The 54,681-nt window shown below is 55.9% G+C and carries 66 protein-coding genes and 1 tRNA gene (2 of these 67 running past the window's edge); 34 read left to right on the plus strand and 33 right to left on the minus strand.

Annotation, left to right across the window (positions count from 1 at the left end; translation table 11 throughout):
• The 4 genes in view from AP059_RS09190 to AP059_RS09205 are tightly spaced (at most 32 nt apart) and all read right to left on the minus strand, a layout consistent with a single transcriptional unit that may run on beyond the window.
• On the minus strand, nt 1–229 hold the beginning of the coding sequence (locus AP059_RS09190) for an ABC transporter substrate-binding protein (protein WP_059762943.1). The gene continues 971 nt to the left of window position 1, outside the view; the window shows 229 of its 1,200 coding nt (coding positions 1–229); it begins with the start codon at nt 227–229; its stop codon lies off the left edge, out of view.
• Complete coding sequence (locus tag AP059_RS09195; RefSeq protein ID WP_059762944.1) at nt 195–1,043, minus strand: ABC transporter ATP-binding protein; 849 nt, start codon at nt 1,041–1,043, stop codon at nt 195–197. The genes AP059_RS09190 and AP059_RS09195 overlap by 35 nt, the downstream gene beginning before the upstream one ends.
• A complete protein-coding gene (locus tag AP059_RS09200) occupies nt 1,040–2,110 on the minus strand; it encodes an acyl-CoA dehydrogenase family protein (RefSeq protein WP_059762945.1) in 1,071 nt (356 codons plus the stop codon). Before AP059_RS09200 ends, AP059_RS09195 begins: the two co-directional genes overlap by 4 nt.
• Before the next feature lie 32 nt (nt 2,111–2,142).
• On the minus strand, nt 2,143–2,700 hold the full coding sequence (locus AP059_RS09205; protein WP_059762946.1) for a carboxymuconolactone decarboxylase family protein: 558 nt from the start codon (nt 2,698–2,700) through the stop codon (nt 2,143–2,145).
• 101 nt (nt 2,701–2,801) lie between these two features.
• Here AP059_RS09205 and AP059_RS09210 point away from each other — a divergent pair, with 101 nt between their 5' ends.
• Complete coding sequence (locus tag AP059_RS09210; protein ID WP_059762947.1) at nt 2,802–3,713, plus strand: AraC family transcriptional regulator; 912 nt, start codon at nt 2,802–2,804, stop codon at nt 3,711–3,713.
• Nucleotides 3,714–3,728: 15 nt separating this feature from the next.
• The gene (locus AP059_RS09215) at nt 3,729–4,061 is read left to right on the plus strand and encodes a DUF6388 family protein (protein ID WP_059762948.1); all 333 of its coding nucleotides are present in this window, start codon (nt 3,729–3,731) and stop codon (nt 4,059–4,061) included.
• 54 nt (nt 4,062–4,115) lie between these two features.
• Here the strand turns inward: AP059_RS09215 and AP059_RS09220 are convergent, their stop codons facing one another.
• Genes AP059_RS09220 through AP059_RS09235 form a run of 4 tightly spaced genes read right to left on the minus strand, consistent with a single transcriptional unit; the run spans nt 4,116 to nt 7,366 of the window.
• Nucleotides 4,116–4,730, minus strand: a complete 615-nt coding sequence (locus tag AP059_RS09220) for an ATP-binding cassette domain-containing protein (RefSeq protein ID WP_256209772.1) — start codon at nt 4,728–4,730, stop codon at nt 4,116–4,118.
• Nucleotides 4,708–5,514 carry an ATP-binding cassette domain-containing protein gene (locus AP059_RS09225; RefSeq protein WP_059762950.1) on the minus strand — a complete coding sequence of 269 codons (807 nt, stop codon included), beginning with the start codon at nt 5,512–5,514 and terminating at the stop codon, nt 4,708–4,710. The genes AP059_RS09220 and AP059_RS09225 overlap by 23 nt, the downstream gene beginning before the upstream one ends.
• Nucleotides 5,514–6,320, minus strand: a complete 807-nt coding sequence (locus AP059_RS09230; RefSeq protein WP_059762951.1) for an ABC transporter permease — start codon at nt 6,318–6,320, stop codon at nt 5,514–5,516. Before AP059_RS09230 ends, AP059_RS09225 begins: the two co-directional genes overlap by 1 nt.
• On the minus strand, nt 6,317–7,366 hold the full coding sequence (locus AP059_RS09235; protein WP_256209774.1) for an ABC transporter permease: 1,050 nt from the start codon (nt 7,364–7,366) through the stop codon (nt 6,317–6,319). Before AP059_RS09235 ends, AP059_RS09230 begins: the two co-directional genes overlap by 4 nt.
• A 199-nt stretch (nt 7,367–7,565) precedes the next feature.
• Between AP059_RS09235 and AP059_RS09240 the strand changes: the two genes are divergently transcribed.
• Nucleotides 7,566–8,057: a hypothetical protein gene (locus AP059_RS09240; RefSeq protein WP_059762953.1), complete on the plus strand. Its 492-nt coding sequence runs from the start codon at nt 7,566–7,568 to the stop codon at nt 8,055–8,057.
• Nucleotides 8,058–8,172: 115 nt separating this feature from the next.
• Here the strand turns inward: AP059_RS09240 and AP059_RS09245 are convergent, their stop codons facing one another.
• A complete protein-coding gene (locus tag AP059_RS09245) occupies nt 8,173–9,753 on the minus strand; it encodes an ABC transporter substrate-binding protein (protein ID WP_059762954.1) in 1,581 nt (526 codons plus the stop codon).
• 171 nt (nt 9,754–9,924) lie between these two features.
• Here AP059_RS09245 and AP059_RS09250 point away from each other — a divergent pair, with 171 nt between their 5' ends.
• Together AP059_RS09250 and AP059_RS09255 are read left to right on the plus strand one after the other, a co-directional pair.
• The gene (locus AP059_RS09250) at nt 9,925–11,160 is read left to right on the plus strand and encodes a VWA domain-containing protein (protein ID WP_059762955.1); all 1,236 of its coding nucleotides are present in this window, start codon (nt 9,925–9,927) and stop codon (nt 11,158–11,160) included.
• A 102-nt stretch (nt 11,161–11,262) separates the two neighbouring features.
• Complete coding sequence (locus tag AP059_RS09255; protein ID WP_059762956.1) at nt 11,263–11,754, plus strand: hypothetical protein; 492 nt, start codon at nt 11,263–11,265, stop codon at nt 11,752–11,754.
• Here the strand turns inward: AP059_RS09255 and AP059_RS09260 are convergent.
• Nucleotides 11,726–12,508 (minus strand): HNH endonuclease, encoded by a 783-nt coding sequence (locus AP059_RS09260; RefSeq protein ID WP_059762957.1) that lies wholly within the window; start codon nt 12,506–12,508, stop codon nt 11,726–11,728. The genes AP059_RS09255 and AP059_RS09260 overlap by 29 nt on opposite strands.
• Nucleotides 12,509–13,105: 597 nt before the next feature.
• Between AP059_RS09260 and AP059_RS09265 the strand changes: the two genes are divergently transcribed.
• Both AP059_RS09265 and AP059_RS09270 read left to right on the plus strand, forming a co-directional pair.
• Nucleotides 13,106–14,161: a fatty acid desaturase gene (locus AP059_RS09265; RefSeq protein WP_059762958.1), complete on the plus strand. Its 1,056-nt coding sequence runs from the start codon at nt 13,106–13,108 to the stop codon at nt 14,159–14,161.
• Nucleotides 14,162–14,316: 155 nt separating this feature from the next.
• Entirely contained in the window at nt 14,317–15,462 is a 1,146-nt protein-coding gene (locus AP059_RS09270) for a serine hydrolase domain-containing protein (protein WP_059762959.1), read from the plus strand.
• 244 nt (nt 15,463–15,706) lie between these two features.
• Here AP059_RS09270 and AP059_RS09275 read toward each other — a convergent pair whose 3' ends face one another.
• The 4 genes from AP059_RS09275 to AP059_RS09290 all read right to left on the minus strand — a co-directional run bounded on the left by AP059_RS09275 (nt 15,707) and on the right by AP059_RS09290 (nt 19,645).
• Nucleotides 15,707–16,705: an NADP-dependent oxidoreductase gene (locus tag AP059_RS09275; RefSeq protein WP_059762960.1), complete on the minus strand. Its 999-nt coding sequence runs from the start codon at nt 16,703–16,705 to the stop codon at nt 15,707–15,709.
• Between the two features lie 77 nt (nt 16,706–16,782).
• On the minus strand, nt 16,783–17,652 hold the full coding sequence (locus AP059_RS09280) for an alpha/beta fold hydrolase (RefSeq protein WP_059762961.1): 870 nt from the start codon (nt 17,650–17,652) through the stop codon (nt 16,783–16,785).
• A 47-nt stretch (nt 17,653–17,699) separates the two neighbouring features.
• Entirely contained in the window at nt 17,700–18,488 is a 789-nt protein-coding gene (locus AP059_RS09285; RefSeq protein WP_059762962.1) for an SDR family NAD(P)-dependent oxidoreductase, read from the minus strand.
• 56 nt (nt 18,489–18,544) lie between these two features.
• Nucleotides 18,545–19,645 (minus strand): alkene reductase, encoded by a 1,101-nt coding sequence (locus tag AP059_RS09290; RefSeq protein WP_059762963.1) that lies wholly within the window; start codon nt 19,643–19,645, stop codon nt 18,545–18,547.
• 146 nt (nt 19,646–19,791) lie between these two features.
• On the opposite strand from AP059_RS09290, the gene AP059_RS09295 reads away from it, so the two are divergent.
• On the plus strand, nt 19,792–20,367 hold the full coding sequence (locus tag AP059_RS09295; RefSeq protein WP_059763064.1) for a TetR family transcriptional regulator: 576 nt from the start codon (nt 19,792–19,794) through the stop codon (nt 20,365–20,367).
• A gap of 246 nt (nt 20,368–20,613) precedes the next feature.
• Here AP059_RS09295 and AP059_RS09300 read toward each other — a convergent pair whose 3' ends face one another.
• Complete coding sequence (locus AP059_RS09300) at nt 20,614–20,943, minus strand: hypothetical protein (RefSeq protein WP_059762964.1); 330 nt, start codon at nt 20,941–20,943, stop codon at nt 20,614–20,616.
• Between the two features lie 302 nt (nt 20,944–21,245).
• Nucleotides 21,246–21,333: transfer RNA gene (locus AP059_RS09305), tRNA-Ser, on the minus strand.
• A 123-nt stretch (nt 21,334–21,456) separates the two neighbouring features.
• On the opposite strand from AP059_RS09305, the gene AP059_RS09310 reads away from it, so the two are divergent.
• The 8 genes from AP059_RS09310 (at nt 21,457) to AP059_RS09345 (ending at nt 26,014) form a co-directional block, all read left to right on the plus strand.
• Nucleotides 21,457–22,128: a Bax inhibitor-1/YccA family protein gene (locus AP059_RS09310; RefSeq protein WP_048366141.1), complete on the plus strand. Its 672-nt coding sequence runs from the start codon at nt 21,457–21,459 to the stop codon at nt 22,126–22,128.
• A gap of 108 nt (nt 22,129–22,236) precedes the next feature.
• The gene (gene tusD, locus AP059_RS09315; RefSeq protein ID WP_059762965.1) at nt 22,237–22,629 is read left to right on the plus strand and encodes a sulfurtransferase complex subunit TusD; all 393 of its coding nucleotides are present in this window, start codon (nt 22,237–22,239) and stop codon (nt 22,627–22,629) included.
• Nucleotide 22,630: 1 nt separating this feature from the next.
• Nucleotides 22,631–22,993: a sulfurtransferase complex subunit TusC gene (tusC, locus tag AP059_RS09320; protein ID WP_059762966.1), complete on the plus strand. Its 363-nt coding sequence runs from the start codon at nt 22,631–22,633 to the stop codon at nt 22,991–22,993.
• Nucleotides 22,993–23,292 (plus strand): sulfurtransferase complex subunit TusB, encoded by a 300-nt coding sequence (gene tusB, locus AP059_RS09325; RefSeq protein ID WP_059762967.1) that lies wholly within the window; start codon nt 22,993–22,995, stop codon nt 23,290–23,292. Before tusC ends, tusB begins: the two co-directional genes overlap by 1 nt.
• Entirely contained in the window at nt 23,289–23,624 is a 336-nt protein-coding gene (locus tag AP059_RS09330) for a TusE/DsrC/DsvC family sulfur relay protein (RefSeq protein ID WP_059762968.1), read from the plus strand. The genes tusB and AP059_RS09330 overlap by 4 nt, the downstream gene beginning before the upstream one ends.
• Nucleotides 23,621–24,622: a glycosyl transferase family protein gene (locus tag AP059_RS09335; RefSeq protein ID WP_059762969.1), complete on the plus strand. Its 1,002-nt coding sequence runs from the start codon at nt 23,621–23,623 to the stop codon at nt 24,620–24,622. The genes AP059_RS09330 and AP059_RS09335 overlap by 4 nt, the downstream gene beginning before the upstream one ends.
• Nucleotides 24,623–24,709: 87 nt before the next feature.
• Entirely contained in the window at nt 24,710–25,708 is a 999-nt protein-coding gene (locus AP059_RS09340) for a glutathione S-transferase family protein (protein WP_059762970.1), read from the plus strand.
• 78 nt (nt 25,709–25,786) lie between these two features.
• Nucleotides 25,787–26,014, plus strand: a complete 228-nt coding sequence (locus AP059_RS09345; RefSeq protein ID WP_059762971.1) for a YheU family protein — start codon at nt 25,787–25,789, stop codon at nt 26,012–26,014.
• Here the strand turns inward: AP059_RS09345 and csrA are convergent.
• Both csrA and AP059_RS09355 read right to left on the minus strand, forming a co-directional pair.
• Nucleotides 26,011–26,214 carry a carbon storage regulator CsrA gene (gene csrA, locus AP059_RS09350; RefSeq protein WP_059762972.1) on the minus strand — a complete coding sequence of 68 codons (204 nt, stop codon included), beginning with the start codon at nt 26,212–26,214 and terminating at the stop codon, nt 26,011–26,013. The two genes, AP059_RS09345 and csrA, sit on opposite strands and share 4 nt — an antisense overlap.
• Before the next feature lie 173 nt (nt 26,215–26,387).
• A complete protein-coding gene (locus tag AP059_RS09355) occupies nt 26,388–26,720 on the minus strand; it encodes a YnfA family protein (protein ID WP_048366150.1) in 333 nt (110 codons plus the stop codon).
• Nucleotides 26,721–26,925: 205 nt separating this feature from the next.
• Here AP059_RS09355 and AP059_RS21985 point away from each other — a divergent pair, with 205 nt between their 5' ends.
• On the plus strand, nt 26,926–27,078 hold the full coding sequence (locus AP059_RS21985) for a DUF3309 family protein (protein ID WP_047294031.1): 153 nt from the start codon (nt 26,926–26,928) through the stop codon (nt 27,076–27,078).
• Nucleotides 27,079–27,148: 70 nt separating this feature from the next.
• Here AP059_RS21985 and AP059_RS09360 read toward each other — a convergent pair whose 3' ends face one another.
• The 5 genes from AP059_RS09360 to AP059_RS09380 form a co-directional block, all read right to left on the minus strand.
• Nucleotides 27,149–29,227: an LTA synthase family protein gene (locus AP059_RS09360; RefSeq protein WP_059762973.1), complete on the minus strand. Its 2,079-nt coding sequence runs from the start codon at nt 29,225–29,227 to the stop codon at nt 27,149–27,151.
• Between the two features lie 330 nt (nt 29,228–29,557).
• Nucleotides 29,558–30,433, minus strand: coding sequence for a polyamine aminopropyltransferase (gene speE, locus AP059_RS09365; RefSeq protein ID WP_059762974.1), 876 nt, complete (start codon nt 30,431–30,433; stop codon nt 29,558–29,560).
• A 202-nt stretch (nt 30,434–30,635) separates the two neighbouring features.
• On the minus strand, nt 30,636–30,827 hold the full coding sequence (locus AP059_RS09370; protein WP_048366153.1) for a PLDc N-terminal domain-containing protein: 192 nt from the start codon (nt 30,825–30,827) through the stop codon (nt 30,636–30,638).
• A gap of 83 nt (nt 30,828–30,910) precedes the next feature.
• Nucleotides 30,911–31,441 carry a hypothetical protein gene (locus AP059_RS09375; RefSeq protein WP_059762975.1) on the minus strand — a complete coding sequence of 177 codons (531 nt, stop codon included), beginning with the start codon at nt 31,439–31,441 and terminating at the stop codon, nt 30,911–30,913.
• Nucleotides 31,442–31,511: 70 nt separating this feature from the next.
• Nucleotides 31,512–32,045, minus strand: a complete 534-nt coding sequence (locus AP059_RS09380; protein WP_059762976.1) for an ankyrin repeat domain-containing protein — start codon at nt 32,043–32,045, stop codon at nt 31,512–31,514.
• Between the two features lie 325 nt (nt 32,046–32,370).
• Between AP059_RS09380 and AP059_RS09385 the strand changes: the two genes are divergently transcribed.
• A complete protein-coding gene (locus tag AP059_RS09385; RefSeq protein ID WP_048366189.1) occupies nt 32,371–32,649 on the plus strand; it encodes a DUF3509 domain-containing protein in 279 nt (92 codons plus the stop codon).
• A gap of 83 nt (nt 32,650–32,732) precedes the next feature.
• Here the strand turns inward: AP059_RS09385 and mtnC are convergent, their stop codons facing one another.
• From mtnC to aroC, 5 genes are all read right to left on the minus strand, one after another.
• Nucleotides 32,733–33,416 carry an acireductone synthase gene (mtnC, locus tag AP059_RS09390; protein ID WP_059762977.1) on the minus strand — a complete coding sequence of 228 codons (684 nt, stop codon included), beginning with the start codon at nt 33,414–33,416 and terminating at the stop codon, nt 32,733–32,735.
• A gap of 9 nt (nt 33,417–33,425) precedes the next feature.
• Nucleotides 33,426–33,971: a 1,2-dihydroxy-3-keto-5-methylthiopentene dioxygenase gene (locus tag AP059_RS09395; RefSeq protein WP_059762978.1), complete on the minus strand. Its 546-nt coding sequence runs from the start codon at nt 33,969–33,971 to the stop codon at nt 33,426–33,428.
• 96 nt (nt 33,972–34,067) lie between these two features.
• Nucleotides 34,068–34,688, minus strand: coding sequence for a methylthioribulose 1-phosphate dehydratase (locus tag AP059_RS09400; protein ID WP_059762979.1), 621 nt, complete (start codon nt 34,686–34,688; stop codon nt 34,068–34,070).
• Nucleotides 34,685–35,833: an MFS transporter gene (locus tag AP059_RS09405; RefSeq protein ID WP_059763065.1), complete on the minus strand. Its 1,149-nt coding sequence runs from the start codon at nt 35,831–35,833 to the stop codon at nt 34,685–34,687. Before AP059_RS09405 ends, AP059_RS09400 begins: the two co-directional genes overlap by 4 nt.
• A 34-nt stretch (nt 35,834–35,867) precedes the next feature.
• A complete protein-coding gene (aroC, locus tag AP059_RS09410; RefSeq protein ID WP_059762980.1) occupies nt 35,868–36,959 on the minus strand; it encodes a chorismate synthase in 1,092 nt (363 codons plus the stop codon).
• A 142-nt stretch (nt 36,960–37,101) separates the two neighbouring features.
• Here aroC and AP059_RS09415 point away from each other — a divergent pair, with 142 nt between their 5' ends.
• Entirely contained in the window at nt 37,102–38,067 is a 966-nt protein-coding gene (locus tag AP059_RS09415; RefSeq protein ID WP_059762981.1) for an alpha/beta hydrolase, read from the plus strand.
• Between the two features lie 97 nt (nt 38,068–38,164).
• Nucleotides 38,165–38,956, plus strand: a complete 792-nt coding sequence (locus AP059_RS09420) for a hypothetical protein (protein ID WP_059762982.1) — start codon at nt 38,165–38,167, stop codon at nt 38,954–38,956.
• A 172-nt stretch (nt 38,957–39,128) separates the two neighbouring features.
• Here AP059_RS09420 and prmB read toward each other — a convergent pair whose 3' ends face one another.
• On the minus strand, nt 39,129–40,037 hold the full coding sequence (prmB, locus tag AP059_RS09425; protein WP_048366163.1) for a 50S ribosomal protein L3 N(5)-glutamine methyltransferase: 909 nt from the start codon (nt 40,035–40,037) through the stop codon (nt 39,129–39,131).
• A gap of 261 nt (nt 40,038–40,298) precedes the next feature.
• On the opposite strand from prmB, the gene AP059_RS09430 reads away from it, so the two are divergent.
• The 3 genes from AP059_RS09430 to AP059_RS09440 all read left to right on the plus strand — a co-directional run bounded on the left by AP059_RS09430 (nt 40,299) and on the right by AP059_RS09440 (nt 41,979).
• Nucleotides 40,299–40,889, plus strand: coding sequence for a cysteine hydrolase family protein (locus tag AP059_RS09430; RefSeq protein ID WP_048366164.1), 591 nt, complete (start codon nt 40,299–40,301; stop codon nt 40,887–40,889).
• A gap of 148 nt (nt 40,890–41,037) precedes the next feature.
• Nucleotides 41,038–41,358 (plus strand): hypothetical protein, encoded by a 321-nt coding sequence (locus tag AP059_RS09435; protein ID WP_059762983.1) that lies wholly within the window; start codon nt 41,038–41,040, stop codon nt 41,356–41,358.
• Between the two features lie 63 nt (nt 41,359–41,421).
• Nucleotides 41,422–41,979, plus strand: a complete 558-nt coding sequence (locus tag AP059_RS09440) for a Smr/MutS family protein (RefSeq protein WP_059762984.1) — start codon at nt 41,422–41,424, stop codon at nt 41,977–41,979.
• Nucleotides 41,980–42,001: 22 nt separating this feature from the next.
• On the opposite strand, the gene AP059_RS09445 is transcribed toward AP059_RS09440, so the two are convergent.
• Entirely contained in the window at nt 42,002–43,156 is a 1,155-nt protein-coding gene (locus tag AP059_RS09445) for a lysozyme inhibitor LprI family protein (protein ID WP_059762985.1), read from the minus strand.
• 277 nt (nt 43,157–43,433) lie between these two features.
• Here AP059_RS09445 and folE point away from each other — a divergent pair, with 277 nt between their 5' ends.
• On the plus strand, nt 43,434–43,979 hold the full coding sequence (folE, locus tag AP059_RS09450) for a GTP cyclohydrolase I FolE (protein ID WP_048366310.1): 546 nt from the start codon (nt 43,434–43,436) through the stop codon (nt 43,977–43,979).
• A gap of 98 nt (nt 43,980–44,077) precedes the next feature.
• Nucleotides 44,078–44,449: a glutaredoxin family protein gene (locus tag AP059_RS09455; protein ID WP_059762986.1), complete on the plus strand. Its 372-nt coding sequence runs from the start codon at nt 44,078–44,080 to the stop codon at nt 44,447–44,449.
• 86 nt (nt 44,450–44,535) lie between these two features.
• Here AP059_RS09455 and AP059_RS09460 read toward each other — a convergent pair whose 3' ends face one another.
• Nucleotides 44,536–45,138, minus strand: coding sequence for a glutathione S-transferase family protein (locus AP059_RS09460; RefSeq protein ID WP_059762987.1), 603 nt, complete (start codon nt 45,136–45,138; stop codon nt 44,536–44,538).
• Nucleotides 45,139–45,149: 11 nt separating this feature from the next.
• Nucleotides 45,150–46,316, minus strand: coding sequence for an aminotransferase-like domain-containing protein (locus tag AP059_RS09465; protein ID WP_048366307.1), 1,167 nt, complete (start codon nt 46,314–46,316; stop codon nt 45,150–45,152).
• An 82-nt stretch (nt 46,317–46,398) separates the two neighbouring features.
• On the opposite strand from AP059_RS09465, the gene AP059_RS09470 reads away from it, so the two are divergent.
• From AP059_RS09470 to AP059_RS09480, 3 genes are all read left to right on the plus strand, one after another.
• The gene (locus AP059_RS09470; protein ID WP_059762988.1) at nt 46,399–46,836 is read left to right on the plus strand and encodes a MarR family winged helix-turn-helix transcriptional regulator; all 438 of its coding nucleotides are present in this window, start codon (nt 46,399–46,401) and stop codon (nt 46,834–46,836) included.
• A gap of 187 nt (nt 46,837–47,023) precedes the next feature.
• Nucleotides 47,024–48,373, plus strand: coding sequence for an NCS2 family permease (locus AP059_RS09475; protein WP_059762989.1), 1,350 nt, complete (start codon nt 47,024–47,026; stop codon nt 48,371–48,373).
• A 60-nt stretch (nt 48,374–48,433) separates the two neighbouring features.
• Nucleotides 48,434–49,060 carry a LysE family translocator gene (locus AP059_RS09480; RefSeq protein ID WP_059762990.1) on the plus strand — a complete coding sequence of 209 codons (627 nt, stop codon included), beginning with the start codon at nt 48,434–48,436 and terminating at the stop codon, nt 49,058–49,060.
• Between the two features lie 207 nt (nt 49,061–49,267).
• Here AP059_RS09480 and uraH read toward each other — a convergent pair whose 3' ends face one another.
• A complete protein-coding gene (gene uraH, locus AP059_RS09485; protein WP_048366303.1) occupies nt 49,268–49,621 on the minus strand; it encodes a hydroxyisourate hydrolase in 354 nt (117 codons plus the stop codon).
• A 410-nt stretch (nt 49,622–50,031) separates the two neighbouring features.
• On the opposite strand from uraH, the gene puuE reads away from it, so the two are divergent.
• The 6 genes from puuE to AP059_RS09515 form a co-directional block, all read left to right on the plus strand.
• Nucleotides 50,032–50,961 (plus strand): allantoinase PuuE, encoded by a 930-nt coding sequence (puuE, locus tag AP059_RS09490; RefSeq protein WP_059762991.1) that lies wholly within the window; start codon nt 50,032–50,034, stop codon nt 50,959–50,961.
• A complete protein-coding gene (uraD, locus tag AP059_RS09495; RefSeq protein ID WP_059762992.1) occupies nt 50,958–51,473 on the plus strand; it encodes a 2-oxo-4-hydroxy-4-carboxy-5-ureidoimidazoline decarboxylase in 516 nt (171 codons plus the stop codon). The genes puuE and uraD overlap by 4 nt, the downstream gene beginning before the upstream one ends.
• Nucleotides 51,474–51,534: 61 nt before the next feature.
• Nucleotides 51,535–52,530, plus strand: coding sequence for an allantoicase (alc, locus tag AP059_RS09500; RefSeq protein WP_048366300.1), 996 nt, complete (start codon nt 51,535–51,537; stop codon nt 52,528–52,530).
• 78 nt (nt 52,531–52,608) lie between these two features.
• Entirely contained in the window at nt 52,609–53,112 is a 504-nt protein-coding gene (locus AP059_RS09505; protein ID WP_059762993.1) for an ureidoglycolate lyase, read from the plus strand.
• A gap of 48 nt (nt 53,113–53,160) precedes the next feature.
• Nucleotides 53,161–54,450: a urate hydroxylase PuuD gene (locus AP059_RS09510; protein WP_059762994.1), complete on the plus strand. Its 1,290-nt coding sequence runs from the start codon at nt 53,161–53,163 to the stop codon at nt 54,448–54,450.
• Between the two features lie 158 nt (nt 54,451–54,608).
• On the plus strand, nt 54,609–54,681 hold the 5' portion of the coding sequence (locus tag AP059_RS09515) for a nucleobase:cation symporter-2 family protein (RefSeq protein ID WP_059762995.1). The gene runs 1,292 nt beyond the window's last position; only the first 73 of its 1,365 coding nucleotides appear in the window; its start codon is at nt 54,609–54,611; the stop codon falls past the right edge of the window.

Below are 54,681 nucleotides of genomic sequence, written 5' to 3' on the forward strand. Positions count from 1 at the left end.
CCGGGCGCTCGGCCTTGATCCCTTGCTCCTCGAACAGCCCGTTGTTGTGGGCCACCAGCAACGGCGTGGCGTCGGTAATCGGCAGGTAGCCAATGCGCACCGGGGCATCGGGCTCTGCCGCGGCACGCGCTTGTAAGCTGGCGAGCAGCGGCAATGCACCGGCAGCCGTCAGCATGGCGCTGAGTTTTAAAATGTCACGCCGTGTGTGAGTGAAGTCGTCCAGGCACATGTGCAAGCTCCAGCGAATCGGGCAAAGGTTCAGTAACAGGGTCAGGGGTGCGGCTCGCCCGCCGAAGGGTTTTAAGGATCTCAATGCGCAGCGCGCCCAGCTCATCAATCCGGTCTGCGCGCGGCTGCGCCAAATCGATGCGCCACTCACCCACCGTGTGCGCCGGGCTGTGTCCCAGTAGCAGTATCCGGTCGCTGAGCAACAAGGCTTCATCAATATCGTGCGTGATCAGCAAGGCCGCGGTGTTGTGCCGCGCAATCACGCTCAACAACAATTGCTGCATGTCGGCACGGGTGATCTCGTCTAGCGCGCCAAACGGTTCGTCGAGTAACAGCACTTGCGGTTGACGCGCCAGACAGCGCGCCAATGCAACACGCTGCGCCATGCCGCCCGACAATTGCGCCGGGTAGTGGCCCGTCGCGTGTTGCAGCCCCACTTCAGCAATCGCCTGTTCGACCCGCGCCTTACGTTCAGCCGCCGCCACTTTTGGCTGACGCGCGAAATCCAGACCGAACGCGACATTGTTTTGGAGGTTCAACCACGGCAATAAACTGGGGTCCTGGAAGGCCACCGCTACGCGCGGGTGCGGCGAAGTGACAGCCTCTCCCAGCAGGCTGACACTGCCCGAGTGCGGGGTTTGCAAACCCGCCAATACCCGCAACAGACTGGACTTGCCCACCCCGCTCGGCCCCAGTACCGACACCACTTCACCCGGCACCAGTTGCACGTCAAACCCTTCGAGCACCGATTGCCAGCCGTGCTCGCCGGCATAGCCCACGGTGATGTTGCGCGCCTCAAGCAGCAGCGTACTCATTGCGCACTGACCTGAGCCTGGCGTAACAGCTCGGCGCGTAACTGCACCAGGCTTGGGGTCACAATCGGGACGAAGGCCGACTCGCGCCAGCGCCGCGCAAACGCGCTGCCGTGGGCACATAAATAGGCTTTGCCACCGCTGGCTTGCAGCTCCAATTGCACCGCGCTGGCCGTGGCTTCAGCCAACGCAATGCGGATGTTGAACAAGGCGGCAGGGTCGGCCAGAAAACGCCCGTCCAGCAGCCCTGCTTTCAGCGCCTGCACCTGTGCCTCTAATTGTGCTTGCTGCTCGTGCAGCAACCCGAGCAACGCAGAACGCGGGCCTTGCAGGTGAGACTCGGCTTCTTGCAACGAACGCCTGGCCAAACCAATCGACAAGCCGCACTGCAACCCTAAAAACGCCGGGCGTACAGCCGGTAAAAACTGCTTGGCGTTGTCGTGCAACAACCACTGTTCATTGACCTGCACATCCTTGAAATCGAGCGCCGCAGTGTTGCTCGACTGCAACCCCATCAGTTCCAGATCATCCGAACGCTGCAAACCGGGCAATGCATCAGCAATCGCCAGCACAAACGGCGCACCGCCCTCTTCACGCTCAATGGCGGCGGCCACCACAAATCCGCTTTTGCGTAAATTGGTGACCCAGTGCAAACGACCATTGAGCGCCCAGCCATTGGCCTCGGCGCGGGCCCGCACTTGCAAAGACTCGATCCCCGAAAGGAATTTCATCGCATTGGACAGCCCGGTGGCCCCAGCCAATTGGCCACTCAGCAATGGGGGCAACAGGCGCTCACGCAAGCCGCTGTTCGGGCTGTGCAGCAAGTATTCGATAAAGGCACGCTGGCCCCATAACACGAACGCCGAGGCCAGCGAATGACTGGCCACATTGGCCATGACCTCCAGCGCGTCAGCCAGGTTGCCACCCGTACCGCCCAGTTGCGTATTGATCCCGACCCGTAACACATTGGCCGATGCCAACTGCGACAGAACGTGTTGCGGATCACTGTGCCCGAGGTCGAGCGCCTCAGCTTCGGCATCCAGCCAATGACTCAATACAGGGTCAAGCATGTCGATTTCTCCTTTAAATCGGGACCGTCGGTTTACGCCGGTTGGGTCCAGCTATAGCGCGCCAGTTCAGGGTTCAACGGGGTGCGGGCGAACACGTTGGCAAAGTTGCACAAGGTCGCCAGGCTAACGCCCAGAATCACCTCCAGCGCCTGCCCCTCGGTGAACCCGGCAGCTTTGAAGGCGGTGTAGGTGTCGTCGCTGACATCGCCGCGCTTGGCAATCACTTCGCGGGTGAACGCGGCCAGCGCTTCCAGGCGCTCAATCGGCAGCTCAGTTTGCCCACGCAGCGCCGTCACCACTTCGTCGGGCAGTTTGGCCTTGTTCTGCGCCACAGCGGTATGACCTGCGACACAAAAATCGCAACCATGGCGGGTCGCCGCAATCAACTGCACCACTTCCCTTTCTTGCAGGGTTAGCTCAGCCTTGCCATTGATTCCCGAAACCGTGACATAAGTCTCCAGTGCCGCTGGCGCATTGGATAGAATGCCCAGCAGGTTGGGGATGAACCCGGAGTTTTTCTGAGCGGTTTGCAAAAATGGCTTGGCGGCTTCAGGGGCAGTTTCAAGGGTATGTAGCGTTACACGGGACATGAAGTGACTCCTGCAAAGGGTGTCTGATCAGTCTGTTGGTTATAAAAATTTGATTCCATATTCTAAAGTAGCGATTACTTGCTTCTGAGTGTTTCCATTAGATGAATTCGTCCAGTCCACTGATCGATTGGTTATTAGAGAGCCTTGAGCTGGATGCCAGCCTGTTCCATGTTGGCCGCTACTGCGGCGGTTGGCACAGCAGCACACAGGGCTTGGCCCGCGCCAGTTTTCATGTGGTGGTGCAAGGGCATTGCTGGCTGCACATTGAGGGTCATGAGCAAGGCATCAGGCTCGATACCGGCGATGCGTTATTTTTGCTGCAAGACTTGAATTACCGGCTGTCCAGTGCGCCCGAAAGCGCGCTTGCCGGCCAGTTGCCCCGTCAAACAATGCAGGCCCTCGACCCACTGGCCGAAGATGGCACAGGACTGGTGTGCGGCTTTTTTCATTTTCAGCCGGGCCTGTCCGCCCTGATCATCGAGGCCATGCCCGGTTGGCTGATCCTGCGAGCATGTGATACGGGCGCCAGCGCAGCACGCAGCGTCTTTGAGTTGATCTTGCAAGAATGCCAACGCACTCCGGCGCCTTCCGATGCCCTGCTGGAGCGTTTAAGCCATTTGCTGTTTCTGTATGTGCTGCGTCAGCAAGTGGGCAATAACCCGAACCTCGGCGGCCTTGTGGCATTGGCGCGGCAACCGGCGCTTTCGGGCTTGCTGCAACAATTGATTGAGCACCCCGAGCAGCCGTGGACACTGGAGAGCATGGCGGCCTGTACCGGATTATCACGCTCGGCGTTTTTCAAGCGGTTTAGCGAACATGCCGGGCAATCCCCCGGCCATGTGCTGCTGGCGCTGCGCATGCGTCATGCCTGTCAGTTATTGCAAACCGGGCACACCGTTGAACACGTGTGTGCCGCCGTGGGGTATCAATCGATCGCCGCCTTCACCCGGGCGTTCAACAAAGCCATTGGCGTGCAACCGGGCGCCTACCGCAAGCAGCATGAACACCGCTGAACACAGGAGAATCACGTGACAGAACCCGGCCCCCAACATCAAAAAGCCCTTGATCGGTTCCTTGCTGAACACCCGGATCTTAAACAACAACTTGACACGCTTAACCCGCTAGAAGCCCGCGCTGTGGGTCAAACGATGCAGGAGTACCGCCAGGAACGGCTGAATGAGGCCTTTGAAGCCGAGGCCGAGCGTTTAGACTTTTTTGCCTGGGAGCTGACATTGAAACTCACCAGCGAAAGCGATCACGCCTTTCAAGCCCAGCGTCTGGAGGTGCACCGCGAAGTCGCACAAATGGCAGGCATGCCATGGGCTGAATATTGTGAATTTCATGGATTGGTCGCACCGTAACGGTAGCCTTTGACGCGTCACACGAGGCTGCGCACCCAAAAATAGCCTGGGTGCTCACGTGTCGAGCGATGGCGTCCAGATACTTGAACACACCTTCGCAAGCAACACCTTGTTGTGACTGAACACAATCAGCCCCAGTTCTCGGCGCTTGACCTCTTCAAGCAGGACCTGCCACACCTGCGCCTGAACATGCGCATCCAACTGCGCTGTCACCTCATCGGCAATCAAGTAACGGGTGCGCGGGTCCAGTGCCCTGAGCAGCGCGATACGGGCCAACTCGCCACCCGACAGCTCATTCGGGCGGCGTGTCAGCCAGACTGGACTGATCGCCAAACGATCAAGCCACGCCGCATTGGGAGACCAGGCATCGCGCAGGCTATCACCCGTGGTGCGGTAAGGATTAAAGGTCAGCTCCGGGTGCTGAGGCACAAGTTGAATCGGGCAATAGCCCTTTTTCAACAGCGGTTTGGCGCCCACTGTCACCCGGCCAGAGGTTGCGTTTTGCCATTGCGCCAGAACACGGCCCAAGGTGGTTTTGCCATAGCCACTGGGGGCAGAAATACCTTTACGTTCGCCTGCACTGACCTGAAACGACACCGAGTCCCACAATCGTTGGCCGTTTTGCACAATGGTTAATTGCTGCACCTCAAGCATAAGGCTGGCGCTCAAGTGCCGGTACGCGGCCAGCAATGAACTGTTGCTCGGGCAAAGCTGCCCACAGTGACTGTAACCACGGGCTACCGCCATGCTCGCGCAAGTCTTGTGCGCTTAAGGTTTCATGCAGCTCGCCTTGGTGCAGCACCGCTATTTTGTCGGCAAAACGGGCCGCCAGCGCCAGATCGTGAGTCACCCATAAAATCCCGCGGCCCTGCTGGCAAAAGCTTTTGAGGTGGGCCAACAATTGACAGGCGTGTTCGTCATCCAGCCAAGCTGTGATTTCATCTGCCAAGAGATAGCGTGCGTGGGTAAGTGCAGCGCAGCTGGCCAAGACCCGCTTGGCCATTCCGCCTGAGAGCCTGCGCGGGTACTCGTTAACCAGTTCGGGTTGCAAGTTGTAATGCTGAAGTTGTTGCGAAACCTCTTCCAGGCTTAGCGCGGTCCCACTCAACAACGCTGCACGTTGCAACTGCGGGCCCACTTTTATTAGCGGGTTCAAGGCACTGACGCCCTGCGGCACATAGCACAGCATTTTACCGCGCTGATGAACTTTACCGGCCTCACCCAGCACGTCCCCATCCAGCCATGTGTTACCACGACAATGCATGTTTTCTGGCAACAAGCCCAGCGCACTTTGCAGTAGCAAACTTTTGCCTTCGCCGCTGGAGCCAACCAGCGCCACCAGTTCACCGGGGTGAATTTCAAGCGAGATATTGCTTAACAACGGGTGCCAGGTTTTGTGGCCTAGCCAGTGGTACTGCGCAATATCGATTGCCAATTGGTCGAATCTGAGCATCAGGAGATCCTTATCCATAATTGCTGCAAGGCCCGTGCGAACTGATCGAATACCAACACCAATCCCACCAGAATCAAACCCGGAAATAATGCCAACCACCAGGCTCCACTGCTCAGGTAACGCAACGCATCCGCCAGTAATAGCCCCAACGACGGATCATGGGGTGCCAGACCGAAGCCTAAAAAGCTCAGCGCAGCCGAGTGCAAAACGGCGTGGGGGAACATCAACAAGGTGCCGATGATCCATTGCGGCAGCAGTAACGGTAGCAAATGATGGCGCCAGCAATAAAAACGGCTGTTGCCCAAGCGGTACGACAGCATCACAAAGTCAGTCTCCCGGATACGCAAGATTTCGCCCCGCAGGATCAACGCCAGCCGTGGCCAATGCGTCAATGCAACCGCCAGAATCACCCCCTGCTTACCGCCACCCAGTGTGAAACAGATCAGCACCAGCAAGAGCAGGTGCGGCAATGCCAGCAGGCTGTCGATGACACCACGAACGATGAAATCCAGGGTTTTATTAACGGCGCACAGGCTGGCCGCCAGCATCGCCAACGCACCACTGCTAAAGGCGGCGATCAGACCGATTTGCAAACTGGTGGTCATGCCCTGAAAGCAGCGCAACCAAAGGTCGCGCCCCAAGCTGTCAGTGCCAAACCAGAACGCGCTTGAGGGCGCCTGGCGCCGTGCGAGCAAGTCGACGCTCACGTCGACGCCCGACACTGAAACGCCATAGGCAATCAGACATAACAACAGCAGCAAAGACGCGCTCAGGCGTAATAAAGCGCGATTTGGATTATAGGTCATGAGGGGCGCACCACCCCGCGGTTGAGGCGCAGTAACAGCGCATTCGCAATGCTGTTGCCGATAAATACCAGCACCGTGCACAGCATGACGATACCCATTAACAATGGGATGTCCCCACGCAAACCAGCATCCACGGTGGCCTGCCCCAGGCCTGGATAAGCAAAGATTTTTTCAGCCAGCAACGAGCCGCCAATCAACTCCCCCACCGATGCAAACTGCAAGCAAACCGCTGGCGTAAGGGCATGGCGTAACACATGAAAGTTGATCAACGGCCATCCTTTATCGCCTTGAGCATGCGCAAAACGAATGAATTCGCTGTTCATCACCTCGGCAACCCGTGAGCGGGTATGCAGCGCGATATTGCCCACACCCAGCAACCCCAGCGCCAGCATCGGTAACACCAGGTGTCGGAGCTTGTCGCCCCACGTCGCTGTTTGTGCATCGCTGCCTGGGGTCCACGCACAACAGATGGGGGCCCAATTAAGCGTCACCGCAAACAACGACAGCAACAACAGGCCAATCCAGAACGTCGGTAAGGACACCAATACGTAAGACACCGTAGAAAGCAATCGATCCGGCCAGCGATTCAAATAGCGCCCGGCTGTCATTCCCATCGCAAGACCCACACACCCGCAGAACACCCAGGCCGAAAACAGCAACATGAACGATGTAGCAAAACGCTCGCCGATGACATGAGAGACCGGGGCGTTGTACAACATCGAGTAGCCAAAATCCCCCTGCAAAATCTGCACAAACCAGTGCACAAAACGCTCCCATAACGGCAAATCGAGACCCCAGCGTGCAGCGATCAGCGGGTATTGATCAGGCGGGACATGCAACAAGTCGCTGCCAATATAAGCTCGAATCGGATCAACCGGCGAAAAGCTGAGCAGAGTAAACGTACCCGCAGCCGTCACCAGCAACAGACCTGCCAAACGCATAATTGCGCCAAGCAAGGCTACAGCCACAGAGACCACCGACGTGCTGGCAGGAAAACCTGGCTGTCGGATCCGTCCGGCCTTGGCTCGCAGAGTACTCAAGAACATGTTGCGGCCTCGCAAATCAAAGGATCATTTCCCAAATGGCAGAGTGCACCTCTGTCCCCACAGAGCGTATTTGCTCACAAGCCTTTTGGGCTTGCCCCGGTAATGGAACTGATTGGGATACGTGTCCCACACAAACATGTAATGGACACCTTATCGAGTCAGGACGGCATCAATCAGTAATCGGACCCTGTGAACGACTATGAAAATTCACGAAACCCAAGTGCCTGTAACCACACCGCTCACTGCGCCAGAGCCAGTAAAAGCGAAGTCCCCCCTGTCGGAGAACCTCACGTCAGCCATTAAGGCAGAAGTGCAGTCTCATTTCCCCGCAGCCCTACATCCTCAAGAACGCGCCTCTCTGGCAGATACGCTCAAGCAAGCGTTTAGCGACCACATTCACGCTTTGCTCCCCCAGGCGCTGCACATGGATAGCGATACTAAAGAACAAGCTCAGGGTGCTGGCTGGATGGTCGCTGGCGCAATGATGCAGGGTGCTGGCAAAAAGATCGGTTCTGTGGGGGGGTTGGGGCCCAAAGTGATTGGCGCTGGTATCGGCATAGCAGGCAAGGTCTCAGAAGAATATGGCAAGAATAAGTTCGAAAATGCTGGCAATAAAGACACCAGCACTCAAGGAAACAATGCCTACGCCGGGTTCTACAGAGGCTTTGGCGATCCATCCGCTAAAAAGTGAAACGGCGATTTTGGTCTAAGAACCTCTCCTCGCGCTCACGCGATTGACTTCGGATGAGCGCGCTTTGTGTAGATCCCGACGCAGGCATTGTTTTGAAGCGAGTCAACAAAGAACATCACTTACAGGTCCACCGCCAACTATCAAGACTGTTGAGCAGCGACCAGGAGCCGTGAATTTCTGGGGCGCCTTTGCCTAAATCAATGCATTGATCAGCCAAATAAGTGTGTTGCACATTGAGTAACCACGCCCAGGCCGCATCGCCTTTAATTCCTACGCCCGTTTTACCGTCCCACTCCACTTGTTGCCAAAACGGTACTGCCTGCTCCCAGGTCGGCGCATTCAGTGCCTGCTGCAAATGTTGATCCACAACCGGGTTTTTGTAGTAACCGGGGTTGTAGAACTCAACGCCCGCCGCTGCGCTGCTGTAGTGATGGTAAAGCTCCATGGGGTCGAGGCTGCCCCAGCCAAAAAGCGTTGGATTGGCGTGCATGTTTCGTTCGACGGTCTCCCAACTGCCTGACTTCAAATCCATGTCTATGCCGATGGGCTTGAGCATTGAGCGCACCGCCTGGGCCAGATCACGCCGTGTCGCATCACCACTGGCGTACCACAGGGTGATTTTTGCAGGGAGACCCTTTTTTTCGCGAGTCCCGCTGGCCGTTTCGACCCAGCCTGCATCGTTCAGGATCTGTTTGGCCTTGGCACTGTCACCATCTATGAAGGCCGCCTCGGGGTTGTTCCACGGCAGCCCTTGCACACCTGTGTAAGCGGCAATCGCATGACCTTCAAGAATTTGATCGGCCAGTAATTGACGATTGATTGCATAGTTGATGGCTTTACGTATCGCGACATCAGCGGTCACATCATTGCCGACCGGATCGCCGTGGGCATCCTTTTCGCCAGATGCCATCGTCGGCAGCACAATGCCGCGATTTTCAACGCTGGGCCGCACCCAGAGCTTCATACCCTGCGCAGGCGTGACCGCCAAAGAGGGGGCAATTCGTACAATGCCCAATTGCTGGCTTTGCGCTGCTGCGAATGCACTGTCTTCGTCAAGAAAGACAAATACCAGCGTGTCAAAGTCGTTTTTCTGCCCGGCGTAATACGGATTGGTTTCCACAACAAGCTGTTGCCCCGGCTGGTAATGGGTCAACCGGTACGGTCCTGCGCCTATTGGCTTTTGCGCATAGGTTTTAGCGTCGTACTTGTCGGCAGACACAATACCCAGTGAACCGAGCACATTGACGAACGTGCTTTGCGGGGCCTTGAGATGAATACGCACAGTGAGAGGGTCAATGACTTGTGCATCAAGGAAATTGCCCATGTCCACCTTGCCCCCGCTCGCGGCGGCATTGTTGTAGGTATACGCGACGTCCTTGGCTGTCAGGGCTGAGCCGTCGGAAAACTTCAAGTCAGGTTTGAGCGTAAGGGTCCATGTTTTGCCATCCGCACTGGCTTGATAATCGCTAAGCAGAAAGCGGCTCCAGGACAGGTCTTCGTTCTGCTTGAGCAAGGGACTGTGCAACAGCAAATAGCTGCCGTGGCTCCAACCGAGCATGGGATCGAACCCCTCAGTGGGTTCATCACCAATTGCCAGCTTCAGGGTCCGACCTTGCGATGAATACACCGGCGTCGCCAACACACTCAGCAAGGTCGCAGCCACCAGGGTTTTGCATAGGCAGGCGATCTTGGGCATTCGTCCTCCAAAAAGAAGTAGCATCGGCGCGATAATAAAGTAACGACCATACACATTTGCGGATGCCCATCAGTAATAGCAGCGCAGGTTCAAAAATCCAGTTATGCATCTGATTTTTTTAGTATTTATTACCTATAACGACTGACTTAACGTCAAGGAAACCACCTGATTATGCTCATCGCTCAAGGCCAGCGGCTCGCGCTGACAACCCTTACTCACGAGATGCAGATAACGCTGACCATCAATATTAAAAGCCCGTTAACACTCGATTGCGTGTGTTTTGGCCTCGATGCACAAGGCAGGCTGTCTGACGACCGCTATATGGTTTTTTTCAATCAACCCGCATCCCCCTGCCACAGCTTGTCGCTCTCTAACGGAAACGAATTCAGCATCGACCTCGCTCGCGTGCCCCCGACGATTGAACGACTGGTGTTCAGCGCCTCGGTTGATGGAAACGGCAGCTTGCGTGATATCCAGTCAAGCAACTTCACTGTGATGCATGCGGATCAGGAGCTTGCCACTTGCCCTTTCAACGGCGCAACTTTCGCCGAAGAGAAAGCCATCATGGTGGTAGATATTTATCGCAAGAATGGCGAGTGGCGCCTGGCAGCAAATCTGCAAGGTTTCAACGCTGGACTGGCAGCATTAGTGAACCACTTTGGGGCAACGGTCAGCGAAACGCCTGCTTCAGAGCCTGCGAAAATCTCCCTGGAGAAAAAAATCGCGACGGCCGCCCCGCAATTGATCAGCTTGGCCAAAAAAGCCCAAGTCAGTCTGAAAAAAGCCAATCTTGACAGCGTTAAAGCTCGCGTAGGGCTGGTGCTCGATGCATCAGGCTCAATGCACGGCCAATATGCCAAGGGCCGCGTACAAGAAGTGATTAATCGCCTGCTGCCGCTGGCCGTGCATTTCGACGACGACGGGGCCTTGGATTGCTGGGCATTCGGTGCCAAAACCTGCCAATTGTCACCCGTCACACTGAGCAACTATCAACACTTTGTTGAACAGGATAACGAGGGCTGGCGCGACTGGAATGTGGGCCGGCGCATCAATGACGAACCCAAAGCCATGCGCCAGGTGATCGACTATTACCAACAAAGCGCAGACCGTACACCGGTCTACGTCCTGTTCATTAGCGATGGCGGCGTCAGTGAAAACCGCGCCATTACCCAACTGATGATCGAAGCCGCCAAACTGCCGATTTTCTGGCAGTTCGTGGGCTTGGGTGGTCGCGGATACGGGGTGCTGGAAAAACTTGATGATATGCCGGGGCGGGTAGTCGACAACTGTAGTTTTTTTGCGCTGGACGACCTCAGTGACATCAGCGAAGAACAACTGTACGACCAGTTGATGGAAGAGTTCCCGGACTGGCTGAAGGCCGCAACATCAGCAGGCATCTTGGGCTGACCTTACACGCTCAGAGGCTTGTCAGAGCCGCTGAGCGACCTTGTGCTATACCCATATGGAAGATTTCCCGGCGACAAACAGACTTCACTGACAGAGGTTCGCATGTTCAAAGCACTAGCTGGTCACATGAAAGACAGAGACGTCCACACGATCAATGCCTTGCCATCGAACAACATCGAACTGTTCGACTGCTATACCGGCTTGGTGATGGGACTCCTTTACCGAAACTTTCCCCTGCCCGTAAAAATTGATTCTTCAGACTTCATCGACTACAAATCCCCGCATGACATTAATCAGGAGACTCGCGAAAAAGAGGAACGTCTTTTCCTTGCCACGATTAAATGGCTGGCCGACGTGGGCTACATCCATTTTGACGGCATGTCAGACCTTTCATTTTTCGAGGTCATCCTGACCAACAATGGATTCCACATTTTGCGTACAAAACCTGAAGGCGCGCAAACGTCACCCTCCATTGGCGAGAACCTGTCGCTATGCCTTAAAAATGACGACAGCGCGGACCTCCGCCAAATGGTAGGAGAAGCGCTAAGCCTAGGGAGCCGCATGCTCAGTCCGATGATCCGCTCGGGGATTTGAGCCAAGTGCAATGATCAGCATGCCATTGCAAAACTTCTGTACCGGCCCTTTCTGAAAGCGTTGTCGGTTCACGCAGTGGCATGCCCTCATATTGTGTGTATGCCGAATCACACAGCTTGGGTGATAGACGAATCAGCCGAGTTTGCGGTTCGATAGCGATCAGGTACAGATCAAACAAAGTATGCAAATCAGCACGAAGCAGTAGCCCATTGGTAACTGCGTGAGTGTGTAGACCTTTGTATGGGTGGATATGTGCAGCCTCAAGGACCTGAATCTGCTGGCAGTCAGTGATGGCGCAGCGATTGTCGTATGTAGCCAATATTTTTTTACGAAATGCTGGCTGCCCACGGCGTCGGATAATACTGGTCACCACTCGAGCACGAGCGTCTTCAACATCAAGAGGGCTGAACGCCCTATCCTGCTCAGCATCCGTTTCAGCTTTATCAAGCTCATGGTCGACGAGGTTTGATTCAGCACGTAACCCGATCATTTCAACCAGTCTCGGTTTGATGACCGAGCCTATGTTCTTTTGTGGCTTAAGTCCTTGAACCCAATTGAACCCGCTTTCTTGGTAGATCGAAGAAATGTTTTGCATCCGGCGCTCAAAAGCGCCTTCCTCACGTCCAAAACGCAGAGCTAACTCCCGATAAACATGGGCCTTAACGAACTTTTTCTGAGCGTTCTGTTTTTCAAGCATTACACGATATGCGTCAACAGACGCTTTAAGCTCTTCATCACTCCAACCTTGCGACATTACCTCATCCCTACAAATTCATGTGCTAGCGACAAAGTAGGGGAATTTACATTATTAGGTAGGACTTGTGAGGGGATAGAAGGTGGATCTGAATACAAAGCTGATCGAGTGAAATGCGACCCCATTCACTCGAAAATGCCTACAGGACTACACATCTTGTAATTTTTCATCATAAAGGGCGTGCATCCAATCCTCCTCACCGGATGCAAATGTGATTCACAGGGGCATTGGTACGGATTGTAGGCCCGTGCAGAAAAACACACGCCACCCGTCAGTTGTTCGCAACGCGTTGTGCCGGAGCCACACAGGCAGATTTACATGTCATGGCCATGGGAACACAGCGGGATTGAAAAAGTGAATGGCTCAGTAACCGACTGTTATCGGTATCCACCCACGCCCGTTATATTCCATATTGATGATTACGTATAAGCACTCCCCTATAACGAACCACAAACAAGTTAATTGTCAGACAAAATAACAATTTATATATCCGCTCGTCAGGCCAAGCGTTCAGAAAACCCAAAAAACTTGCCCTAAAATTTAAATGTGCTTTTCTAGTGAAGCGGAATCGACCCATCGCCTTCAAAGGATGAAGTGATGAATACTACAAATAAAGTTTCAACCCCTATTTTGTCAAAACAAGAACAAACCCAAATAAACGACATTACTCAAAAAATCACACAGCACAGTAATGATCTGCGCGCACGATATAAGCTATTGGGCTATCAGAACGTGATAGGTGCCAGTGTCATGGCATTTTCTGTGGCGGGCATGGTAACCACGGGTACGTTGTATGTGAAAGGCCTGATACCTGGATGGCTGTGCATTCTCATAAATGCTTTATTGACGTCACTCATACATGAATTGGAGCATGATTTAATCCATCGTTTATATTTCAGAAAACAACCCTTTGCACATAACCTGATGATGCTGCTTTGCTGGATCACCCGACCAGGGATGCCAAGCCCTTGGCTAAGACGAGAACTGCACTTCCACCATCATAAAGAGTCGGGCACCGATACTGATGTTGAAGCATGGATTACCACCAGCGGTAGCCCGTGGGGCGCCAAGCGCTTTTTAAAACTTGTCGATGGATTCATTTTTGGCATTGTGAATGCTTTGTGTGCGCCCACCTGGCGAGAAAAAATCAGATTAACTATCAAAGTGCTTCGCTTAAATGCACCCATGGGCCTTTTATACTGGGGCTGCTGGTATGTGTTCCTGGGGTATCACTTCTACACATGGGCGTGCTCTATTATGGGCGTTGCGTATCAGCCTTCCTCTACCACCGCCCTGCTGATGAGCGTGATAAATGGCGCCGTGGTTATCATCATCGCGCCCAACATAATACGCCAGTTCTGCCTGTTCTTTATTAGCTCCAACATACATTATTATGGCGATGTGATGCCCCGGAATGCTTTACAGCAAACGCAGGTCATGAATCATTGGTGGCTGTGGCCATTCCAGTTGTTTTGCTTTAACTTCGGAAGCACGCATTGCATTCATCATTTCGTGGTTAAAGACCCCTTCTACCTTCGCCAAATGACAGCAGCATTTGCTCACAAGGTATTAGCCGAAGCGGGTGTTCGCTTTAATGACTTTGGCACCTATAAACGCGCCAACCGTTACACGCAAACTCAGACAGACACGTAACCCACATTAATACTCGGCATCCGCTGCACTTGCACAATCCAGCGACCGTGCACGCGCGTTAATACGCCTTCAACATAACCTTTGGCGCAATCGCAATCACGACATCGTACAAGCACGTTCGATAACAGTCACTTTAACCGCATAGGGCCTTAAGCATGGAAGCAAAAGGGATATGGGCGAAAGAATTCGAAAGCGTCAAGTGTGCTTTTGAGTCTATCTTTAATGATCCACAGGAGCGAGGGGGAGGACTCTGCGTTAAGATCGGCGATGAAACTGTCATCGATGTATGGGCAGGCTCATCGGACCTTGAGGGTAATAAACCTTGGCTGGAAGATACATTGGTCAACACCTTCTGCGTTGTCAAACCGTTCGCAGCAGTGGCTGCATTAATGCTGGTTGAGCAGGGAAAGTTAGAACTAGACATCCCAGTGGCTCATTACTGGCCGGAGTTCGCACAGGGCGGCAAGGGTCAGATTACCTTGCGCCATGTAATGAGCCATACCTCCGGGATTCCGGCGTTGAGACTGCCGGACCACAATCCTGCGATGTATGACTGGGAGCATATGGTTAATGTCTTGGCTGCTGAACCCTTGTGGTGGAAACCAGGCACAGAGCTAGGGTATGGCACCACAACCTATGGCTGGATCATTGGGGAACTGATTCGGCGAACTGACGGACGCAACCCTTGCACTTTTATCCGTGATGAAATAACGCATCCCCATGGGTTAGAAGTTCATCTGGGCGTAGAGGAACACAATTATTGTCGCATCGCCCATTTTGACGCGGCTAAAGGACGAATCGGCGATCCTTACTCCAAGCAATTACGAGACCTGGTTGTGACCCACTCAGAAGATATTTCAACCCTGGCATTTACCAACCCAGGCATGTCGCCCAAGCGCTCATCTGACCCCAGGTGGTGGGCCTTCCAACAGCCCGGTGCATGTTCACACAGCACGGCAGGTGGTTTAGCCGGCTTTTACAGCACATTACTGGCTGGGCGTTTGATCAGTAGAGAGATGCTAAATGAGTTCACCAAAGAGCACAGCAACGGCATGGATCGCATTTGGAAGCGGCCAATGCGTTATGGCCTGGGTTGCATGATGGAGCAAAAAGCCGATCCGGATGCCTCGCACTGCATGGGGCCTAACACCTTTGGTCATATAGGCCTAGGCGGTCCAATTGCCTTCGCCGACGCTGAACGTGAGATCAGCTTCAGCTTTGTGACAACCACCTCAGGTGCTCACACAATGATTGATCCACGCGCTCAGCAACTTGCGGCGCTTGCCTACGCGGCAATCTGAAAAATGCAGATCAACTTGCCAGACACAAGTGGCAAGTTGATCTATGTATTGTCCCGATCGCCACACCAACCCTTTTCAATTTCAGCGTGGTCTGCAACTGCACGGAAAATTTGCCGTTGATTAACGGCTGTTCTAAAAGTCCGACTTCCGGTTGCAGCTACTTCTGCGTGTGTCTGCTGTGCGATGATGCTGGAAGGTGATATTTGGGGCCAACACGTTATCTACGAGCTTTTTTGTAGTGCACTTACTTGATTTTTAGGATGACTTTACCTTTTGATCTGCCCTGCTCGACGTACTGCAACGCCTCGGCAGTTGATTCAAAAGGGAAGGAGCGATCGATGACCGGTTTGATGACGCCCGCCTCGATAAGCAAAGTGATTTTTTGCAGTTGTGCTCCGTCGGCACGCATAAACAAAAATGCATAGTTCACCCCATGCTTACGGGCTTTTCTACGAATACCGCTGCTCAGCAGGCGCATGACTTGCCGCAGCATCCAGGACAAGCCTTTCATTTGGGCAAATTCTGCTGTCGGTGGTCCAGAGAGTGAAATGATCTGTCCGCCGGGCTTGAGAACCTCGACTGATTTCATCAGTACTTTGTTGTTCTGGCTGTTCAATACCACGTCGAAATCGTGCAATTCGGTTTCAAAATCTTGCTTCTTGTAGTCGATGACCACATCCGCACCTAGCGCCTTCACCCATTCGACATTCGCGGTGCTGGTCGTCGTTGCAACAAAGGCGCCTAAGTGTTTGGCGAGTTGTATGGCAAACGTGCCGACACCACCGGATCCGGCATGAATCAATACCCTCTGACCTTTTTTCACCTGTGCGATCTCAACAAGTGCCTGCCAGGCCGTCAACACGGCCAAGGGGACAGATGCCGCTTCAGCCATGTCCAGGTTCGAGGGTTTCAGTGCCAGCGCGCTTTCGTTCACGGCGATCAGTTCGGCAAACGTCCCGATCCGATCCTCGGGAGGACGTGCATAGACTTCGTCTCCCGGCTTGAATCGTTTAACTGCCGAGCCCGTGCGAACGACCACACCGGCGAGGTCATTACCCAATACCAATGGAAATGTATAGGGCAGGATCATCTTGAATTCCCCGGCTCTGATCTTCGAGTCCAGCGGGTTCACGCTGCTTGCATGCACCTGGATCAGTACGTCATGCACACCGACCGCAGGGTCGGGCACTTCGCCAATTCTTGCGTTGTGCTTGCCGTAACGCTCGATAAAAAATGCCTTCATGTTACAGCCGCTCTTGTCAGTGGAATGAGAATGGCCCACGGCCCGATCAATGTTGAGCCAATGAGAGGTTCAGGCTGTCAGGTATCGAGGAACGCCACTGCCTTGGCTACGAAATCGGTATGGTTTTGAAAAATGCTGCCGTGCCCCGCGTCTTGATAAATGACCAGTTGTGCATCGGGGATACGCTTTGCCAGCTCATGCGAGTTGACGGTGGGCACCATGATGTCGTTGTCCCCGTTAGCGATAAGCGTCGGCATCCGCAGGCGACCAAGTTCTTGGGGCGCCTGCTTGCCCCACGCCGTAATGGCCTTCAATTGCCGTAGAAGCGCGCGGGGTGTCGGGCCTTTGTCCCGATCTTTGCGGCGCTCTTTCAATCGTTGCAAATACTCTGACGCAGCGCGTTGTCCGTTGGACGTGGCGGTAAAGAACAGGTAGTACTTGGGGTCTCGTACCCTCAGCAACCCCTTGATCATTAACGGCCAGGTCACCGAACCAACGTTGTCGATGCCTGTCCCGCCAGCCGGGCCGGTACCGGTGAGGATCAGCCTGCGCACGCGTTCGGGGGCTTTCAGGGCGATATCTTGAGCGACAAAGCCTCCGAGCGAAAAACCGAGCAGGTCAACCTTATCCAAACCCAACGCACGAATGAAGCCAATGCCATCATCAGCCATCTCACCGACGGTCAATGGCGCGGAGCCACCCGAGCTACCGATACCGCGGTATTGGGCGGTGATGACACGCCGTTTTTTTGCGAGTCCGTCAATAATCCCAGGGTCAAAGTTATCCAGTACAGCCCCCCAATGGTTGAATATGACCAGCGGGACCTGGGTTCTGGGTCCCAAATCACGATAGGCCAGAGGTATGCCGCCCACCTTAACCCACTGGTTCGGCGCGTTGATAAATGACCACTGGGAACCTGTTTGATTGCTGCTAGCCAATAGAGTCATAAGTATTCCGTCCGATTGCGGGGCGAGATCGACCTGCTCGGCAGGACTCAGATTTCAGTCAAATAGCGCTGCGCCACCGCGGACTGTCTGATCTGCGACAAAAGGCCCTGACGTGCGGTTTGCAGGGCATCCCAGCGCTCGCCTTCTTGCAACGGAGGAATGGTTACTGGTTCGCGGCGGTCGAAGCCGACCAGGGCGGCATCCACCAGGTCATCTACTTCCATGATTTCGCTCAAGGTGTTGATGTCAATACCGGCGCGGTCCCAAATTTCTGTGCGGGTGGCTGCGGGCAATACGGCTTGCACATAAACACCTTGAGGCCAAAGCTCCAGGCTCAAGCCTTGGGAAAGGAACAACACAAACGCCTTGGTAGCGCCATAGACCGACATCCCAAACTCTGGCGCCAATCCCACTACCGAACCGATATTGATGATAGCGCCGTCACCTGCTTTGGCCAGGCGGGGTGCGATGGCGCTGGCCAGTCGCACTAGAGCAGTGGTGTTGAGCGCCACCAGTTGCGCAACGCTGTCGGTGCTTTGCTCGATGAAGGTGCCTGCCTGCGCGGCACCAGCATTGTTGATGAGAATGCCGATGCGCTCGTCATCCCGAAGACGTGCTTCGACAGCGTGCAGATCACTCAGTTGAGTCAGGTCGGCCAGAACCACCTCAATGGTGACACCATGTTCGTCACGCAACCTTGCAGCGAGAGCTTCCAGACGCGAGTGATCGCGGGCGACCAACACCAGATCATGCCCGCGCTGGGCGAAACGCTGGGCATAAACCGCGCCAATGCCGGTGGAGGCGCCAGTGATAAGAACAGTAGGACGAGTACTCATGATGTCAGCTCTTTTTTGGAAACATGAAGGGGAATGAAGGCCTGATCAACCAGCACCTAGTTCGCGGCGGTACTGGATTCGCCAAGCGTCGGATAGTCGATGTATCCCGCCGCAGCGCCGCCGTAGAGCGTGGAAGGATCAAAGGCGGCCAGTGGCGCACCGGTCTTGAGCCGCTCAACCAGATCAGGGTTGCCTATAAAAGGACGGCCAAAGGCGATCAGGTCGGCCTTGTCATCCGCAAGACGTTCAGTGGCCAGGTCCAAGTCATAGCCATTGTTGGCGATGTAGGTATTTTTGAAGCGCTGACGCAAGGCCTCGAAATCAAAGGGAGCCACGTCGCGAGGTCCACCGGTCGCGCCTTCGACGACGTGCAGGTAAACGATGTTCAGAGCATTGAGTTGATCGACGATGTAATCGAACTGAGCCTGCGGATCACTGCTCGATACTCCATTGGCTGGTGAGACGGGCGAAAGGCGAATGCCAGTGCGATCAGCGCCAATCTCAGCTACTACGGCGGCCGTCACTTCCAGCAACAGACGCGCACGATTTGCGATTGAGCCGCCGTACGCATCAGTGCGCAGGTTGGAGCCGTCCTTAATAAACTGATCCAGCAAATAGCCGTTAGCACCGTGGATTTCTACACCATCGAAGCCTGCCGCCATGGCATTAGCCGCCGCTTGCCGAAAATCGTTGACGATGTCCGGCAATTCCTGAGTTGCCAATGCTCGCGGCTCGGAAACGTCCACGAAACGATTGTTGACGAACACCTTGGTCGCGGGACGAAGCGCAGAAGGAGCTACCGGCGCGGCGCCGTGCTGTTGCAGATCGACATGGGAAACACGGCCCACATGCCACAGCTGCAGGAAGATTCTCCCGCCCTTGGAGTGCACCGCATCAGTCACCTTGCGCCACCCCTCTATCTGAGCAGGTGTGTAAATGCCTGGCGTGTCTTGATAGCCCTGTCCCTGCTGAGATATCTGTGAAGCTTCGGAAATCAGCAAGCCCGCGCTGGCTCGCTGGCTGTAATAGGCAGCAGCAAACTCACTCGCCACACAGCCTTTTGCGGCGCGATTGCGCGTCAGCGGAGCGAGAACCACGCGGTTTGACAATTTCAGCGTGCCAAGCGTGTAAGGGGAAAACAAAATAGGGTCGCTCATCAATGTTTATTCCGTGCCGGCCGGTGAGTTTATGTTGCCGGCATTTATGATGATGATCGAAATCTAAGCTGTCAACGAATTTGATTATGACCGACATCTATGTATCATACGGCCATGAATTTCCAAGCGGTAACGAGGTATCGAACATGCGAGTGACCAAGGCCCAGGCCCTAGAAAATCGTGAACACATCGTTAAAACGGCCTCAGCCATCTTTCGAGAGCGTGGTTTTGATGGTGTCGGCGTTGCCGACTTGATGGCCGCTGCCGGTTTCACCCACGGTGGTTTCTACAAAAATTTCGGCTCGAAGGCCGACTTAATGGCTGAGGCCTCGGCCAATAGCCTTGCGCAATCGCTCATAAGTGCTGAAGCACTGAGCATCAAGGATTTCATCGATGTGTATGTATCCAGGGCTCATCGCGACGCCCGGGCCACGGGTTGTACCTTGGCTGCGTTGTGCGGCGACGCTGCGCGCCAGTCCGGCGATTTGAAGTCAGCATTCGCGGAGGGCATTGAGAGTACGCTGCAAAGTCTCAGCGAAAAAAGCCCGAACGGACCGGATGCTCCCGCTGGTGAGGCCAGGGAGCAGATGATCGATCTGCTGGCGCGAGCGCTCGGTGCAATCGTGTTATCGCGCGCCTGTCCTGACGACTCTGCGCTGGCGGATGAAATTTTGGCGGTGTGTCACGCGAAGATGACCGCATCACTGCCTATTCAATCGTAGGTTCAATTCGTCTCGGGAATTGATGACTCCCAGCAAAACAGTGCTGACGTGCTTCATTTCGTCTTTGATCGAAACGAATGAGTCACTGCTTTTGGCTGGTTAGCGAGCGTTGCTCCGGTTAGCTATCCTCGTCCTTCCCCACGTGGAGGACATGTCATGAACATCATTGCTAACCACCCAAAGATGCCATCGATGAATGGTAGAAGTCGGCCATAAGCAGACGAACACTGTCCGGCTGCTCAATCCTTAGACATGCCCCTCCAACCGGGCCACAGCAGGCGTATGGAAACTGCCTGTCCAACCACGCCCAGTGATGCGGGAATACTCGTTTAATGTGTCTTGGCTCAGCGCACTGAAGGGATCATCTTCAACCAATAAAATGTCGCCTGTTTCTACGCCATCTACGATTTCTTCATGGCTTAATTGTCGGCCATACGTTTGGATATCAAACAGGCTCAGCGTGGGGAAAGGCGTACATAAAGCGTCTTCGACTTCGAATTTGGCAAAGAAAAGGGCTTCGATCTCACTGTAACGAACCCCAAGTACTTCTCGGTCGTCAGCATAAATCAGGCGCATGTACAGGTCGTATTTTCCTTAAGCACCAGGGCCATATAGCAGCGACTAGTTCAGGTCAAACCATTGAAGTGCGCGGACTGTATCGACCCGTTCAGCCAAGGGTCAATAAGAGCTTTCTTATAAGGATGAAGAGCCCATCTCTTTTGGATCTAGATACCTGAGCAGCTAACGCCTCGCTGGACGCTGGCGTGGCAAGGATGTGAAACGTCGAAGCAGATGCTGGCCCAACAATACAACACCCTTTTCCCAAACCCCAGAAACGACAAAGCCCGTCTAGGACGGGCTCTATCGGTGTAGCAATATGGCGGAGGCGATGGGATTCGAACTCATGGACCTGTTACAGTCGACGGTTTTCAAGACCGTTGCCTTAAACCACTCGGCCACACCTCCTAACGTTGTTGCGGGCGCCATAATACCTGAATGAAACACGTTGTCAAACTCTCTTGAGCGCTTGTTACAGAGCCTCTGCTATGATCTTTGCTACTTAACATTTCCAAACACAGGAGTATCGCCATGCGCGAACAGGATTACGCTGTTAATAACAGCGTGCAGGCCGAGCAGCTAGAGGTTAGCCGTGTCCTGCGCAACACTTATGGCTTACTCGCTTTGACACTGGCGTTCAGCGGTGTGATGGCGTTTGTCGCGCAACAGATGCGGGTTGGGTACCCAAATATTTTTGTGGTCCTGATCGGCTTTTACGGGCTGTTCTTCCTGACTAACAAGCTGCGTGACTCGGTTTGGGGTTTGGTATCGACGTTCGCACTGACCGGTTTCATGGGTTTCCTGTTGGGCCCAATCCTCAACCGCTATCTGGGCATGCAAGGGGGCGCCGAGGTTGTGGGGTCGGCGTTTGCGATGACGGCTCTGGTTTTCGGCGGCTTGTCTGCTTATGTACTGATCACCCGTAAGGACATGAGCTTTTTGGGTGGTTTCATTACCGCAGGCTTCTTTGTGCTACTGGGCGCGACGCTGGCGAGCTTCTTCTTCCAGATCAGCGGCCTGCAATTGGCTATCAGCGCAGGCTTTGTGCTCTTCTCGTCGGTCTGCATCTTGTTCCAGACCAGCGCCATCATTAATGGCGGTGAGCGCAACTACATCATGGCGACCATCAGCCTGTATGTTTCGATCTACAACCTGTTCATCAGCTTGCTGCAAATCTTCGGCATCATGAGCCGCGACGACTAATCATCGCCCGCAAGGCAAAAGCCCGCTTCGGCGGGCTTTTTATTGCCTGTTGCAAGCATCTTTGAGCGTCTGGCTTTATGATTACCGCAGTTTTGCCGAGAGCCTTCCATGAAATTTGCCATCGCCCTTTATTCAGCGGCCCATTCGCCCTCCTCACGTCGAGCACTTCGGTTTGCCGAAGCCGCATTGGCCGGAGGTCATGAAATCGTGCGCCTGTTTTTCTACCAGGACGGTGTGCACAGCGCATCAAGCACCCTCGTCACACCTCAGGACGAACAAGATATCGCGCAACAATGGGCAACCTTTGTCACTCAAAACCAGCTTGATGGTGTGGTGTGCATTGCTGCTGCCTTACGACGCGGAGTATTGAATGAGGATGAAGCTACGCGCTATCAGCGGTCTGCGGTCAATCTCAAAGCACCCTGGGAGCTTTCTGGACTAGGCCAGTTGCATGATGCCATTCAGTCTGCGGATCGACTGATCTGTTTCGGTGGGGCGTGATATGTCTACATCACTTTTGATCATCAGCCGGCAGGCGCCATGGTCCGGTCTCACCGCTCGCGAAGCACTCGATATTGTTTTAGCCGGTGGGGCTTTTGACTTGCCAATGGGTCTTCTGTTTATGGACGATGGCGTGTTTCAGCTTGTGCCTGATCAACAATCGAGCGCCATCGAGCAAAAAAATCTGACGGCCAATTTGCAAGCCTTGTCATTGTTTGGCGTCGACGACGTGTTCGCCTGTAGTTTCAGCTTGGAAGAACGCGGCCTCGCGCGCACTGCGCTGACAGTGGCTGATGTGCAATCACTGGAACTGGAAAAAGTCCGCGATCTTATCGCCCGTTATGACCAGGTAATCACCCTCTGATGTCGACCTTACATGTCCTGAATCACTCGCCCTTTTCAGACAGCCGATTTGGCAGTTGTTTGCGAGTCATGTCCACTCATGACGCGCTCTTGCTCTGTGGCGATGCCGCTTACGCCTTACAGCCGCATAGCCGTGCGCATGAGACGCTCGACAGCATGAAAGCCGAACTGAAGCTCTTTGTGCTGGATGAAGACTTGGTCGCCCGCAATCTTCAATGCCCGGACTGGGCTACCCGCGTCGATTACCCAGCGTTTGTAGCGCTGACAATTGGTTATGACAAGGTCAACACCTGGCTATGACTGCACTCACCCTCAAGGGCAAAACCATAGAACTGGATAAGGACGGCTACCTCGTTGACCTCAACGACTGGTCCGAGGACGTTGCCCACGCGCTGGCGGCGCAAGCAGGCATTGAGCTAAGGCCTGAACACTGGGAGATCCTCACGTTACTGCGCAGCTTCTATCAAGAGTTCGAACTCTCACCTGCGACCCGCCCACTGATCAAATACACCGCGCTCAAACTGGGAGCGGACAAGGGTAACAGCCTGCACCTCAACCGCCTGTTTAATGGCACACCTGCCAAACTCGCTGCCAAATTGGCGGGCCTGCCTAAACCGACTAATTGCCTATGAACACGCCCGCTGAACTGATCCTTGAAACCCCGGCCGAACACCCCTTTGCACAATTTGTACGCATTCTGGGTAAAGGCAAACGCGGCGCGCGCAACCTCACGCGCGAAGAAGCACGCGAAGCCATGGGTATGCTGCTTGACGAAAAAACCGAAGCCACGCAGTTAGGCGCCTTCCTGATGCTGCTGCGGCACAAAGAAGAAAGCCCCGAAGAGCTGGCCGGTTTTGTTGAAGCGGTACGTGAACGTCTGCCGGCACCTGCAATCAAGGTCGATATCGACTGGCCCACGTACGCTGGCAAAAAGCGCCATCTGCCCTGGTATTTGCTGGCGGCCAAATGCCTGGCGCAAAACGGCGTACGCATCCTGATGCATGGCGGTGGCGCCCATACCGCCGGGCGTCTTTACAGTGAGCAACTGCTTAACGAACTGGCCATCCCGTTGTGCCGCGATTGGCACAGCGTCGAAGTCGCGCTGGATAACGGCAATCTTGCCTTTATCCCTCTGCAAGACTGGGCCCCGCAATTGCAGCACATGATCGATTTACGTAATACCTTGGGTCTGCGTTCCCCTATCCACTCCCTGGCGCGCCTTCTCAATCCACTGGGCGCACGCTGCGCACTGCAAAGCATCTTCCACCCGGGCTACCAAGGCGTGCACCGAGAAGCCAGCAGCCTACTGGGCGATACCTGCATCGTGATCAAGGGTGACGGCGGTGAAATTGAAATCAACCCTGACACACTTAGCCACCTTTATGGCACAACCGCAGGGGTCAACTGGGATGAAGAATGGCCCGCACTGTCCACTCAACGTCATGTAAAACCAGCAACGCTGGACACTGAACACCTTAAAGCGCTGTGGCGGGGTGACGTGGAAGACAGCTATCCACAATTGGCCTTGCTTTCCACCATGGCCTTGGCCTTACGCGGACTGGGCACGCCACGCGAGCACGCCTTTGAACTTGCCCGCCTTTATTGGGAAAACCGTGACAAATCGATTTAACCGATGCTTAACGCCCAGCTTTTGCGCTATTTGTTCGAACTCAAGCCTCTAGACTGACCTCCAAAGCAAAACTGCCAGGAGCAACTCATGGGCTTATTGATTGATGGACAGTGGCACGACCAGTGGTACAAGAGCAGCAAAGACGGCGCCTTCCAGCGCGAACAGGCGCAACGTCGAAACTGGATCACCCCTGACGGCTCGCCTGGCCCGACGGGGGTGGGTGGCTTTAACGCCGAGGCCGGGCGCTATCACTTATACGTGTCACTGGCCTGCCCATGGGCGCATCGCACCCTGATTACCCGCCAGCTCAAGGGCCTTGAATCACTCATTGGCGTATCGGTGGTCAGTTGGTTGATGCTGGAAAACGGCTGGACCTTTGACACATCTTTTGGCGCCAGCGGCGATCACTTGAACGCCCTTAGTTACTTGCATCAGCTGTATACACTCGACACCCCCGATTACAGCGGACGCGTGACAGTCCCCGTGCTGTGGGACACCCAGCAGCAATGCATCGTCGGCAACGAGTCTGCTGACATCATTCGAATGTTTAATAGCGCCTTTGATTCCCTCACCGCCAACACACTGGATTTGTATCCCCAGTCCTTGGCCTTACAGGTGGACCACTGGAATCAAAGGATCTACCCGGCGCTTAACAACGGCGTCTATCGAGCAGGGTTTGCGACCTCACAATCAGCCTATGAGCAGGCCTTCGACGACGTGTTTGCTGAACTTGAACACCTCGAAGCCCATCTTTCGAAACATCGCTACCTGGCGGGCGAGTACCTGACCGAAGCAGACATCCGGCTGTTCACAACCCTGATCCGCTTTGACGCGGTGTACCACGGCCACTTCAAGTGCAATGAGCAAAGGATTACGGACTACTCAAACCTGTCCAATTGGCTACGCGAGCTGTATCAATGGCCCGGCGTTGCAAGCACCGTGGACTTCACCCACATCAAAAGCCATTACTACGCAAGTCATCGCACCCTGAACCCCACGGGTATCATTCCCAAAGGCCCCGCCCTGCACCTGGCCGTCGAACACGATCGCAGTCGCTTAAAAGGCCAGGGGATATTTACCAAATGACCGTTTACATACACGTCAGCACTGGCACCACACGTCGGGTGCCAGTAGCATCGCCAGCATTGATCAAGAGAACCCTCCATGCTTATCCCTTACGACCAGCTTGAAGCCGATACCCTGACCCACCTTATCAAAGATTTTGTCAGTCGCGATGGCACCGATAACGGAGATGACACCTCCCAGGAGACACGCACTCTGCGAGTGCGCCAAGCACTGGGCAAAGGCCAGGCGGTGATTTTTTTTGATCTTGAAAGTCAGCAATGTCTATTGCTGCCCAAGCATGCAGTGCCCAAAGAGTACTTTGATTAACGCTTGCCCAAAGGGCTGATCGGTAACCGCCCGCCTTGTTCGTTTCGGATGCGCTCGTAAATTTCCGAACGATGAACACTGACTTCCTTGGGGGCCTCGATGCCCAGGCGTACATGGTTACCGTTGACCGCAATAATCCGCACAGTAATGTCTTGATTGATAGAAATGTATTCGCCGACGGCGCGGCTCAGAATCAGCATGGCTCTCATCCTGCAAGAAAGGTGGCCACAAAGACTGCAACGCGCAATAACCTCCTTCAATCCCTACAATAAAAATCAGTAGCGACCTACTAATCACACATCTAATTCCTACAACAAAAAACATCATTGCCTACGCGGCACAGCGATAAATCACGCAATCAGACGAATTCAGCTCAAGAACTCGACACTCGCGGCCCCAACAAAATGATGGTCGCGCCTATTACGCACAATCCAACACCCACCCAATCCGAGGCCAAAGGCCTGACTCTTTCCACGGCCGCCAGCCAGGCAATGGATGTGACGATATAGATTCCACCGTACGCGGCATACGCCCGTCCTGCATAAACAGCTTCTACTTTGGTCAAGAGCAGCGCGAACAGGGTGAGACTCAATACAGCCGGCACAATCCACCACGCACTCTTACCCTGCCTTAACCACATCCAAAACCCATAACACCCGGCAATCTCAAACAGGGCAGCCAAAAAAAACCAGACGTAATTGAGCATGATTAATCTCTGAGCATGAGCAAACGCGCACCCTACCCGCGGATCTACCAGCGGGCAATACCTGAGCGCGGCAATCAACTTAAATAAGTTTGAATTAATCCCCAGTCGCAGCAGTCGGACTTTATAAGCACTGCCTGGCCTTGTTTCTCAAGCAGCGCCCTGCACCCCTTGCTTGTTGCTTGATCTCATTAATAAGGAACTCACCATGACCACCATCCTTCTCATCGTCCTGATCCTGCTGCTGGTCGGCGGGCTGCCTGTGTTTCCTCACTCTAAAAGCTGGGGTTACGGTCCCTCAGGGATTATTGGTGCCGTGCTGGTCGTACTCTTGATTCTCTTATTGCTTGGCAAGATCTAGCCCTGTTAAAAGCCGGCTCGACGCGCAATAAAAAAGAGGCCCTGGGGCCTCTTTTTTATTGCTTCATGACTTACTTCGGATCTGCAACACCCGCCGTGTTATCGAGCAAACTTTTGGTCGCGGTCTGCAAGAACGACTCAAGTTTTTGCTTGAGTTCGGCTTCGTCTGGCGAACCGGTCACGACCTTGGCTTCGGGGTTGGCGCCCAATGTGTATTGCCACACTTTGGCCGGCATCTCCTTGGGTTGAACCAGCAAGTGATCGCCGCTAATGATAGCCACCGTCTGATCGCTACCCGACGGTTTGATCACACCACTGCCTTTATCGCCTTCAGGCAAGGTCAACAAGTCACGGCCCCAGCACTGTTGGCGGAACTCGCCACCCAGACGGCCCATGATGGTCGGCACGATGTCGACTTGAGTGCCCACGATGTCGCTGCGCGGACCAAATTTCTCCTGGATACCCGGGCCAATCAACAGCAACGGCACGTTGAAGCGTCCCAGGTCCATCTCTGAAATCTGCTGTTCGTTACCGAAGCCGTGGTCGCCCACAACGACAAACAGGGTTTCCTTGAAATACGGCTCCTTGCGGGCCTTCTCAAAGAACTGACCCAATGCCCAGTCCGAGTAACGCATGGCGGTCAGATGTTCATTCAGCGAACCACGGTCCGTCACCGGCTCAACCGGCAACGGTGTCGGCAGCGCGTACGGCGTGTGGTTGGACAGCGTTTGCAGCAAGGCATAGAAAGGCTCTTTGCCTTCACGCTTTTTCAGCTCCTCAAGCCCGCGGTTAAACATGTCCTGATCGGACACGCCCCACGTAGGATCTGAGAACACCGGATCAACGAAATCGTTACGACCTACGAAGGTGGTCATACCCTGATTACTGAAGAAACCGGATTGGTTGTCCCACGCGAAATCACCGTTGTACACATACACGTCATCAAATTTGCGTGCGCTGAGCAACTCAGGCAAACCCGACAACTTGTGGCTGCCTTCCGGGGTTTGCATCAGGTATTCAAAGCCTGGCAAGTTCGGGAAGCACGCCATCGTGGCAAACATACCCTGATGGGTGTGGGTGCCATTGGAGAAGAAGCGATCGAACAACAGACCTTCTTTCGACAGTTGGTCGAAGTACGGCGTGATGTTGCCTGGACGGCCCAGCGCGCCAACCGAATGGCCAGCAAAACTTTCCATCAAGATGACCACAACGTTCTTGATCGGCAGCGTTTTTTCGGCCGGTGGCGTGGTGTCACGGCGTACAGGGGCGGTGTCCGGGTCGACCAGCTTGTCGTTATCGGTCAGCAACATTTCACGCACGGTGCTCACGGCGACCGGGTCTTCCAGGGTTGCTTTCCAGATGTTGGTGCGCTCGTCAGAAAAACGGCTTTTCGCAGCAGCGATCAACGAGAGCGAGCCATTGAGGCCCAACTGGTTAGCGAAGTTGGAATCAGTTGTGTAGGCATCGCCCCAACGCAGCGGAGGGCCTTGGCGCAGAGTGCCGCGAGCCGCCACCACACACACCAACAGCACCACGACGAAGACAGCAATGCGTGTATACCAGGGAGCCGCAGCGCGAATAGCGCCCGTACCCGCGGCCGGCAGTTGCGGACGTGTGACCCGATCTGCAGCACGAAAGGCGAAATACAACACCACGGTGCCCACGGCCCACGCCAACATGTAGCGCACCACAGGGAAGCCATACCAGAGCATGCTCATGACCGTTTTAGGGTCTTCTTTCACATACTGGAACACCAGACCGTTCAACCGTTGATGAAACTCACGGTAGAAGTCCATTTCCATCAGGCCCAAAAACAGTGCCAGGCTAGAGGCCGCAGTCAACCAGAAGCGCATTACACCACGCTGGACCATTGCCTTGACGCTGAGCAAGGCCAGCAGCAGAGGAATGCTGAGATACACCACGATGCGCAGGTCAAAGCGCAGGCCGTTCGCGAACGCTTCCAAAAAAGTCGACGCCGGGGTGTCGAGGATCATTTCCCGGTTGTAAACCAGCAATGCAACCCGAAGCAGGGTAAACATCACCATCATGACCAACGCGCACAACAGCGTAAAAGCCAGATGCGATTTAACGGTTGGTTGCAACACACGCGTTCCAGCGTGCTGTTGTCTTAGGGCGTCCGGGTTTGCCATGTCGTTTTAGGACCCATTGGTTCAGTTGGTATGACGTGGATTGCGCATCGCCCCGCCAGGGCAACAACACCCTGAAGTACGGGCGTGGCGGGTCATGCACGGTGGGCAAATGTTGCACGATCATCCGTGGTTTTCCACTGATGGCGTACTTTTATAACGTAGAGCGCGGCAGCCTCTGACTTGAAAGCCTCAACCCAGAGCCTTGTAAGCCGTTATTGGTGCATAAAATGCGAGCGCGAATTCTCTTAAATGGAACGTGAAAATTTCGTTCAAAGCATAATTTGAAACAAAAGAAAGGGCCTTTCGGCCCTTTCCTATATTCAGACGGCTTTAATCGTTGCTGGGCTTGTTCACGGCCTGCAACACGTATTGTGGCAACGCGAAAGCACCAAGATGGATTTCAGGGTTGTAGTAGCGCGTCACAATACCGCTACCTGCAAACCGCTGACGCAGGGTGTCCAGTGACACCTTACGGTAAGCGTTGTCGGTCGAGCCCCAAGCAAACGTCATCGCCCCGCCGATGTAAGTCGGCACGGCCGCCTGATAGAAATGCCAGTCTGCAAACAGGCTGCGCAGACGACCCGCCGTGGTTTTGACTTCACCCAACTGCATGAACGGCGTGCCATTTTGCGTGACCAGAACCCCGCCTTCATTCAGGCACCGGTGGCAGGCCTCGTAGAAGTTTTCCGAGAACAACACTTCACCCGGCCCAATCGGGTCGGTGGAGTCGGAAATAATCACATCAAACTTTTCGTCGGTGGTGGCTACAAAACGCATGCCATCGTCGATTACCAGGTTCAGGCGTGGATCGTCATAGGCGCCTTTGGAATGGTTGGGCAAAAACTGCTTGCACATGTCCACCACGGTGCCATCGATCTCGACCATGGTGATGTGCTCAATACCCCGGTGCTTGGTCACTTCGCGCAACATGCCGCCATCGCCGCCGCCAATGATCAGCACACGTTTAACCGTGCCGTGGGCCAGGATCGGCACATGGGTGAGCATTTCGTGATAGATGAATTCGTCGGCTTCGGTGGTCTGAATAACGCCATCGAGCGCCATGACGCGGCCCATCACCGGATTTTCGAAAATCACCAGGTGCTGGTGATCGGTGCGCACTTCGTGCAACAGCTTGTCCATGCGAAAGCGCTGGCCATAGCCTTCATAAAGCGTTTCGAGATAGTCGGTTTTAAGCGCTTCGGTCATGGGAAGTCCCCTTGAATGCTGGTGGCAACGGACGGTCACCCGCCCATGATCGACAGTTGAACGGTGTGCCGCGACGGCACACACGTTCAATTGCCCAAGAAAGGCGCGCATTCTACGTCGAGGAACATGACAGGTCGAACCTTGACGCTGACAAACTCAATGAGCTGTCACGCTAGCAGGTGGCAGCTCACTGACAAACGGCTCAGATTCTGACATTGCCCCTTGGCCCCGCGATGGCCCAGATCACCAGGCCCAACACCGGCAGGAAGATGATGAGCAGTACCCAAAGGATTTTCATCCCGGTTTCGGCACCGCTTTTCAGCACGTTGATGATGGCCCAGATATCCAGAGCCAGAATGATCAGGCCAATCAGGCCGTTAAACGTGGAACCCATGATGACGCTCCTGAGTGAAGGGCTTGTTCACTTAGGATAGTCAGCCGTGGCCAGGGTTCCGTTATTTATTACAGGCCAATACTTCAGACGTGAACAGCCACTTTCAAGGCTTCCAGTGATGGCTCGGCGTGAATACCGACTTCACCACACAGTTCAAGCACGCGGGGTACGTCATTGCCATACACCAGCACCAGCTGAATCTCGTCGTCCAGCGGCTGGCTGAGGTTCATCAGCACATAACCGCCATTGTCCTTGTTCATGCTGCCCATCTGGATTTGAATCCGGTTCAGGGCTGTCAGGGCTTCGGTTTTGGCCAATTGCTTGGGTTTGATGTTGAAAGCAACACCCGGACCAAACGAAGCGACAATCTGCTCAAACAGATCCATGTACGTGTCGGCCTGAAACAATACCGTTTCAGGCAGGCTGCCGATCACGACCCATTCACCCAACGAAATCGGGAACGTGTCGTCGTAGTTAATATCTGGATTGGCTGCAAGAAACGCGTCTGGATCAGCGTAAGCCTGAGCTGCCTCGTCCGCGATTTTAGTAATGTCGTTTTCGTCCATGCACCCAGAGCTGATTTTGCTGATGAGTTCTACGAGAGCGGTTTTCATGGGCGAGGCCTGTCACAGGTAAATTTGAGGGCGCGCAGGATATATCAAATGCGCCCCTCAAGGCAGGCTATCAGCCCAACAGCTTCTCAAGTTGAGCGACTGTGTCGGTTGCGCCCATCGTTTTGGCGGCGTCCAGCGCAGTGATGCCATTGGCATCTTTGGCTTTGGGGTCTGCGCCTTTGCTGATCAGGTAATCAATGATCTCAGTGCGGTTAAACATGGCGGCCATCATCAGCGCGGTGCGGCCATCGAACGATGCGCCTTCCACTTGCGCGCCACCTTCAATGAGTGCTTTGACCATCGCCAGGTCACCTTTGAACGCAGCGCCAGCAATCGGACTTTGGCCGTTGTCGTTGCGCACCTCGGGATCAGCGTTGTGTTCAAGCAAGACTTTCACCGCATCCACATGCCCGTGGTAGCTGGCCAGCATCAACAGCGTGTCGCCCTTGTGATTGCGCAAGTTCGCCGGCAGACCATTGCTCAGCAAGGCGGCGAGCATCGCCGCATCGCCTTCGCGAGCCTTGTTGAAAACCTGCTCGGCAAATTCAGCCGCTTCTTCCGGGGTCATCTGCCGGGGTGAATCTGCGGGCTTGGTGTCGGACATTTAAGGCTCCAGGTGCGCTACAAAAAGAACGTAGTTTCCTGAGACCGGCAGGGCGTGTCATCCCTTTTTTGTTGAAGATGGCCATAGCCGTAATTTATCAAGCCACTGGCGCGGCTTAGCGCAGCCTTAGCCCGTAAACCAGCCTCCGACGAATGGGCAAAATGCAGGATGCACGATGGCCTTTCATGCAGAATGCACGATGAGTATCATTTTGATAAAACGTAAGCCATTGTTTTATAAGGGTTTTTTTAAACAGCAATAGTGGCACAATCACTGCAATACCTACTCCATGCAAGCCCTTCATGAGCTAATGGAGCTGAAAGACATGAGCCTGATTCAAGAAAAATTCGCATCCCTGTTCTCAAACCACACCGTCACCACCCAAGCCCGCCCGGATGGCGGTGTGTTGCTGACGTTGTGCGACAGTGATGGCAAACAGACCCAGCGCTCTATTTCTTATGCGCAATTGCACACCGCGGAACAACTGACTTGGGTTATCAGTGCGATTCGCCGTGACCTGGCAGGCCAAGCCAGCGAACTGCCCACCATTTCGTTGCTGCAAAGCCAGAACCGCTTTGCCCTGCCGACCTATCACAACGCCTGATCGCGCTGGATACGACAGACAGCAAAAAGCCAGCAACCGCGATAACGCGTTTGCTGGCTTTTTTACGCCTGGCTTACCGATACTCAGGGATGCGTCAAATCAATCTCGGCAAAACTTCTGACCGTGGTGTGGCCTTCAAGCTCTCCGCCTTCGCGAGCCAGCCCACAGGTCAGCATGCCCGCTTCCTGCGCAGCATCCAGCTCCTGGACAATATCGGACAGAAACAGGATTTTGCCCGCCGGACAGCCAATCGCTTCAGTGATATGCCGATACGATTGCGCGTCACGCTTGGGGCCTGACGTGGTGTCGAAATACCCGCTGAACAAAGGCCTCAGATCACCCGCCTCGGAACAACCGAAAATCAACTGCTGCGCCTGAATCGAACCTGACGAATACACATACAACTCATACCCCTGCTGGTGCCAGGCTTTAAGGGCTTGCACCGCATCAGGGTACACATGGCCTTTAAGTTCGCCCGTTTCATAACCTTGCTGCCAAATCATGCCTTGCAGCGCCTTGAGTGGCGTGGCTTTGCGATCCTCGGCAATCCACTGCTGCAAAATCTCGATCACCCGCTCTACATCGGCTTCTGGCTCCCCGCTGTCCAGGCGTACCGCACCCAATTGCATGGCCACGTCCGGGTCTTCGGCATGCGCACGCACGAATTCGGGCAGGTGTTTGGCCGCATAAGGGAACAACACATCGAATACGAAGCTGACCGCGCTGGTCGTGCCTTCAATATCGGTCAGGATGGCTTTGATCGGCATGTGAAATCCTTAGTCTTCGAGGCGCGGGAAGCGGTTGGCGATGTCCTCACCGGTAAAGTTCGCCACCCAGCCGTCAGGGTTATTGAACAGGCGAATCGCGATGAAATGCGGGTGCTCGCCCATGTCAAACCAATGCGGTGTGCCAGCGGGCACTGAGATCAAGTCGTTCTTTTCACACAACACCGCATACACATAGTCATCAATGTGCAACGTAAACAGACCACGTCCGGCAACAAAAAATCGTACTTCGTCTTCAGCATGGCGGTGTTCGTCAAGAAACTTGGCACGCAATTGGGCTTTTTGCGGATGGTCACTGTTGAGGCTGATGACATCGACGGTGAGGTAGCCACGCTCCGTCATCAATTGATCAATCTGCTGACGGTACGCACTGATCACTTGGTCCTGAGCGGCGCCAGGCTGTATCGGTGTGGCCGCTTGCCAACGATCAAAGCGCACGCCCTGCTCGGCCAGCGTCGCGGCGATGTCAGCAAAATGGGTCAGCACTTTATTGGGTAATTCGGGGCTTGAAACGTGATAAACGGACAGGCAGCTCATAGGGCGTAATTCCTCGGCTTGGGCACACTTGCGGCTTTTACAGGCCGTTGCGGCATACCCATCAATCAGGTGGGTGTGTGCTCGACGACGTCAACGTTAACGGTTAAGCACGGCGCGGGTCTTTAGCTCACATTCAAACAAGAATTCGAACGCTTCGATCTGGCGCAAAGCATCGCTCATGCACGCGCCCCAGGTATACAGGCCATGCCCGCGAATCAGATAACCGACACAGTCTGGATGCGCTTCAAGCCACGGCTGCACCTTGGCGGCCAGGCGCGGGATGTCTTGATCGTTATCAAAAATGGGCACCAGCACCTTCGACTCGTGGGTCGACACGCCGCTGAACGCCTTCTGCAGTTCGTAGTCCTCAAACTCGATACGGTCACCCGCCGTAATACGCGACAGTACCGTCGCGTTCACTGAATGGGTGTGCAACACCGCACCGATCTGCGGGTTCCAACTGTAAAGCTGGGTGTGCAGCAGGGTTTCAGCGGAGGGCTTTTTGCCCGGTTCAAGACTGTTACCGGCCAAATCTGTGGCCAATACATCCTCCAGGCCCAACTGCCCTTTGTGTTTACCCGACACGGTCAGCAGCGCTTTGCTGGCCGAGAGCCGGGTTGAGTAATTGCTGCTGGTGGCCGGCGACCAGCCGCGGCCATACAAAAAGCGCCCGGCGTTTATGATTTCCTGGCTCAGGTGTTCACGGGTAAGGCTCATGGCCTGTCCTCTTGCAGTCGAGTGGCAATGATAACGGCTGCGGCCAGCGCTGCGACGCTCGCCATACTAAAGGTGATAGTGGGCCCCAACGTGTTCCAGCTGTAACCGGCATACAGCGCGCCCATTGCGCCACCGATACCGGCCAGGGTGGCATACAAAGCTTGCCCCTGACCTTGCTGGCCCGGCCCGAAACTGCGCTGCACAAAAGTCATGGCTGCGGCATGAAAACTGCCGAAGGTCGCGGCATGCATCAGCTGCGCCAACAACAATGCCCCGACGTGGTCGGCGAACGAGCCGAGCAACAGCCACCGTGCGCTGGCCAACAAAAAGCTGACCATCAGAACGCGGCGCAGCGAAAAGCGCAGCAAAATGCGGCGCATGGCCATGAACATCAGCACTTCAGCCAGCACCCCCAGTGCCCACAGCAAACCGATGACACCGCGGCTGTAACCCAGCGACTCAAGGTGTAACGTCAAGAACGTGTAATACGGCCCGTGACTCATCTGCATCAGCGCGACACAGGCGTAAAACGCCAGCACACCGGGGCTGCGTAATTGCGCCACAAAGCCGCCCGCCAGGGGTTGGCGGCCCTCGCTTGAAGGTTGAGCATTGGGCACCCACAGGCTGCACAGCACAATCCCGGCCATCACCACGATCAGCGCGCCCGGGTAGACATCAAGGCTCAACCACTCAAATAGCCGACCTAAAATCACCACGGTCAGAATGAAGCCCACAGACCCCCATAAGCGGATCTGACTGTAACGCTCAGGCTGCTGACGCAAATGAGCGAATGTGATGACTTCAAATTGCGGCAACACTGCATGCCAGAAAAACGCATGCAACGCCATGACCAGCGCCAGCCACGCGTAGCTCTTGCTGACAAAGATCAGCGCAAAACTGAACAACGTACAGAGCGCGCCCAGCCGCACGATCAGCAAGCGTTTACCGGTGTAATCGCCGAGCCAGCCCCACAGGTTGGGGGCCACGCAGCGCATCAACATGGGGATGGCCACCAGCTCGCCGATTCGCGCACTGGAGAAACCCAGATGGTGGAAGTACAGCGCCAGAAAAGGCGCTGTGGCACCCAGCAAGGCGAAGTAAAAAAGATAGAAGCCAGACAGTCGCCAGTAAGGCAGAGGCGCCACCGTCGTCAGACCGTGGCGCTCAACAGGCTTTGCATTACAGCTGGCCCAGCACAGGCGTACTGACACGCACGTCGGCATTCTGACCGCGATGACGCAGCAAGTGATCCATCAGCACGATGGCCATCATGGCTTCGGCAATCGGCGTGGCACGAATGCCAACACAAGGGTCGTGACGACCTTTGGTGATGACATCAACCGGGTTGCCGTGCACATCAATCGAACGCCCCGGTGTGGTAATGCTCGACGTTGGCTTGAGGGCCAGGTGCGCAACGATGGGCTGACCCGAGGAGATCCCGCCCAAAATGCCACCCGCGTTATTGCTCAGGAAACCTTCTGGCGTCATCTCGTCGCGATGTTCGGTGCCGCGCTGGGCGACGCTGGCAAAACCGGCGCCGATCTCAATGCCTTTCACCGCGTTGATGCTCATCAGTGCGTGCGCCAGCTCGGCATCCAGACGGTCGAAAATCGGCTCGCCCAGGCCCGGAATCACGCCTTCTGCCACCACGGTGATTTTGGCCCCGACCGAGTCCTGATCACGGCGCAATTGGTCCATGTAGGCTTCAAGTTCCGGCACTTTGTCCGGGTCAGGGCTGAAAAACGCATTGTGCTCAACCGAGTCCCAGGTTTTGAAAGGGATTTCAATCGGGCCCAACTGGCTCATGTAGCCGCGAATCACAATGCCCTGCGTCGCCAGGTACTTTTTGGCGATAGCGCCGGCCGCCACGCGCATGGCGGTTTCGCGTGCCGAACTGCGACCGCCGCCACGGTAGTCGCGTTCGCCATATTTGTGGTGGTAGGTGTAGTCGGCATGCGCCGGACGAAACACGTCTTTGATGGCGGAGTAGTCCTTGGACTTCTGATCGGTGTTACGAATCAACAGGCCAATGGCGCAACCGGTGGTACGCCCCTCGAATACGCCAGAGAGGATTTCGACTTCGTCGGCTTCCTGGCGCTGCGTGGTGTGGCGGCTAGTGCCCGGTTTGCGGCGGTCCAGATCGAACTGCAAATCGTCAACAGACAGCTCAAGCCCGGGCGGGCAGCCATCAACAATGGCGACCAACGCCGGGCCATGGCTTTCGCCAGCGGTGGTGACAGTGAACAGCTTGCCGTAGGTATTGCCGGACATGCAGGGCGCTCCGTGAAAAACAGCCGATAAAACTCAGCCTGGATAACTAAGCGCGCCAGTATACGCAGGCTGTCCAAGTAGTTCATCCTCGAACCTTATTCATCCGGGTTTGTCCAACCGGCACTCAGTCAAAGATGGCGAAATGATGCTCAGGATTCTGCTCGTGGCAATAACCTTTTTCAGTGCCGTGGCCCACGCCGCAGCACCCAATGTGCTACTGCGCCCTATCGAACTGAACACCGCAAGTGGCACGCTGTATGGCTCACTGGTATTGCCCAAAAGCGACAAGCCCGTGCCGGTGGTGCTGATCATTGCAGGCTCCGGGCCTACGGATCGCGACGGCAATAACACGCAAGCCGGGCGCAACGACGGTTTGAAGAAACTGGCCTGGCGACTCGCGCAAAGCAACATTGCCAGCGTGCGCTTCGACAAACGCGGCATCGCCCAAAGCCTGCCAGCGGCGCCGGACGAACGCACGCTCACACTCGACCAATACGTGACCGATGCCGTGGCCTGGGGGCAACAGCTCAAGGCTGACCCACGTTTTGGTGATGTGTATGTGCTGGGGCACAGCGAAGGCGCGCTCATTGCCAGCCTGGCCGCACCGCGCATGGACGCAACCGGGGTTATTTCCATTGCCGGTACAGCGCGGCCCGTCGGCCAAGTACTGCGCGAACAATTGCAGCGTAACCACCTGCCCCCTTCCCTGCTGCAACGCAGTTTTGAACTGATCCACACATTGGAAGCCGCACGCACGGACGACAACGTGCCGCAAGCCCTGCAAGTGATCTTCAGGCCCAGCGTGCAGCCGTACCTGATCAGCCTGTTGCGCCACAACCCGGCCAAGGCCTTCGCTGCACTGACAATGCCCGCACTGATCATTCAGGGCACCCACGACATTCAGGTGGACGTCAACGATGCACGCTCACTCAAAGCCGCCAAGCCGGATGCCGATCTGACCTTGATCGATGGCATGAACCATGTGATGCGCATCGTACCGATGGACATGAAGCGCCAAATCCAGTCTTACAACGACCCGAACCAGCGCTTATCCAGCGAACTGGGGGACGCCATTGTGCGTTTCATCACTAAAGTGAGCACCCGCTGAGCCGTTAGCCCTCCAGTCCTGCGCATAACGGCCGATAAGGCTATGTCGGCAGCCTTTGTTTTGCCGACATACCGGGCTTGCACAGGATTCCGCCGTTATGAGCGACACCCCATCAAAATCCGCCGAGGCTCAAGAGCCGGCGACCCCCGAAGCGCCGCCGCTGCCTTGGGCTGACGTGCAACCCGAGCATTTCAAAATGCTACGGCTCGCGCCTTTGCAAACCGACCGCAACACCGGCGGTCGGCCGCTGCGTTTTGTGCAGTTCGGTTATGCCGAGCGCAACAACAAAGAGCGCAGCCTGTTGCGCATGAACATCTTGTTGCCCGGCCAGCGGGTGCGCAAAGAGCAAAACCAGCTCGACATTTGGGTCGACCACGAAACCCGGCGCGTGAGTATCAGCCCTGAGAGCGGCTTGCAGGTGGAGCCGTGGAATCGCGGCATCGGTCGCTTCCTGATGGCCCAGGCCATTTTATGGGCGCAGAAAAAATGGTCGACATACCGTGTCGACGCCATGGCACTGGCCAGCAAGGATGCCTTGAACGAAGACACCCGCCTGCGTCGTGACCATTTCTTGCGTATGCATGGCTTTGATGTGGTCTACGCCGACGCTCAGCATCTCAAAGCCAGCCTCGAAGACGTGCAGGTGGGTGAGCTGCTGAACAACTGGAACACCGAAAAAGTCCAGTTTGTGGAGATTCTGGAGGCCGCGCAAATGCTGCAACAGGCCGAACAGACCTTGCAGGAGCAGGAAGTCAAACTGCGCGAGAAAGAAGAAAAGGTCACTAAATACCAGCGCGAAGACACCGGTCTGCGTTTCACCATCACCTGCCTGGTGGCCTTTGCGGTGTTTCAGGCGGGGCTGCTGATCTGGATCGCCACGCACCGCTAATGCCCACTGAAATTGCGCAGTCATGCGGAGTCGCTACCGGGTAGCACAAGGCTGCGAGCGGGCGTAAAGCCGTTCACGCCAGTGTGAAGACACACTGGGTGATTGCCTTTACGACCGCTTTGCCGTCGATCGCAGCCTCGCGCTACTCGTCAACGGCTACAGCGCCTTGCCCTTACACCCGTGACGCAAACAACGCTTGATGATTGCGGCACTGCTCAGCGGTGAGCATGAACACGCCATGACCGCCGCGCTCAAAATCTAGCCACGCAAAATCGACTTCCGGGTACAGCGCCTCAACATGCACCTGGCTGTTGCCCACTTCGACAATCAACAAACCCTTCTCGGTCAAATGCTCACCCGCCTCGGCCAGCATGCGACGCACCAGATTCAGCCCATCATCGCCACAGGCCAGGCCCAGCTCTGGCTCGTGCTGATACTCAGCTGGCATGTCAGCAAAATCTTCGGCATCCACATACGGCGGATTGGACACGATCAAATCAAAACGCTGGCCCGGCAACCCGTCGAAACCGTCGCCCTGCACCGTGTACACACGCTCATCCACGCCATGACGCTCGATGTTTTGATTGGCCACCTCAAGCGCTTCGTACGAAAGATCCGCCAGCACCACCTCAGCGTTCTGAAACTCATAGGCGCAGGCAATACCGATGCAACCCGAGCCGGTGCACAAGTCAAGAATGCGTGCAGGCTCAGCCGCCAACCAAGGTTCAAAGCGTTTTTCGATGAGTTCGCCAATCGGCGAGCGTGGGATCAGCACGCGCTCGTCAACGATGAACGACATGCCGCAGAACCACGCCTCACCCAGCAAATAGGCGGTTGGCACACGCTCTTCAATGCGACGCTTGAGCAAATACTGAAGGTTTACCAGCTCATCATCTTCAAGACGGCAATCCAGATAGCTGTCAGCAATTTCCCACGGCAGGTTCAACGCGCCCAGCACCAATTGGCGGGCCTCGTCCCACGCATTGTCGGTGCCATGACCGAAGAACAGCTCTTCCCCATGAAAGTGGCTGACGGCCCAACGAATATGGTCGCGCAGAGTGCGCAGACGGGAAGTGATCAACGGTCTTACTCCTCAAAATCGACCGACGATTCTAACAGCCAAAACCCGACCCGGCCAAAGTTGTGCCCGGCGGTCACACCAAACGCCTCCCCTCACACGCCAAACTGAGCAAAATCGTTCTGTTTTATACATTTTTGAACCGCCAATTCAATGCTTGACTTGGCTACAGCCCAACAACCACGGCGTTTACAAGAATGGGCATTCACATAAACGCCCGGCCAGTGGAGAATGTCGCAAAAGCCCCACTCAAAGGAGCCCCGAATGTCAGCTTTAAAAACGATGTTTCAACTGACTGGACGCGGTTATGCCGCCGCCACTCTGAGCAACGCCAGCCTGTTGATCATCGATGCGCAAAACGAGTACCTGAGCGGCCCTCTGGCCCTGTCGGGCATGGACGCTGCCACCGCCAACATCGCCCTTCTGCTGGAGGCCGCCCGCAAGGCCAACCGCCCGGTGGTGCACATCCGTCACCTGGGCACGGTGGGCGGCATGTTCGACCCCCAAGGCGAACGCGGCGAATTCATCAAGGGCCTGGAACCCCAAGGTGATGAGGTGATCATCGAAAAACGCATGCCTAACGCGTTTAACGATACAGGTCTGCAAAAAACCCTTGAGCGACTGGGCTCGCTCGACGTAATTGTCTGCGGTTTCATGAGCCACTCCAGCGTCAGCACCACAGTGCGTGCCGCCAAGGATTACGGGCTTCGCTGCACCCTGGTCGAGGACGCCTGCGCCACCCGCGACCTGCCTACCCGAGACGGCATCATCCCGGCTGCCGAGGTGCAACGCACCGAGATGGCCATCATGAATGACAACTTCGCAACCCTCGCGCTCACTCAAAACCTGATTTGATCTGACGCCCTGCTGATAGGCGGCGCCTGCTAACCGCCTATCTGTAATACCAACTTCCTACATATCAAACACCTATTTCCGATTCCACTCCGGAACAAGATGCGAGTCTTCCTGTCGAAGGCCCGATACTCTTTAAGGAAAGATCGGAATGAAGATCTCCGATGGTTTTGATGCTCGTCGGTTACGTCCCAAAGGCCCCAGCCATTGGCGCTCACGCTTTATCTTGACGCTAGCGGCGCTGATCACGCTCTGTGGCTTGCTGATGGCACTGGCCGGTGTGGCGAGTGTGTTGGGCCGCCCTGCGGCCTTGAGTGAACTCAACGCCAACCCGGCCGGGGCTTCAGTGGTGCTGGGCATTGGCCTGCTAATCACTTGGCTGGGGATCTGGATGTGGCGCCGCCGTCGCCGTTACATGCGCCAGCCGCTGGGGCTGAACATGTCTGCACATTTAATGAAAAAGCACGATTAAGGCACATCCGCCGCACGCGGGTCGCCGACTTGGGTAAACTGGCGCCCCTTCGCGGAGGCTGACATGCAAGACGACGATTTTTCCCTGTTCAAAAACGAAATCCGCGGCGTGAAGCCGATCAAACATGATCGGGCTGATACCGGCAAACCCAAAGCTGACCGGGCACAATTGGCCAAGTTGCGGCAAAACGCGATTGTGCGTAGCAATGAGACGATCATTGACGGCTTGTCAGACCAGTTTGTGATTGATGTGGGACCCGAAGATCAACTGAGCTGGGCGCGCGATGGCGTGCAAGAAAGCCAGATGCGCAAGCTCAAACTGGGGCAGATCAGCTTTGAAGGCAGCCTTGACCTGCACGGCATGACCGTCGAAAAGGCCCGCGAAACCTTGTGGGAGTTTTTGAGCGAAGCCACCCGGCTCGAAGTGCGCTGCGTCCGCGTGACCCACGGCAAGGCGGTGCGCCTGGATGGCAAACGGCCGATGATCAAAAGCCACGTCAACACCTGGCTGCGCCAGCACTCACAGGTGTTGGGATTCTGCTCATGCCAGGCCAAACACGGCGGCGCAGGTGCGGTGTACGTAATGCTCAAACGCACCATGATGGAGGGTCGCGACGAATAAACGTCGCGACAAGGGCGCAGACTCAGGCGCCCAGCTCTTCTTTTCTCTTTTCAGACCAAGCGTGATCACACTCCGCACATTCATAGTCATAGCGATTGATCACAAAGGTCGTGCTCATAAAGCGCGTATTGGTGCCGCGTGAATTTTTTTCGTGCACTTTGATACGTCCCTTGAAGCGATCCATCTCCTTGTGCCCCGTGCAGTCAAAATTCAGCGATTTGCACGATGGGCAACGATGACGGATGAAACGGTGCCATACAAAACCACCCAAAATGGCCGCCAATAACAGCCCTGTCCAAAGCAACCACTGCCCGCGTGCCTGACTTTCTTGACGAAGTTGCGTTTGCTGGCGCTGCTCTTGTAAAGCGACGGCCTGCGCCTGCTCGCGCGCAAGCGTGGCTTGCTGCTCGGCCTGGGCTTGTAGTTGCTGAGCCTGGTGCCTGGCGCGTTGCTCGCCATTGGCCTGTGCAATCCAGTATTTGAAGCGCGGGATGCCGTCAATGACCTTTTGCATGGCCTCAGTGCGCAAACGGTAGGTCGAGTCCTGAGTGGGATCATTTTGCAAATTACGCTGCGCGTACCAGTTACGCGCTTCTTGCAGTTCGGCCATTTTTTGCTGCTCAAGCCGATACTTCAAATACTCAAAGTCGGCGTCATCCCACTGCAACACCGGCTTGCCAAACAACTTGGCCTGAGGATCACGCCAGGCTGACTCGCTCAATAGCCCCTGCACGTTATAAAAATACTTGGGATCAAACAGAATCGGGATCGGGTTATCGGCCGCCATCGCTGGAGCTGTCGGCGCAATGACCCGGGCCGCGACTGGAGCGGCAACTGGAGCGGCCGCGGGCACGCTTGAACTCACCCCGTTCAAAGCATCCAGTTGTTGCTGATAGGCTGCGGTCAAACACACCACGTTTGCCGAACACTGTTCACGCGGGCCTCTGAGCCACGCCAGTTGCCGACTTCTGACCTGAGGGTCCTGCGCAAGCGCCTGACGATAAGTGCGCGACAACTGCTCATCCAGTGCCGACAACGCCGGATTGCCACAAATGGCATATTCGACCTGGGTGCTGGCCTTGGTGCAGTCAAAACTGGCGGCGTTGCTGTGCGTCATGCCCACGCTGAAAAACAGTCCCGCCAACACCCGTGACGACCTGTGCAGTAATGCGTCCATGTCCGCTGTGCATCCTTGATCAAAAAGAGGGCCTGCCCGAATTGGCATCATTTAGCCATTAGGCGCGCATGCTATCGATTTCGCAGTGGGCAAACCAGATGCTCAGTTGCGAATACGCACTGCGCGTACACCCATCGCTCGACCTACGCTACTATGTGCGCCAAATGAAGTGCACCCCAAGTACCTGATCACCCTTCGCGGCACACACTTGCCGATGGGCGCCACCCAGGTACAGTCCACTCGATACCCCTTTGAAACCCACATGGAAAACAGCCCTGTGACATTGGAACAAAACTACACCGCCATCCTCGGTCAACTGGGCGAAGACGTCTCCCGTGAAGGCCTGCTCGACACGCCAAAGCGCGCAGCCAAAGCCATGCAGTACCTGTGCCGTGGCTATGAGCAAACCCTGGAAGAAGTCACCAACGGTGCCTTGTTCAGCTCGGACAACAGCGAAATGGTGCTGGTCAAGGACATCGAGTTGTATTCGCTGTGCGAGCACCACCTGCTGCCGTTTATCGGCAAGGCGCACGTGGCGTACATTCCGAGCGGCAAAGTGTTGGGCCTGTCGAAAGTGGCACGTATCGTCGATATGTATGCCCGCCGCCTGCAAATCCAGGAAAACCTCAGCCGTCAAATTGCCGATGCCGTGATGCAAGTCACGGGCGCCCTGGGCGTTGCGGTCGTGATCGAAGCCAAGCACATGTGCATGATGATGCGCGGTGTCGAGAAGCAGAATTCGTCGATGATCACCTCGGTGATGCTCGGCGAGTTCCGCGACAACGCTGCCACACGCAGCGAGTTCCTGAGCTTGATCAAGTAATACGTGTACAAAAAACCGGCGTTCATCGCCGGTTTTTTTTCGTCCGCCGAATTCAGGTAAGCTGCGGGCCTTATTTCTTGCCCCATGAGGCTTTTACTGTGTTTATCAAAGCGCTTCGCGTAGGCCTGGGTCAGTTGATCATCGCTGGCGACTTCATGACCCGCCCCAGTAAAAAACAACGCCCTGACGCTGCTCAGGCGCAGGTGGATCAAGCGGCCAAAAACCTGACCCTGTATCAGTTCCATGCCTGTCCGTTCTGCGTCAAAACCCGCCGTAACCTGCGCCGCTTGAACGTGCCGGTGGCGCTGCGGGATGCGAAAAACAATGAGCAGGATCGCCAGACCCTGCTGGAGCAAGGCGGCAAAATCAAAGTGCCGTGCTTGCGCATTGAAGAAGATGGCAAGACGACCTGGATGTACGACTCCAAGGTAATCATTGAGTACCTGAACAACCGTTTCGCCAACGTGTAACCCGCAAAACTCAGGCCTCGCCCGCCACTCCAGGGTTGGCGGATGTAAAAAAACCGGCACATGGCCGGTTTTTTTATTGCGCGGGTTTACCCCAGCATCGTCACGTGGTGCGGGTGACTGGCCACCCGCTGTAACCAGGCCTGAATACTCGGGTAAGCCCCAAGCTCAAAGCCGCCCTGATGGGCGACATGGGTGTAGGCATACAGCGTCACATCGGCAATCGAGTAGTGCTCGCCCACCAAATAGGGTGTGCGGGCCAACTGTTGCTCCATGACATCCAGCGCCTTGTAGCCGCGCTTTTGCAGGGCGCGGTACTCCTCAAGTCGCGCTTGCGGCAAACCCAGATAAAACTGGATAAACCGCGCCACCGCGATGTAAGGCTCATGACTGTATTGCTCGAAAAACTGCCATTGCAGCACCTGGGTGCGCAAGCGCGGCTCGGTCGGCAGGAACTCGCTGCCGTCCGCCAGGTAGTTGAGGATCGCGTTTGACTCCCACAAACACGTGCCGTCTTCAAGCTCCAGCACCGGCACTTTGCCGTTGGGGTTTTTCGCCAGAAATTGCGGGGTTTGGGTTTCGCCCTTGAGAATGTCCACCGCATGCCATTGGTATTCAAGCCCCAGCAAATGCAGCATCAGCTTGATTTTGTAGCAATTGCCCGAGTTGTAATCGCCATAAACCTTGAGCATCGCGACTCCTTTTACGCCGCCTGGGCGGCTTGTGCCTGACGAATAACATTAGCCAGGCGCTTAAGGCCCTCGTGCAAACGCGCAGGGTCGATGTGGCTGAAGTTCAGGCGCAGGCTGCCAACGTTCTGGTCCGGCTCGGCAAAGAACGGCTCGCCCGGCATGAATGCCACATTCTGCTCCAGCGCCGGCTTGAGCAAGGTACGGGTGTCAAACGGTTGCTTGAGGGTCAGCCAGAAAAACAATCCGCCCTGTGGCACCTGCCAATCGGCCAGATCCGCGAAGTGCTCTTGCAGCGCGGCTTGAAAACCATCACGGCGAATGCGGTAGAAGTCACGCAACTCGGCCAGGTGATTGCTCATTTTTTGCGTGCCGATCCACTGCAAGGCTTGCCATTGGCCCACACGGTTGGTGTGCAGGTCGGCGGATTGCTTGAGGCGCAGCAAATGCGGGTACAGGTCGGGGCTGGCAATCAAGAAACCGACGCGCAGACCGGGCAGCAAGGTTTTGGAAACGGTGCCGGTGTAGATCCAGCTGGCTTTTTTCAAACGGCTGACAATCGGCGTGGCGCTGCCACCGTCGAAGTTCAGCTCGCGGTACGGCTCGTCTTCGATCAGCGTCACGCCGAACTCGTCCAGCAAGGCTGCAACGGCATCGCGCTTGGCTTCGCTGTAACGCACGGCCGACGGGTTCTGGAACGTCGGGATCAGGTAGATGAAGGCGGGCGAATGTTGTTCCAGCTCGCTGCGCAGTGCGGCCAGGTCCGGGCCATCGGCTTGCAACGGAAAGCTCAGGCACTGCGCGCCGAACAATTGGAAAATTTGCAGCGCCGCCAGGTAAGTCGGGGCTTCGAGCATGATCTCGGTGCCCTTGTCGATGTACAGCTTGGCGGCCAGGTCGAGGGCTTGCTGCGAACCGCTGAGTACCATCACTTGGCTCGCGTCGCAGTCAACGCCCAGGGCGCGGGCCTCTTGGGCCAGCACTTCACGCAGCGCCGGTTCGCCTTCGCTCATGCCGTATTGGCCCATCGAGGCGGGCATGTCGGTCCAGTCGACTTTGGGCAGCATCGCTTCGGCCGGTAGACCGCCTGCAAAGGACATGACTTCCGGACGTTGGGCCGCAGCCAGAATTTCACGAATCAAAGAGCTTTTCAGGCGGGAAACACGTTCGGAGAAGGCCATACAGATCACCGGTAGCGGAAGTAATTGGAAATAAGTCAAACTGATTGACCGAAATTACGCCGCGCAGCCTAGATACGTCAATATGCTTGACCTTAAAAATCCGACCACTCAGCGTGCCGCCATGCAAGCCTTCTTCTTTGGCTATCAAGCATTTACCGCCAAAGCGGATGAAATGCTGGCGCGTCGTGGGCTGAGCCGGGTGCATCAGCGCATCGTGTTTTTTATCGCGCATTACCCCGGTGTCAGCGTCAAAGAACTGCTGACATTGTTGGGGGTCAGCAAGCAGGCACTCAATACGCCATTGCGCCAGTTGATCGAGATGAACCTGGTGCGCAGCGTCGCGCCAGAGACCGACAAGCGCAAGCGCCTGCTGGAGTTGACCCCCGAGGGCGTGCGTTTTGAGCGCAATTTGCGTCGCGAACAGGTCAAGCTCTTGCAACGGGTCTTCGCCCAAGAAGGCGAAGACGCGGTGAACGGCTGGTTGGCAATCAATCATGCCTTGGGGCAAAACCGTACCTGACGCGCTCATCACCCTCCCCCAGACAACACCCTTCGTACATTTCTGAAAACATTATTTGCTTTATTTGTATACAAAAGCATAATTCAGCTCACGCTCTTTCTTGACCTTGCAGTCAGAAAAAGCCGTTTTTTGCCTTATTTGCCTCAACCAGCGCGCTCAAAAACAATAAAAGCCTGAGGAAATCACTGTGGACAGCCCTAAACCCCAAGCCCCTACCCTGGACCTTTCACCGCCCGTTCAACGCGGCTGGCTGGAACGTCTGTTCAAACTGTCGCTGCATGGCACCACCGTCAAAACTGAGTTGATCGCCGGGCTGACCACGTTCATCACCATGGCGTACATCATCTTCGTCAACCCCAACATCATGGCCGACGCGGGCATCAATCACGGCGCAGCCTTTGTTGCCACCTGCATTGCGGCCGCCCTGGGCAGCTTGCTGATGGGTTTGTATGCAAACTGGCCTGTGGGCCTTGCTCCCGGCATGGGCTTGAATGCGTTTTTCACCTACACCGTGGTCGGCACCATGGGCTACAGCTGGGAGACCGCGCTGGGCGCGGTGTTTGTCTCGGGCGTGTTGTTTTTGATCCTGACCCTGTCGCGCATACGCGAATGGCTGCTTAACAGCATCCCCGTGAGCCTGCGCTATGCGATGGGCGCGGGGGTCGGTCTGTTCCTGGGCATCATCGGCCTCAAAACCTCGGGCATCATCGTCGACAGCTCCGCCACCCTGATCAAACTCGGGTCGTTGCGCGATCCGGCCCCTTTGCTGGCCGCCGTGTGTTTTTTGATGATTGCGATCCTCAGTTACCACCGGGTGTTCGGCGCCATTTTGATCAGCATCATTGCCGTTACTTTGGCGGGCTGGGGCCTGGACCTGGTGCACTACAACGGCATCCTCTCCGCCCCGCCCAGCCTGGCGCCAACCTGGATGGCGATGGACCTCAAAGGCGTATTCAACATCAGCATGATCAGCGTGGTCCTGGCCTTCCTGTTTGTGCACATGTTTGATACCGCGGGCACCTTGATGGGCGTGGCGCAACGCGCAGGGCTGGTCAAGGCCGACGGCAAAATCGAAAACCTGTCGCGGGCACTTAAAGCCGACAGCGCTTCCAGCGTTTTTGGCGCCGTGGTCGGCGTGCCACCGGTCACCAGCTACGTCGAAAGTGCCGCCGGGGTGGCCGCAGGCGGGCGCACCGGGCTGACGGCTGTGACGGTCGGCGTGCTGTTCGTTGCGGCCATGTTTTTCGCGCCGCTGGCCGGCATGATTCCGGCGTATGCAACGGCAGGTGCGTTGATTTACGTGGCCATGCTGATGATGGGCGGCATGCAGCACATCAACTGGGAAGAACCCACCGATTGCATCCCGGCGATTGTGACCATGATCATGATGCCGTTGACTTTTTCAGTGGCAGACGGCATCGCCCTGGGCTTTATCAGCTTTGTGGCGCTGAAGGCGGGCACGGGTAAATACCGGGAAATCTCCGTCAGTTTGTGGGTGCTCTGCGCGATTTTCATTGCCAAGTTTATTTACCTGTAAACGCGGCAATACCAACCGGCCCCGCCATTGCGCGGGGCATTTGTTGCAATGGAGGAAGTGATGAGTCTGGAAACCTGGCTGCTGTTCAGCAGCGCGGCATTGGTGGTAATCCTGATTCCAGGGCCGCTGTCGTTATTGATGATCAGCAACAGTTTGAACTACGGCCTGCGCCGTTCGTACCCGGCGTTTCTGGGCGGTGTAATTGCCTCGATCTGTTTACTCAGTGCCTCGGCGCTGGGGCTGGGCGCCTTGCTGCTGGCCTCGGAACAATTGTTCAGCGCACTCAAAATTGTCGGCGCGCTGTACTTGTTCTACCTCGCCTGGCAGAGCTGGAAGCAATCGCGGCTGCCAGCCCAAGCGGCCCAGGTACCTGAAGCTGCCCCAAAACCGCGCTTCACCGCCCTGTTTGGGCGCGCCTTTGTTTTGGGCGCCAGCAACCCGAAAGACATTCTGTTTTTTGCAGCATTCTTGCCGCAGTTCCTCAACCCCGACCAACCCTTCCTCAGCCAGTTACTGGTGATGATCGCCACCTGGACGGTACTCGACTTGTGCTGCAAGTTGGCTTACGGGCTGGGCGCCCACGGCGCTGCGGGTTACTTGCGCAGCGGCAAGGGCCAAAGCTGGTTTAACCGGGTCAGTGCCGGCTTGTTCGGCGTGGCGGGTACAGCGTCGTTGTTGAGCCGTTAGGCCCGATCAGCGCGTTTGTGTGGCGCGCACTGTTGAATGTTTGACGACGGCCACACCGCCGGATCACAGCCCCGCTTCTGCCCGACTCCAGCCTGTAAAGCTAGTCGCGCAGGAGCGCAGCGACGCTGCGATGACCGGGTTGCTTTTCGACAGGCGAAAAAAAGCCCGCAGTGTGAGCGGGCAAAAACCACATGCGCAGGGTGAAAACTAGCTGCCGCGATACGTGGAGTAGCTGTACGGCGAAATCAACAGGGGGACGTGGTAATGCGCTTGTTCGGCATTGATACCGAACCGCAGCACCACGACATCCAAAAAGGCTGGCTCTGGCAGTTGTACACCGCGGGCGCGGTAGTAATCCCCAGCGCTGAACTGCACCTGATACACCCCGGAGCGGTAGTCGTCACCTTCCAGCAATGGCGCGTCGCAACGGCCGTCGCTGTTGGTCAGCGCGGTGGCGACCAGTTCCAGCTGTGAACCCTCAACCCGATACAACTCGACTTTGATCGAGCTGCCTGGGCAACCGTGTGCGGCATCCAAAACGTGCGTGGTTAAACGTCCCATTGATTTTGCGTGCCTGGCGAATGAGTGTTCACTCAGGCCTCGCGCCTCCCGGAGTCAGTGAATAAAAAGGAGCCAGCGCACTCTATCGATGCACGATTGAGCAGCGGCGAAGCCACGATTAAGACATTTATCAAAAAAATTGTACACAATTAAAATCACAACTTAACCCAGGCCCCGAATCACGTGGCCTCAGAGCTAATCCCTGTCAACGACGCAGCTCTCGACGACTTTATATTCACGACCTGACCGATCAGGCAGGTTTCTTGCTTGTACACTTGCAGCACAAATCATGGTAAAAATGCAAAAAATCAGGCTTACAAAGTGTTTGTAAAGTTGTATACAATCAGGCCATCGCAGTGAAGCCAGGTCTGGCCGAACGACTGTCAACACGAATAATAAGGAAGACTGTAGTGAGCGCTGATTACCCACGCGACCTGATTGGTTACGGTCCTAACCCTCCCCACCCGCACTGGCCGGATAACGCGCGCATTGCCCTGTCGTTTGTACTCAATTACGAAGAAGGCGGCGAGCGCAACATCCTGCACGGTGACAAAGAGTCCGAAGCCTTCCTCTCGGAAATGGTTTCAGCGCAGCCACTGCAAGGCGAGCGCAACATGAGCATGGAATCCCTCTACGAATACGGCAGCCGCGCTGGCGTGTGGCGGATTCTCAAGCTGTTCAAAGAATTTGATCTTCCCCTGACCATTTTCGCCGTGGCTATGGCTGCCCAGCGTCACCCCGATGTGATCCGCGCCATGGTCGCCGCGGGCCATGAGATTTGCAGCCACGGCTATCGCTGGATCGACTACCAGTACATGGATGAGGCGCAAGAGCGCGAACACATGCTCGAAGCGATCCGCATCCTCACTGAAATCAGCGGCGAGCGCCCCTTGGGCTGGTACACCGGCCGCACCGGCCCCAACACCCGCCGTCTGGTGATGGAAGAAGGCGGTTTTTTGTACGACTGCGACACCTATGACGATGACCTGCCGTACTGGGAACCCAACAACCCGACTGGCAAGCCGCATCTGGTGATCCCGTACACGCTGGACACCAACGACATGCGCTTCACCCAGGTGCAGGGTTTCAACACCGGCGAGCAGTTTTTCCAGTACCTCAAGGATGCCTTCGACGTGCTCTACGCCGAAGGTGCGCAGGCGCCAAAAATGCTTTCCATTGGCCTGCACTGCCGCCTGATTGGCCGCCCTGCCCGCCTGGCCGCCCTCAAGCGTTTCATTGAATACGCCAAAGGTCACGACCACGTCTGGTTCGCCCGCCGCGTTGATATCGCCCGCCACTGGCACGCCACACACCCTTTCGCCGCGGAGAACTCGAAATGAGCGCATTCAAGACCCTCAAGCCTTCAACCCTGAGCCGCGAAGCGTTCGTGCAAGCCTTTGCCGATATCTATGAACACTCACCCTGGGTCGCCGAGAAGGCCTACGACCTGGGCCTGGATGCCAGCGTCGATCAGATCGAAGGCCTGCACCAGCGCATGAGTGACATTTTGTTGAGCGCCGATCACGCCAGCCAGCTGGCACTGATCAACGCTCACCCGGACCTGGCCGGCAAAGCTGCCGTCCAGGGCCAACTGACCGAAGCCAGCACCCATGAACAGGCTGGCGCCGGTATTCACCAATGCACGGCCGAAGAGTTTCAGCGCTTCACCGAGCTGAACGACGCCTACAAAGCCAAGTTCAAGTTTCCCTTCATCATGGCGGTAAAAGGCAGCGACCGGCACCAGATCCTCGCCGCGTTCGAAACCCGCATCCATAACCCGGCAGACGCCGAGTTCAAGTGCGCGTTGGCAGAAATCAACAAAATAGCCCTGTTCCGATTACTCCAGCTCTAAGCCGACCCGGCATGTGCCGGTCAGGCATCTCCAGCCACTTATTCAAAGGCAGACCAGAAGAATGAAAGCTTACGCCGTACCGTTCGAGAAGTTCGTCAACTTGGCCGACGCCCGCTTGGGCACCAAAATCATCAGCGTCACCGATGATTGGTTCGCCGACGCCAACCGTCTGTTCCAGCCGACCCCGGCCGTATGGAAGGAGGGCGTTTTCGATGACAACGGCAAGTGGATGGACGGCTGGGAGTCCCGCCGCAAGCGCTTCGAAGGCTATGACAGCGCGGTGATCCGCCTGGGCGTACCCGGCTCGATCAAAGGCGTGGACATCGACACTTCATTCTTCACCGGCAACTTCCCGCCGTCTGCCTCGCTTGAAGCCTGCTTCCTGGCCTCGGGCGAACCGAACGAAAACACCCAGTGGGTTGAAGTGCTGTCGGCTGTCGAGTTGCAAGGCAACAGCCACCACTACCACGAGATCAACAACGATCAGGCGTTCAGCCACCTGCGTTTCAACATCTACCCGGACGGCGGCGTTGCCCGCCTGCGCGTCTACGGCGTGCCGTTCCGCGACTGGTCGGCGGTGGGTGACAACGAGCAGGTTGACCTGGCTGCGGCCCTCAACGGCGGCCGCGCGCTGGCCTGCTCCGATGAGCACTTCGGACGCATGAGCAACATCCTCAACCCCGGCCGCGGTATCAACATGGGCGATGGCTGGGAAACCGCCCGTCGTCGTACACCGGGCAATGACTGGGTCATCGTCGCGCTGGGGCATCCGGGCGAGATCGAAAAAATCATCGTCGACACCCTGCACTTCAAAGGTAACTACCCCGACAGCTGCTCGATTCAGGGCGCTTACGTCAAGGGCGGCACCGACAGCCAGATCGAAACCCAATCGCTGTTCTGGCGTGAACTGTTGCCGAGCCAGAAGATGGAAATGCACGCTGAACACACGTACAGCGAGCAACTGAAAAACCTCGGCCCGATCACTCACATCCGCCTCAACCTGTTCCCGGACGGTGGTGTAAGCCGCATCCGTGTACTGGGCAAAGTCGCTAAATAAGGTAGAGCCAGTCGTCGCTGCCGCAGGCGGCGACTGCACCCACAAAACACCACAGCAATCCGAATAAGAAGACCCACCATGCGCACATTAACGATTGAACCCTTGAGCAAAGAAGCTTTCGCCGCTTTCGGTGACGTGATTGAAACCGATGGCAGCGACCACTTCATGATCAACAACGGTTCGACCATGCGCTTTCATCGTCTGGCCGAAGTTGAAACAGCTACCCCGGATGACAAAGCGATCATCAGCATTTTCCGCGCCGATGCGCAGGACATGCCGTTTACCGTACGCATGCTGGAGCGCCATCCGCTGGGCAGCCAAGCGTTTATCCCGCTGCTCGGCAACCCCTTTCTGATCGTGGTCGCGCCCGTTGGCGACGCACCTGTATCAGGTTTGGTCCGCGCTTTTGTCAGCAATGGCAGGCAGGGCATTAATTACCATCGCGGCGTTTGGCACCACCCGGTGCTGACGATCGAAAAGCGGGATGACTTCCTGGTGGTTGATCGCAGTGGCACAGGCAATAACTGCGATGAGCATTTCTTTAAAGAGGATGAGCTGTTGATCCTCGCCCCCCACCAATAAGAGAAGGCCCAAACGCTCAAAAAAGAGCGACGGGCAGAGGTAAAGACTGTGGAAGCACATTTAATGGAATGGCTGAATCTGAGCGTGCGCTGGATTCATATGATCACTGGTGTGGCCTGGATCGGCGCGTCGTTTTATTTCGTCTGGCTGGAAAACAACCTCAACCGTGCCAACCCCAAAGACGGTCTGGCCGGCGACTTGTGGGCCATTCACGGCGGCGGCATCTACCACCTCGAAAAATACAAACTGGCCCCACCGACCATGCCGGAAAACCTGCACTGGTTTAAATGGGAAGCCTATTTCACCTGGATGTCCGGCATTGCCTTGCTGTGCCTGGTGTTCTATTTCAACCCGGCGCTGTACCTGATTGCACCCGGCAGTACCCTCAGTGGCCCTGAAGCGGTCGCCATCGGTATCGGGTCGTTGATTGCCGGCTGGTTTGTCTACGACTTTCTGTGCGACTCCGCTTTGGGTAAACGCCCGGCGTTGCTCGGCTTGGTCCTGTTTGTGCTGTTGGTTGCGGCAGCGTTTGGCCTGAGCAAAGTGTTCAGCGGGCGCGGCGCCTACCTGCACGTCGGCGCCATCATCGGCACCATCATGGTGGGTAACGTGTTCCGCACCATCATGCCGGCGCAGCGCGCGCTGGTGGCGGCCATCAAGGAAGGCCGCACGCCCGATCCGGCACTGCCGGCCAAAGGCTTGCTGCGTTCGCGTCACAACAACTATTTCACCCTGCCGGTGCTGTTCATCATGATCAGCAACCACTTCCCGAGTACCTATGGCAGCCAGTACAACTGGTTGATCCTGGCCGGGATCGCCGTGTTGGCCGTGTTGGTGCGTCACTACTTCAACACCCGCCACAACAGCCATAAATATGCCTGGACCTTACCGGTCGCAGCCTTGGGCATGATTTGCCTGGCGTACGTCACCGGCCCGACCCCGACACCAGCAGCCCCGCAAGCGGCCAAGGTGATCAAGTATCAGCCCATCCCGGAAACCGCCGTCAGCGGTGCCAAGCCAGATGCCCATCCCGCTCCGGTCACGGCGCCCGCCGCCGCTGAAAAACCGGTGGCCACAGTTGATTTCGAACAAGTGCATGCCGTGATCCAGGAACGCTGCACCGTGTGTCACTCCTCAAAACCCACCAGCCCGCTGTTCAGCGCAGCACCGGCTGGCGTGATGTTTGACACGGCACAACAAATCCAGCTGATGGCGCCACGCATTCAGGCGCAGGCCGTCGCCAGTCAAATCATGCCGTTGGGCAACATTACGCAAATGACCCAACAAGAGCGTGAACTCATCGGTTCCTGGATCAACACAGGAGCTCAAACTAACTGATACACACTGTTTGTGGCCGCTACCGAAGGCTGCGATCACCCCTCGCCGGGGTGCCCGGTTCGATACGTCTTGCAGTCTGTCGAACCTGTCGCAGTCTTCGGTAGCGGCTACAAAACCACACCACTAGCTCACAACAATAAAAATGACCGAGGTGTTGCATGTCCGATTTAACTGAAGCGCGCATACCCGCCGTGACCGCCCCGCCGCCTATTCAGCGGTTGCCGATGTTGC

This window comes from Pseudomonas sp. TAA207 (assembly GCF_001529285.1).
GTDB classification, from domain to species: Bacteria; Pseudomonadota; Gammaproteobacteria; order Pseudomonadales; family Pseudomonadaceae; genus Aquipseudomonas; species Aquipseudomonas weihenstephanensis.

Bases quoted from the DNA above. Each gene is read 5' to 3' on its own strand.
- AP059_RS09195 (WP_059762944.1), bottom strand. From the start codon at position 1,043: ATGAGTACGCTGCTGCTTGAGGCGCGCAACATCACCGTGGGCTATGCC.
- AP059_RS09200 (WP_059762945.1), bottom strand. From the start codon at position 2,110: ATGCTTGACCCTGTATTGAGTCATTGGCTGGATGCCGAAGCTGAGGCG.
- AP059_RS09205 (WP_059762946.1), bottom strand. From the start codon at position 2,700: ATGTCCCGTGTAACGCTACATACCCTTGAAACTGCCCCTGAAGCCGCC.
- AP059_RS09210 (WP_059762947.1), top strand. From the start codon at position 2,802: ATGAATTCGTCCAGTCCACTGATCGATTGGTTATTAGAGAGCCTTGAG.
- AP059_RS09225 (WP_059762950.1), bottom strand. From the start codon at position 5,514: ATGCTCAGATTCGACCAATTGGCAATCGATATTGCGCAGTACCACTGG.
- AP059_RS09230 (WP_059762951.1), bottom strand. From the start codon at position 6,320: ATGACCTATAATCCAAATCGCGCTTTATTACGCCTGAGCGCGTCTTTG.
- AP059_RS09235 (WP_256209774.1), bottom strand. From the start codon at position 7,366: ATGTTCTTGAGTACTCTGCGAGCCAAGGCCGGACGGATCCGACAGCCA.
- AP059_RS09240 (WP_059762953.1), top strand. From the start codon at position 7,566: ATGAAAATTCACGAAACCCAAGTGCCTGTAACCACACCGCTCACTGCG.
- AP059_RS09245 (WP_059762954.1), bottom strand. From the start codon at position 9,753: ATGCCCAAGATCGCCTGCCTATGCAAAACCCTGGTGGCTGCGACCTTG.
- AP059_RS09250 (WP_059762955.1), top strand. From the start codon at position 9,925: ATGCTCATCGCTCAAGGCCAGCGGCTCGCGCTGACAACCCTTACTCAC.
- AP059_RS09255 (WP_059762956.1), top strand. From the start codon at position 11,263: ATGTTCAAAGCACTAGCTGGTCACATGAAAGACAGAGACGTCCACACG.
- AP059_RS09260 (WP_059762957.1), bottom strand. From the start codon at position 12,508: ATGTCGCAAGGTTGGAGTGATGAAGAGCTTAAAGCGTCTGTTGACGCA.
- AP059_RS09265 (WP_059762958.1), top strand. From the start codon at position 13,106: ATGAATACTACAAATAAAGTTTCAACCCCTATTTTGTCAAAACAAGAA.
- AP059_RS09270 (WP_059762959.1), top strand. From the start codon at position 14,317: ATGGAAGCAAAAGGGATATGGGCGAAAGAATTCGAAAGCGTCAAGTGT.
- AP059_RS09275 (WP_059762960.1), bottom strand. From the start codon at position 16,705: ATGAAGGCATTTTTTATCGAGCGTTACGGCAAGCACAACGCAAGAATT.
- AP059_RS09280 (WP_059762961.1), bottom strand. From the start codon at position 17,652: ATGACTCTATTGGCTAGCAGCAATCAAACAGGTTCCCAGTGGTCATTT.
- AP059_RS09285 (WP_059762962.1), bottom strand. From the start codon at position 18,488: ATGAGTACTCGTCCTACTGTTCTTATCACTGGCGCCTCCACCGGCATT.
- AP059_RS09290 (WP_059762963.1), bottom strand. From the start codon at position 19,645: ATGAGCGACCCTATTTTGTTTTCCCCTTACACGCTTGGCACGCTGAAA.
- AP059_RS09295 (WP_059763064.1), top strand. From the start codon at position 19,792: ATGCGAGTGACCAAGGCCCAGGCCCTAGAAAATCGTGAACACATCGTT.
- AP059_RS09300 (WP_059762964.1), bottom strand. From the start codon at position 20,943: ATGCGCCTGATTTATGCTGACGACCGAGAAGTACTTGGGGTTCGTTAC.
- AP059_RS09310 (WP_048366141.1), top strand. From the start codon at position 21,457: ATGCGCGAACAGGATTACGCTGTTAATAACAGCGTGCAGGCCGAGCAG.
- tusD (WP_059762965.1), top strand. From the start codon at position 22,237: ATGAAATTTGCCATCGCCCTTTATTCAGCGGCCCATTCGCCCTCCTCA.
- tusC (WP_059762966.1), top strand. From the start codon at position 22,631: ATGTCTACATCACTTTTGATCATCAGCCGGCAGGCGCCATGGTCCGGT.
- tusB (WP_059762967.1), top strand. From the start codon at position 22,993: ATGTCGACCTTACATGTCCTGAATCACTCGCCCTTTTCAGACAGCCGA.
- AP059_RS09330 (WP_059762968.1), top strand. From the start codon at position 23,289: ATGACTGCACTCACCCTCAAGGGCAAAACCATAGAACTGGATAAGGAC.
- AP059_RS09335 (WP_059762969.1), top strand. From the start codon at position 23,621: ATGAACACGCCCGCTGAACTGATCCTTGAAACCCCGGCCGAACACCCC.
- AP059_RS09340 (WP_059762970.1), top strand. From the start codon at position 24,710: ATGGGCTTATTGATTGATGGACAGTGGCACGACCAGTGGTACAAGAGC.
- AP059_RS09345 (WP_059762971.1), top strand. From the start codon at position 25,787: ATGCTTATCCCTTACGACCAGCTTGAAGCCGATACCCTGACCCACCTT.
- csrA (WP_059762972.1), bottom strand. From the start codon at position 26,214: ATGCTGATTCTGAGCCGCGCCGTCGGCGAATACATTTCTATCAATCAA.
- AP059_RS09355 (WP_048366150.1), bottom strand. From the start codon at position 26,720: ATGCTCAATTACGTCTGGTTTTTTTTGGCTGCCCTGTTTGAGATTGCC.
- AP059_RS21985 (WP_047294031.1), top strand. From the start codon at position 26,926: ATGACCACCATCCTTCTCATCGTCCTGATCCTGCTGCTGGTCGGCGGG.
- AP059_RS09360 (WP_059762973.1), bottom strand. From the start codon at position 29,227: ATGGCAAACCCGGACGCCCTAAGACAACAGCACGCTGGAACGCGTGTG.
- speE (WP_059762974.1), bottom strand. From the start codon at position 30,433: ATGACCGAAGCGCTTAAAACCGACTATCTCGAAACGCTTTATGAAGGC.
- AP059_RS09370 (WP_048366153.1), bottom strand. From the start codon at position 30,827: ATGGGTTCCACGTTTAACGGCCTGATTGGCCTGATCATTCTGGCTCTG.
- AP059_RS09375 (WP_059762975.1), bottom strand. From the start codon at position 31,441: ATGAAAACCGCTCTCGTAGAACTCATCAGCAAAATCAGCTCTGGGTGC.
- AP059_RS09380 (WP_059762976.1), bottom strand. From the start codon at position 32,045: ATGTCCGACACCAAGCCCGCAGATTCACCCCGGCAGATGACCCCGGAA.
- AP059_RS09385 (WP_048366189.1), top strand. From the start codon at position 32,371: ATGAGCCTGATTCAAGAAAAATTCGCATCCCTGTTCTCAAACCACACC.
- mtnC (WP_059762977.1), bottom strand. From the start codon at position 33,416: ATGCCGATCAAAGCCATCCTGACCGATATTGAAGGCACGACCAGCGCG.
- AP059_RS09395 (WP_059762978.1), bottom strand. From the start codon at position 33,971: ATGAGCTGCCTGTCCGTTTATCACGTTTCAAGCCCCGAATTACCCAAT.
- AP059_RS09400 (WP_059762979.1), bottom strand. From the start codon at position 34,688: ATGAGCCTTACCCGTGAACACCTGAGCCAGGAAATCATAAACGCCGGG.
- aroC (WP_059762980.1), bottom strand. From the start codon at position 36,959: ATGTCCGGCAATACCTACGGCAAGCTGTTCACTGTCACCACCGCTGGC.
- AP059_RS09415 (WP_059762981.1), top strand. From the start codon at position 37,102: ATGATGCTCAGGATTCTGCTCGTGGCAATAACCTTTTTCAGTGCCGTG.
- AP059_RS09420 (WP_059762982.1), top strand. From the start codon at position 38,165: ATGAGCGACACCCCATCAAAATCCGCCGAGGCTCAAGAGCCGGCGACC.
- AP059_RS09430 (WP_048366164.1), top strand. From the start codon at position 40,299: ATGTCAGCTTTAAAAACGATGTTTCAACTGACTGGACGCGGTTATGCC.
- AP059_RS09435 (WP_059762983.1), top strand. From the start codon at position 41,038: ATGAAGATCTCCGATGGTTTTGATGCTCGTCGGTTACGTCCCAAAGGC.
- AP059_RS09440 (WP_059762984.1), top strand. From the start codon at position 41,422: ATGCAAGACGACGATTTTTCCCTGTTCAAAAACGAAATCCGCGGCGTG.
- AP059_RS09445 (WP_059762985.1), bottom strand. From the start codon at position 43,156: ATGGACGCATTACTGCACAGGTCGTCACGGGTGTTGGCGGGACTGTTT.
- AP059_RS09460 (WP_059762987.1), bottom strand. From the start codon at position 45,138: ATGCTCAAGGTTTATGGCGATTACAACTCGGGCAATTGCTACAAAATC.
- AP059_RS09465 (WP_048366307.1), bottom strand. From the start codon at position 46,316: ATGGCCTTCTCCGAACGTGTTTCCCGCCTGAAAAGCTCTTTGATTCGT.
- AP059_RS09470 (WP_059762988.1), top strand. From the start codon at position 46,399: ATGCTTGACCTTAAAAATCCGACCACTCAGCGTGCCGCCATGCAAGCC.
- AP059_RS09480 (WP_059762990.1), top strand. From the start codon at position 48,434: ATGAGTCTGGAAACCTGGCTGCTGTTCAGCAGCGCGGCATTGGTGGTA.
- uraH (WP_048366303.1), bottom strand. From the start codon at position 49,621: ATGGGACGTTTAACCACGCACGTTTTGGATGCCGCACACGGTTGCCCA.
- uraD (WP_059762992.1), top strand. From the start codon at position 50,958: ATGAGCGCATTCAAGACCCTCAAGCCTTCAACCCTGAGCCGCGAAGCG.
- alc (WP_048366300.1), top strand. From the start codon at position 51,535: ATGAAAGCTTACGCCGTACCGTTCGAGAAGTTCGTCAACTTGGCCGAC.
- AP059_RS09505 (WP_059762993.1), top strand. From the start codon at position 52,609: ATGCGCACATTAACGATTGAACCCTTGAGCAAAGAAGCTTTCGCCGCT.